General features: G+C 66.1%; 42 protein-coding genes and 1 riboswitch (2 of these 43 running past the window's edge). Of the genes, 14 read left to right on the top strand and 28 right to left on the bottom strand.

The window, feature by feature from the left end; all coding sequences use genetic code 11:
• Nucleotides 1-1,375 carry the 5' portion of a gamma-glutamyltransferase gene (gene ggt, locus ABD53_RS04560; RefSeq protein WP_047864572.1) on the bottom strand. Its footprint begins 230 nt before the window's first position, so only the first 1,375 of its 1,605 coding nucleotides appear in the window; it begins with the start codon at nucleotides 1,373-1,375; its stop codon lies off the left edge, out of view.
• A 185-nt stretch (nucleotides 1,376-1,560) separates the two neighbouring features.
• Here ggt and ABD53_RS04565 point away from each other — a divergent pair, with 185 nt between their 5' ends.
• Nucleotides 1,561-2,313, top strand: coding sequence for a sulfite exporter TauE/SafE family protein (locus tag ABD53_RS04565; protein WP_047864573.1), 753 nt, complete (start codon nucleotides 1,561-1,563; stop codon nucleotides 2,311-2,313).
• 31 nt (nucleotides 2,314-2,344) lie between these two features.
• Here ABD53_RS04565 and ABD53_RS04570 read toward each other — a convergent pair whose 3' ends face one another.
• The 7 genes from ABD53_RS04570 to ABD53_RS04600 all read right to left on the bottom strand — a co-directional run bounded on the left by ABD53_RS04570 (nucleotide 2,345) and on the right by ABD53_RS04600 (nucleotide 10,904).
• Nucleotides 2,345-3,343, bottom strand: coding sequence for an ABC transporter ATP-binding protein (locus ABD53_RS04570; protein WP_047864574.1), 999 nt, complete (start codon nucleotides 3,341-3,343; stop codon nucleotides 2,345-2,347).
• A complete protein-coding gene (locus ABD53_RS04575) occupies nucleotides 3,340-4,368 on the bottom strand; it encodes an ABC transporter ATP-binding protein (RefSeq protein ID WP_407690104.1) in 1,029 nt (342 codons plus the stop codon). The genes ABD53_RS04570 and ABD53_RS04575 overlap by 4 nt, the downstream gene beginning before the upstream one ends.
• Before the next feature lie 26 nt (nucleotides 4,369-4,394).
• Complete coding sequence (locus ABD53_RS04580) at nucleotides 4,395-5,333, bottom strand: ABC transporter permease (RefSeq protein ID WP_047864576.1); 939 nt, start codon at nucleotides 5,331-5,333, stop codon at nucleotides 4,395-4,397.
• A 4-nt stretch (nucleotides 5,334-5,337) separates the two neighbouring features.
• Nucleotides 5,338-6,264, bottom strand: a complete 927-nt coding sequence (locus ABD53_RS04585) for an ABC transporter permease (RefSeq protein WP_047864577.1) — start codon at nucleotides 6,262-6,264, stop codon at nucleotides 5,338-5,340.
• A 141-nt stretch (nucleotides 6,265-6,405) separates the two neighbouring features.
• Nucleotides 6,406-8,097 carry a peptide ABC transporter substrate-binding protein gene (locus tag ABD53_RS04590; protein ID WP_160309626.1) on the bottom strand — a complete coding sequence of 564 codons (1,692 nt, stop codon included), beginning with the start codon at nucleotides 8,095-8,097 and terminating at the stop codon, nucleotides 6,406-6,408.
• Nucleotides 8,098-8,448: 351 nt separating this feature from the next.
• Complete coding sequence (locus ABD53_RS04595) at nucleotides 8,449-9,219, bottom strand: C40 family peptidase (protein ID WP_152670575.1); 771 nt, start codon at nucleotides 9,217-9,219, stop codon at nucleotides 8,449-8,451.
• Nucleotides 9,220-9,224: 5 nt separating this feature from the next.
• A complete protein-coding gene (locus ABD53_RS04600; RefSeq protein ID WP_152670576.1) occupies nucleotides 9,225-10,904 on the bottom strand; it encodes a peptide ABC transporter substrate-binding protein in 1,680 nt (559 codons plus the stop codon).
• A 92-nt stretch (nucleotides 10,905-10,996) separates the two neighbouring features.
• On the opposite strand from ABD53_RS04600, the gene ABD53_RS04605 reads away from it, so the two are divergent.
• Complete coding sequence (locus ABD53_RS04605) at nucleotides 10,997-11,566, top strand: GNAT family N-acetyltransferase (protein ID WP_047864580.1); 570 nt, start codon at nucleotides 10,997-10,999, stop codon at nucleotides 11,564-11,566.
• Between the two features lie 22 nt (nucleotides 11,567-11,588).
• On the opposite strand, the gene ABD53_RS04610 is transcribed toward ABD53_RS04605, so the two are convergent.
• Genes ABD53_RS04610 through ABD53_RS04620 form a run of 3 tightly spaced genes read right to left on the bottom strand, consistent with a single transcriptional unit; the run spans nucleotide 11,589 to nucleotide 13,830 of the window.
• The gene (locus ABD53_RS04610) at nucleotides 11,589-12,605 is read right to left on the bottom strand and encodes a bactofilin family protein (RefSeq protein ID WP_152670577.1); all 1,017 of its coding nucleotides are present in this window, start codon (nucleotides 12,603-12,605) and stop codon (nucleotides 11,589-11,591) included.
• Nucleotides 12,584-13,168: an anti-sigma factor gene (locus tag ABD53_RS04615; RefSeq protein ID WP_047864582.1), complete on the bottom strand. Its 585-nt coding sequence runs from the start codon at nucleotides 13,166-13,168 to the stop codon at nucleotides 12,584-12,586. Before ABD53_RS04615 ends, ABD53_RS04610 begins: the two co-directional genes overlap by 22 nt.
• The gene (locus ABD53_RS04620; protein WP_047864583.1) at nucleotides 13,165-13,830 is read right to left on the bottom strand and encodes an RNA polymerase sigma factor; all 666 of its coding nucleotides are present in this window, start codon (nucleotides 13,828-13,830) and stop codon (nucleotides 13,165-13,167) included. Before ABD53_RS04620 ends, ABD53_RS04615 begins: the two co-directional genes overlap by 4 nt.
• A gap of 189 nt (nucleotides 13,831-14,019) precedes the next feature.
• Here ABD53_RS04620 and ABD53_RS04625 point away from each other — a divergent pair, with 189 nt between their 5' ends.
• The gene (locus tag ABD53_RS04625; RefSeq protein WP_160309627.1) at nucleotides 14,020-14,982 is read left to right on the top strand and encodes a lysylphosphatidylglycerol synthase domain-containing protein; all 963 of its coding nucleotides are present in this window, start codon (nucleotides 14,020-14,022) and stop codon (nucleotides 14,980-14,982) included.
• Nucleotides 14,983-15,040: 58 nt separating this feature from the next.
• On the opposite strand, the gene ABD53_RS04630 is transcribed toward ABD53_RS04625, so the two are convergent.
• From ABD53_RS04630 to ABD53_RS04650, 5 genes are all read right to left on the bottom strand, one after another.
• Nucleotides 15,041-15,772, bottom strand: coding sequence for a Crp/Fnr family transcriptional regulator (locus ABD53_RS04630; protein WP_047864585.1), 732 nt, complete (start codon nucleotides 15,770-15,772; stop codon nucleotides 15,041-15,043).
• Nucleotides 15,773-15,965: 193 nt separating this feature from the next.
• Nucleotides 15,966-16,505, bottom strand: coding sequence for a hypothetical protein (locus ABD53_RS04635; protein WP_152670578.1), 540 nt, complete (start codon nucleotides 16,503-16,505; stop codon nucleotides 15,966-15,968).
• 251 nt (nucleotides 16,506-16,756) lie between these two features.
• Nucleotides 16,757-17,440, bottom strand: a complete 684-nt coding sequence (locus tag ABD53_RS04640) for a zinc metallopeptidase (RefSeq protein WP_235401340.1) — start codon at nucleotides 17,438-17,440, stop codon at nucleotides 16,757-16,759.
• A 342-nt stretch (nucleotides 17,441-17,782) separates the two neighbouring features.
• Nucleotides 17,783-19,711, bottom strand: coding sequence for an acetate--CoA ligase (acs, locus tag ABD53_RS04645; RefSeq protein ID WP_047864587.1), 1,929 nt, complete (start codon nucleotides 19,709-19,711; stop codon nucleotides 17,783-17,785).
• Between the two features lie 268 nt (nucleotides 19,712-19,979).
• Nucleotides 19,980-20,588: a hypothetical protein gene (locus tag ABD53_RS04650; RefSeq protein WP_047864588.1), complete on the bottom strand. Its 609-nt coding sequence runs from the start codon at nucleotides 20,586-20,588 to the stop codon at nucleotides 19,980-19,982.
• Nucleotides 20,589-20,813: 225 nt separating this feature from the next.
• On the opposite strand from ABD53_RS04650, the gene ABD53_RS04655 reads away from it, so the two are divergent.
• Nucleotides 20,814-22,826 (top strand): LTA synthase family protein, encoded by a 2,013-nt coding sequence (locus ABD53_RS04655; protein ID WP_084709304.1) that lies wholly within the window; start codon nucleotides 20,814-20,816, stop codon nucleotides 22,824-22,826.
• 42 nt (nucleotides 22,827-22,868) lie between these two features.
• Here the strand turns inward: ABD53_RS04655 and ABD53_RS04660 are convergent, their stop codons facing one another.
• A complete protein-coding gene (locus tag ABD53_RS04660; RefSeq protein ID WP_047864590.1) occupies nucleotides 22,869-24,506 on the bottom strand; it encodes a glycosyltransferase family 117 protein in 1,638 nt (545 codons plus the stop codon).
• Between the two features lie 129 nt (nucleotides 24,507-24,635).
• Nucleotides 24,636-25,463 (bottom strand): SDR family oxidoreductase, encoded by an 828-nt coding sequence (locus tag ABD53_RS04665; protein ID WP_047864591.1) that lies wholly within the window; start codon nucleotides 25,461-25,463, stop codon nucleotides 24,636-24,638.
• A 94-nt stretch (nucleotides 25,464-25,557) separates the two neighbouring features.
• On the opposite strand from ABD53_RS04665, the gene fabI reads away from it, so the two are divergent.
• From fabI to ABD53_RS04685, 4 genes are all read left to right on the top strand, one after another.
• On the top strand, nucleotides 25,558-26,337 hold the full coding sequence (fabI, locus tag ABD53_RS04670; RefSeq protein ID WP_047864592.1) for an enoyl-ACP reductase FabI: 780 nt from the start codon (nucleotides 25,558-25,560) through the stop codon (nucleotides 26,335-26,337).
• 466 nt (nucleotides 26,338-26,803) lie between these two features.
• Nucleotides 26,804-27,244: an MHYT domain-containing protein gene (locus tag ABD53_RS04675; RefSeq protein WP_235401365.1), complete on the top strand. Its 441-nt coding sequence runs from the start codon at nucleotides 26,804-26,806 to the stop codon at nucleotides 27,242-27,244.
• Nucleotides 27,245-27,253: 9 nt separating this feature from the next.
• The gene (locus ABD53_RS15695) at nucleotides 27,254-32,371 is read left to right on the top strand and encodes a PAS domain S-box protein (RefSeq protein WP_053057677.1); all 5,118 of its coding nucleotides are present in this window, start codon (nucleotides 27,254-27,256) and stop codon (nucleotides 32,369-32,371) included.
• 1 nt (nucleotide 32,372) lies between these two features.
• Complete coding sequence (locus ABD53_RS04685; protein WP_047864594.1) at nucleotides 32,373-33,335, top strand: GGDEF domain-containing response regulator; 963 nt, start codon at nucleotides 32,373-32,375, stop codon at nucleotides 33,333-33,335.
• Nucleotides 33,336-33,456: 121 nt separating this feature from the next.
• Here the strand turns inward: ABD53_RS04685 and dnaB are convergent, their stop codons facing one another.
• From dnaB to rpsF, 4 genes are all read right to left on the bottom strand, one after another.
• Nucleotides 33,457-34,845 (bottom strand): replicative DNA helicase, encoded by a 1,389-nt coding sequence (gene dnaB, locus ABD53_RS04690; protein ID WP_047864595.1) that lies wholly within the window; start codon nucleotides 34,843-34,845, stop codon nucleotides 33,457-33,459.
• Nucleotides 34,846-34,972: 127 nt separating this feature from the next.
• The gene (gene rplI / locus ABD53_RS04695; RefSeq protein WP_047864596.1) at nucleotides 34,973-35,422 is read right to left on the bottom strand and encodes a 50S ribosomal protein L9; all 450 of its coding nucleotides are present in this window, start codon (nucleotides 35,420-35,422) and stop codon (nucleotides 34,973-34,975) included.
• Between the two features lie 15 nt (nucleotides 35,423-35,437).
• Nucleotides 35,438-35,731, bottom strand: a complete 294-nt coding sequence (rpsR, locus tag ABD53_RS04700) for a 30S ribosomal protein S18 (RefSeq protein WP_084709306.1) — start codon at nucleotides 35,729-35,731, stop codon at nucleotides 35,438-35,440.
• A gap of 82 nt (nucleotides 35,732-35,813) precedes the next feature.
• A complete protein-coding gene (gene rpsF, locus ABD53_RS04705; RefSeq protein WP_200900280.1) occupies nucleotides 35,814-36,281 on the bottom strand; it encodes a 30S ribosomal protein S6 in 468 nt (155 codons plus the stop codon).
• A gap of 489 nt (nucleotides 36,282-36,770) precedes the next feature.
• On the opposite strand from rpsF, the gene ABD53_RS04710 reads away from it, so the two are divergent.
• From ABD53_RS04710 to ABD53_RS04730, 5 genes are all read left to right on the top strand, one after another.
• Nucleotides 36,771-38,300 carry a phytoene desaturase family protein gene (locus ABD53_RS04710; RefSeq protein ID WP_268778270.1) on the top strand — a complete coding sequence of 510 codons (1,530 nt, stop codon included), beginning with the start codon at nucleotides 36,771-36,773 and terminating at the stop codon, nucleotides 38,298-38,300.
• Entirely contained in the window at nucleotides 38,300-39,256 is a 957-nt protein-coding gene (locus tag ABD53_RS04715) for a phytoene/squalene synthase family protein (protein ID WP_053057678.1), read from the top strand. Before ABD53_RS04710 ends, ABD53_RS04715 begins: the two co-directional genes overlap by 1 nt.
• Nucleotides 39,257-39,369: 113 nt before the next feature.
• Nucleotides 39,370-39,502: riboswitch (SAM riboswitch) on the top strand.
• An 87-nt stretch (nucleotides 39,503-39,589) separates the two neighbouring features.
• Entirely contained in the window at nucleotides 39,590-41,509 is a 1,920-nt protein-coding gene (locus ABD53_RS04720; protein ID WP_053057679.1) for a bifunctional homocysteine S-methyltransferase/methylenetetrahydrofolate reductase, read from the top strand.
• 246 nt (nucleotides 41,510-41,755) lie between these two features.
• The gene (gene metH / locus ABD53_RS04725; RefSeq protein ID WP_047864598.1) at nucleotides 41,756-45,481 is read left to right on the top strand and encodes a methionine synthase; all 3,726 of its coding nucleotides are present in this window, start codon (nucleotides 41,756-41,758) and stop codon (nucleotides 45,479-45,481) included.
• Between the two features lie 129 nt (nucleotides 45,482-45,610).
• A complete protein-coding gene (locus tag ABD53_RS04730) occupies nucleotides 45,611-46,372 on the top strand; it encodes a glucose 1-dehydrogenase (RefSeq protein WP_047864599.1) in 762 nt (253 codons plus the stop codon).
• 100 nt (nucleotides 46,373-46,472) lie between these two features.
• Here the strand turns inward: ABD53_RS04730 and ABD53_RS04735 are convergent, their stop codons facing one another.
• The gene (locus ABD53_RS04735) at nucleotides 46,473-47,072 is read right to left on the bottom strand and encodes a DUF4230 domain-containing protein (protein WP_047864600.1); all 600 of its coding nucleotides are present in this window, start codon (nucleotides 47,070-47,072) and stop codon (nucleotides 46,473-46,475) included.
• A 43-nt stretch (nucleotides 47,073-47,115) separates the two neighbouring features.
• Nucleotides 47,116-47,340, bottom strand: coding sequence for a hypothetical protein (locus tag ABD53_RS04740; protein ID WP_047864601.1), 225 nt, complete (start codon nucleotides 47,338-47,340; stop codon nucleotides 47,116-47,118).
• A gap of 398 nt (nucleotides 47,341-47,738) precedes the next feature.
• Here ABD53_RS04740 and ABD53_RS15700 point away from each other — a divergent pair, with 398 nt between their 5' ends.
• Complete coding sequence (locus ABD53_RS15700; protein WP_053057680.1) at nucleotides 47,739-52,430, top strand: PAS domain S-box protein; 4,692 nt, start codon at nucleotides 47,739-47,741, stop codon at nucleotides 52,428-52,430.
• Nucleotides 52,431-52,551: 121 nt separating this feature from the next.
• On the opposite strand, the gene serA is transcribed toward ABD53_RS15700, so the two are convergent.
• From serA to ABD53_RS04765, 4 genes are all read right to left on the bottom strand, one after another.
• Nucleotides 52,552-54,132: a phosphoglycerate dehydrogenase gene (gene serA / locus ABD53_RS04750; protein ID WP_047864602.1), complete on the bottom strand. Its 1,581-nt coding sequence runs from the start codon at nucleotides 54,130-54,132 to the stop codon at nucleotides 52,552-52,554.
• The gene (locus ABD53_RS04755) at nucleotides 54,129-55,286 is read right to left on the bottom strand and encodes a pyridoxal-phosphate-dependent aminotransferase family protein (RefSeq protein WP_047864603.1); all 1,158 of its coding nucleotides are present in this window, start codon (nucleotides 55,284-55,286) and stop codon (nucleotides 54,129-54,131) included. Before ABD53_RS04755 ends, serA begins: the two co-directional genes overlap by 4 nt.
• Nucleotides 55,287-55,517: 231 nt before the next feature.
• Nucleotides 55,518-57,371, bottom strand: coding sequence for a serine hydrolase (locus ABD53_RS04760; protein ID WP_152670582.1), 1,854 nt, complete (start codon nucleotides 57,369-57,371; stop codon nucleotides 55,518-55,520).
• A gap of 186 nt (nucleotides 57,372-57,557) precedes the next feature.
• Nucleotides 57,558-57,671, bottom strand: the end of a protein-coding gene (locus ABD53_RS04765) for an IlvD/Edd family dehydratase (protein ID WP_152670583.1). Its footprint extends 1,272 nt past the window's final position; the window shows 114 of its 1,386 coding nt (coding positions 1,273-1,386); its start codon lies off the right edge, out of view; it ends in the stop codon at nucleotides 57,558-57,560.

Consider the following 57,671-nt stretch of genomic DNA (forward strand, 5'->3'; position numbering starts at 1 on the left):
GCTGGGGCGGCATCTCGTAGTCTATGAGGTTCACGAGTAGCTGGGCGTGTCCCTGGGGCTGCATCGGGCCGCCCATGACGCCGAAGGCCGCCCACAGCGCGTCCCCCCGGGTGGCGAGCCCCGGGATTATGGTGTGCAGCGGCCGCTTTCCGGGGGCGAGTGCATTGGGGTGGCCCTCCTCGAGCCGGAAGGAGCTGCCGCGGTTCTGGAGACAGACGCCGGTCCCCTCGGCGACGATGCCGCTGCCGAAGCTATCGAAGACGCTGTTTATGAGGGAGCAGCCGTTACCGGCGGAGTCCACGGCGCACAGGTAGCTGGTGTCTCCCCCGAGACGGCCGCTCGTGGCGAGATGCCCGGCGCGGGAGGTTGAGATCTGCTGCCGCATACCGGCGGCGTGCTCCCTGGAGAGGAGGTACCGCGTCGGCACGGAGGCGAATTCCGGGTCCCCGACCCTGGCGTAGAGGTCGGAGAACGCCAGCTTCTTCGCCTCGGCCTCGAGGTGTATGCGCTCGGCGGTGTAGGGCCGCAGGGCCGACAGCGTGTAGCCTCCGAGGATATTGAGCATCTCGAGGGCGGCTATCCCCTGGCCCGGGGGCGGCATCTCGTACACGGTGATGCCCCGGTAGTCGGTCGAGATCGGCTCCACAAGCGGAGATGCCGCGTGCCCGGCGAGATCCTCCTCCGAGAGCAGGCCCCCGTCCCGGCGGACGGAGCTGGCTATGCGGGCCGCGATCTTGCCGCCATAGAAGGCGTCAGCCCCTTTTGCGGCGACGGCGGAGAGCGTCCGGGCGAGATCCGGCTGGCGGAAGACTTCACCCGCCCTCGGCGCGCGGCCGCCTGGCAGTAGACCCCGGACGGCCGACTCGCTAAGGCCCAGCATCTCCTCGGCCTCGCGCCAGTGGTGGGCGTTGACCTCCGGGACCGGGAACCCTCCTTCTGCAAGGGCTCTGGCGGGCTCGAGTAGATCACCCAGAGGCTTGACGCCGAACGTCCGGGCCGCGTCCTCCCACAGCCGCACGGCGCCGGGAACCGTTACGGAGAGGCCGCCACGGGCCGGCATCCGCCGGTAACCGACCTCGCGAAGCTTCTGGATAGTGGCGCCGCCGGGAGCCCGTCCGGCTCCCTCCATCCCCCTGACCCGCCCGGAGGAAGCGTCGTAGTAGAGGGCGAATGCGTCGCCACCCATGCCGGTCGCCATCGGGGAGACCACAGCCATGACAGCCGCCATCGCCACACAGGCATCGGCGGCGGTGCCGCCCTCGTCCAGTACCCGGATTCCGGCCCGGGACGCCTGCGGATGCTCCGAAGCCACCGCTCCGCCCATCCCGAATACCGTGGAACGCCCGCCGGAGAAAGGCCGCGAGTAATCATCCACGGTTAACTACAGTCATCTACAGTCATCCACGTAACACTCTCCCCAGGGGCTGGATAGTCTTCGTCAAATATATACGCTGTTAAGTTTACCGATTATACTCTCCGCCTTTTCCGACCCGCCCCGGAGACGCCCGGCATTCACGCTGGAACCCGGATCGCGTGACGTGTAGCATTCCGGGGTATCTCATGGATCCCTCTCAGCTAATACTTCTGGCGGTGCTCGGGGTCTGCGGCGGCGCTCTCTCGGGCCTGGTGGGGGTCGGCGGCGGCATCGTGTTCGTGCCCGCGCTGTTGTACGTTGCGGGCTGGAACATAACCGAGGCGGTGGCGGCGAGCCTGGCGATCATCGTGTTCTCCTCGCTCTCGGGGACCATCCGCAACGCCCGCAGCGAGAACCCGGTACAGTGGCGCACGGCCGTTCTACTCTCGCTCGCGGTCGCGCCCTCGACCCTGATAGGGGTTGCCATAAGCCGCATCTCCCCGGATGCGGTGGTCGAGCTTGCCTTCGCCGCCCTGCTGCTGGCCCTCGCCTATCCCACGGCCAAAGGCCGCTCGGAGGGTGTGGGAGGCGGCAAGAGGATACCCGTGGCGCTGGTGCTCTCCGCCGGGGTCGGCATCGGCGCGCTCTCGGGGCTGGTGGGGGTCGGCGGCGGGGTGCTGATGGTGCCGCTGATGGTGCTCGGGATGGGCCTCACCACCAAGACGGCCGTCTCCACCAGCCTGGCGGTGGTGCTCTCCGCCGGGGCCGTGGGAGCACTGGGGTACATCCTCGTCGGGGCCGTGGACCTCACGGAGCTGCCGCCCCTTATAGTGGGCGCCATCGTCGGGGCCTGGCTCGGGGTGAGGCTGCGCGACCCGCTGCCGGAGCGGGCGCTACGCCTGGGCTTCGCCGGGTTCATGGTCGTAACCGCCGTCTACACGGCTATCGGGGCGCTCTAGGGAGCCACAGAGGCCCGGCGGGCGATCGCGCTCAGGCGAAGCAGGGGCAGGCCTGCACCCAGTGGCCCGGCCTCGCCTCGCGCCAGGGAGGCTCGGTCTCGGCGCAGGCGGCGGTGGCGTACGGGCACCGGGTGCGGAACCGGCAGCCCGAAGGCGGATCTATCGGGCTCGGCACGTCGCCTTCGAGCACGATGCGTTCGCGGCCGGCCTCGGTGTCCGGGTCCGGCACGGGGACGGCGGATAGGAGGGCCCGGGTGTAGGGGTGCATCGGGTTGGCGTACAGCTCCTCGCTCGGGGCCAGCTCGACCAGCGCGCCCAGGTACATCACCCCGATTCGGTCGGAGATGTACTTCACCACAGAGAGGTCGTGCGAGATAAACAGGTAGGTCAGGTTCTTCTCGCGCTGGAGCCGCTTCATCAGGTTTATCACCTGCGCCTGGATGGAGACGTCGAGCGCCGAGACCGGCTCGTCGGCGATGATGAACTCCGGGTCCACGGCCAGTGCCCGGGCTATCCCGAGCCTCTGACGCTGGCCGCCGGAGAACTCGTGTGAGTAGCGGTTGGCGTGCTCGGCGGACATTCCCACGGTCTCCAGGAGCTCGCGTATCCTCTCGCTGCGCTCCCGGCCCTTCATCAAACCGTGGATGTCGAGGCCCTCGGCGATGATGTCCCCGGCCGTCATCCGCGGGTTCAGCGAGGCCTGCGGGTCCTGGAAGATCATCTGCACCCGCCGGTGCAGCTTCCGGTCGTCCTCGCCCTTGAAGGTGCTTATGTCCGCGCCGTCGTACAGGATCTCGCCGGCGGTCGGCTCGTAGAGGCGCACCATGAGCCTGCCGGCGGTGGACTTGCCGCACCCCGTCTCCCCGACGAGGCCGAAGGTCTCCCCGCGCTCTATGGCGAAGGAGATGCCGTCTACCGCCTTGAGGCTCTGCCCCTTACCGACCTCGAAGTGCTTCTTGAGGTCCTTGACCTCCAGCAGCTTGTCGGAGGAACCGCCAGAGCCGCCGTTCGTCTCCACTTTCTCCGTCATCCCTGGCTCCCGGCGCCCACCGGAGCCTCTACGCGAGGGGCCATCTCGTGATTGAGCCAGCAGGCCGAGACGTGCTCGCTCGAAAGCCGGGCGTAGTCGGGCATCTCCTCGGTGCAGATCTTCATGGCGTGCGGGCAGCGGTCGGCGAACGGGCAGGCCCGCGGCGGGCGCATCGGGTCCGGCGGCGAGCCGGCGATGGGGATGAGGTCCTGGGTGCGGTCAGCCGTCGGCAGCGGCACGGAGGAGAGCAGGCCCCAGGTGTAAGGGTGACGCGGCTCGTGGAAGATCTCGCGCACCGTCCCCTTCTCGACGACCTTGCCCGAGTACATCACCGCGACCCGGTGGGCGGCGTTGGCGACCACCCCGAGGTCGTGCGTGATCAGCACTATGGAGGTGCCGGTCCTCTCTTGGAGGTCGTGCAATAGGTCCAGTATCTGCGCCTGGATGGTCACGTCAAGCGCGGTGGTCGGCTCGTCGGCTATGAGGACCTTCGGCTCACAGGCGAGGGCTATGGCGATCACGACCCGCTGGCGCATCCCGCCGGAGAGCTGGTGCGGGTAGGCGTTTATCCGGGTCTCGGGGCTCGGAATGCCGACCATCTTCAGTAGCTCAAGCGTCCTCTCGCGGGCCTTCCCCCCGGTGAGCCCGAGGTGCTTCTTGAGGCTCTCGCCGATCTGACGCCCGACCTTCATGGTCGGGTTGAGGCTCGTCATCGGGTCCTGGAAGACCATCGCTATCTCCGGCCCGCGCATCTTGCGCATATCTCTCTCGGAGAGCTTCAGCAGGTCCCGGCCCTCGAAGAGTATCTCTCCGCCGGTGACGCGGCTGTTGGACTCCGGCAACAGGCGCATCACGCTCTTGGCCGCCACCGTCTTGCCCGAGCCGGACTCCCCTACCACGGCCAGCGTCTCCCCGCGCCGCAGGTCGTAGGAGGCACCCCGCACCGCCTGCACCTCTCCGGCGTGGCTGGAGAAGGAGATCTCCAGGTTCTTGACCTCTAGCAACGTATCGGTAGCCAAATACAGTACCCTCCTACTCGTCCTACTCGCTTCTACTCGCGCATCTTCGGGTCGAACGCGTCTCTGAGACCGTCGGCCAGGACGTTGAACCCGATCATCAGTACGACCAGGATCCCGGCGGGGAACCACAGCATGTAGGAGTAGAAGCGTAGCTGCTGGTAGCCGTCCTCGATCAGAGCGCCCAGGGAGGCGTCCGGTATCTGTATGCCGAGCCCGATAAAGCTCAGAAAAGCCTCGAAGAATATGGCGTTCGGGATGGTGAACATGAGCTGGATGATTATCAGGCCCAGGGAGTTCGGGATCAGGTGCTTGGCTATCAGACGCATGTCGCTCGCCCCCAGGGAGCGCGCGGCGAGGAAGAACTCCTGCTCCTTGAGCTTCATCACCTGCGCCCTCACAAGCCGGGCCATCGGGACCCAGCCCACTATCGTCAGCGACAGCGCTATCGAGAAGATGCCCGGGCTGAAGACCAGCAGCATCAGGATGGCGACTATCAGGATCGGTATGCCGTTGAGGATCTCGATGAAGCGCTGCAGCACGCTGTCCACCTTGCCGCCGTAGTAGCCCGCGATCACGCCGTAGATGGTGCCGATGATCAGGTCCAGCGTGGCGGCCAGGAAGGCTATGTACAGCGAGATCTGGGTCCCGGACCACGTCCTGACCCACAGGTCGCGGCCAAACTTGTCCGTGCCGAACCAGTGATCTGCGGAGGGCCCGAGGAACTGGGCGCCGGAGTCCTGTCCGGCGACGGTGTAGGGCTGGAGCAGCGGCCCGACGAAGGCCGCTATTATCACGCCCACTATCAGGACCAGCCCGACCAGCGCACCGCGGTTCTGTTTGAAGCGCGTCCAGGCGTCCTTCCAGAAGCTCGTCGGAGGACCGGAGAGCGTCCCGGCCTCCTCCTCTTGCAGGGAGCTCTCCCGCGAGGGCTCGAACAGGTCCGGCGTCAGCGTGGTTTTCGGGGTCTCCACGGGCTTACTCCTTCGCTCCAGCCAGGCGCATCCTCGGGTCCACGATGGTGTACAGGATGTCCTGTATCAGGATGCTCACTATGAACAGGGCGGCGAAGAAGATCGTGGTCCCCAGGATCATCGAGTAGTCGTTCTCGAAGATGGAGTTCACGAACTGGTTGCCTATCCCCGGTATGGCGAAGATCTGCTCCACCACCAGCGACCCGGTGACCAGCGACACGATAAGCGGCCCGAGGATGGTAATGATGGGTATCAGCGAGTTCTTGAGGACGTGCCGGATGACGAGCGTGGACTGGCTAATGCCCTTGGACTTCGCCAGCGTCACGTAGTCCTGTCCCAGTACCTCGAGCATCTCGGATCTGATAAATCGCGCCACGATGGCGATGACGAACACGGACAGCGCCAATGAGGGCAGTATAGAGAACACATAGCTGTCGAAGCCCGCCTGCGGCAGCCACTGCAGCTTGAACCCGAGCAGGTACTGTAGGATAGCGGCGAAGACGAAGTTGGGGAACGACTTGCCGAGCACCGCCAGTATCACCGACCCGGAGTCCGCCCAGGTATTGTGCCGCATCGCGCCGACGGCCCCGAGCAACAACCCGGCGGCGGTGCCGAAGATTATGGCCTGTGCTCCCAGAAAGGTGGACACGGGCAGCCGGGAGGCGATGATGTCGCTCACGGGCTGGTTCTCGTAGTAGAACGAGACCCCGAGGTCTCCGTGCGCCACGTTGAGCATGTACCGGCCGTACTGTACCAGCAGCGGCTCGTCGAGGCCGTACCGCTCGTTCATGATGGCCTCTTGCTCGGCAGAGAGCTTCTCGGCGTTGAAGGGGGAGCCCGGCAGGAGCTGCATGAGGAACCACGTCGCGCTGACGATTATGAACAGCGTTATCAACATCAGCACCACACGTCGTGCTATGAACCCGATCATCCCTGCATCCGACCTTCCGAACGGCCTTCTGAACTCACCCTGGACCTCATCCGATATACCACACGAACCACCCGAGTTGACGACACTGACGATACACCGGCAGGCTCCGCCGGCGCATCGCCCGCATCCGCGCTACCCGTCCTACTTGTTCAGCTTCCAGTACTTGAAGTCGAACTCAGCCCCGTAAGGGTGCCTTACAGGGTTCTCTATGTACTGCTTCTGGAGATAGTTGGTGACGCGATAGTAGTTGGGCGCGAGCGCCGCCCCGTCGGCGATGAGCAGCTTCTCGGCCTGGACCAGCATCTCGGCCCGCTCCTCGAAGTCCGACTCGGCCTTGGCGTCGGCGATGAGCTGGTCGTACTCCTCGTTGTCGAAGTTGGCGTAGTTGAAGTCCGAGCCGCTGGTCCACAGGTCGAGGAAGGTCATCGGGTCGTCATAGTCCGCGCCCCAGCCGGTGGCGAGGCTAACCTGGAAGTCACCGTTGCCCTGCCGGTCGAGCGCCGTCGAGAACGGCACCTGCTCTATCTCGATCTCGGCCCCGAGGTTCTTCTTGAGCTGGTTCTGCATGAACGTGGCCGAGTCCTGTCCGACGGTGTCGTCGGTGGTAAGCAGCGAGAGGGTGGGCTTCTCGCCCAGCTCTTCCACGCCTTTTGCCCAGTACTCCTGGGCCTGGTCCACGTCGAAGCCGTTTATCGGGTCCCCCGCCATCTCGCGGAAAGTCGTCCCTTCCGCACCAGAGGAGACTTTCTCGGGGACCAGCCCCGTCGCCGGTATCGAGTCGTCGTTCAGGACCGTGTCCACGTAATCCTGGGAGTTGAAGCCGAGCTGTATCGCCTTGCGGATATTGCGGTTGGAGATAACCGGGTCCTCGATGTTGAGCGTAAAGTAGAACGACGAGAACTCGGGGATGCTGGCTACGTCCGGGTTGTCGGCGTAGCGGTCGGCCTTGTCGGCCGTTATCCTGGCGTAGTCGAGGTCGCCGGTCTCGTAGAGGTTTAGCGCGGTGTTGGCTTCCTTGATCACGTCGAGGTTTATGTTCTGTATGCCGACGTTTGAGGCGTCCCAGTAGTCCTGGTTCTTCTCCAGCTTCACGCCGCCGGCGGGATCGAACTCGGTGAACTTGTAGGGGCCGTTGTAGAGCAGGGAGTCGGCCCCCTGGGCGAAGCTGTCGCCCTGCTGCTCGACGAACTTCTGGTTGAGCGGGAAGTAGGTCGGGAATGCCATAAGACCGAGGAAGTACGGCGCGGGGTTGACGAGCCTTACCTCCAGCGTCTTGTCGTCCGGGGCGTCTATGGCCACGTCGCCCTCGCTGCCGTCTCCGCCCGAAAACTCCGAGCCGCCCTCGACGAAGTCCGCGATGATGTAGGCGTACTCCCCGGAGGTCTCCGGGTCCATCGCCCGCAGCCAGGCGTACTTGAAGTCCTGGCTTGTTACCGGGTCTCCGTTGGACCACGTGATGCCGTCCCGCAGCTTGAAGGTGTACGTCAGCTTGTCGGAGCTTACGTCCACGCTCTCGGCCTGCGCCGGCTGGGGCTCCTCGTTCTCGTCGAGCCGGTACAGGCCCTCGTTCGTGTTCGCCAACAAGGAGAATGAGTTGGTGTCGGTGGTCGTGGTGGAGCTCATGTCGGGGATGTCCTGGGGCAAATACCCGTTCAGCGTATTGCCGCCGGAGCCGCCAGAGCCGCCGGAGCCGCCGCCATCACCGCCCTGGCCGCCGCTGAACACGCCGCAGCCCGCCGTGCCCAGCAGCCCTACTCCGGCCAGACCGGCGCCGCCAAACTTCAGGAAGTCACGCCGGGTGATACCGCTACTGGCCGCCCTGACCTCACTCACCTCACTCACCTCAGCTGGCATTGTTCTGGAATTTCCCAAGGCTTGCTCCTTCCTCTACACTCCCCTACATTCCTGTACATCTATCCGGGACTTCGGGACAGGGTTTTCGCGGGCTTCTCGCTGGCGTCGTCAGCAGCTTTCCAGGCGGTTCTCGTCACGGTCCATCATTGGTTGGAGACTACCGAGGCCGCCGCGGGATTGTCAATAGTGACAATCCCACCGGCGATACCGGGGCGCCGACGCCCGGACATCCGCCCTGTTCGAGAGGGTCTGGCAGGGGCAATGATCATGCGGAGGCGGGCTTTTCTCCTCGCGAGGCCACGATCTAAGCCCCGGGCTCGCGGGCCGGGATTACTGGTAGCGGGCGAAGCCCTGGTAGGGGTCGTCGGTCATGGCGCGGACCGTGACGCAGCCGGTCTGCCTCCCGCCGTGAGCGGAGATGTACTCGCCGCCACCGAGGTAGAAGCCGACGTGGGTAACGGCCCTTTCCCCGAAGAACACGAGGTCTCCCGGACGGGCGGTCTCCCAGCCCGCCTGACTTTTGCCTCTGTTGAACGGGGCGCGATAGAACTGGTCGCCGGAATCGCGGGGCACGGTGACGCCGAGGGCCCGCATGATTCGGAACACGAGCCCGGAGCAGTCCATCCCGGCCGTAGAGTCCGTGCCGCCCCAACGGTAGGGCAGGCCGATCATGGCCCGCGCGAGGCCGATGGCGGAGTGCTGGCGGGCCGAGTCGGCGGTGGTGTCGGCGGAGGCGCCGACGGGGAGGGCGTCGTCGGGGTCGAGTTCCACCTTCCCCCCGTCAGGTAGCATCGTCTCCCCGGCTTTCGTCTGCAGGAGCGTGCCGAGCGGGAGACCGGCCCGGTTAGGCCTAGACACCGTGAGATCCGGGCTCCAGCCGTCCGCGGAGACGAGCGCGGCGTCCGGCGGGACCAGGCCCGGATAGCCCCGCTCATCCAGGCTACTCGGGTGGCCGGGCACCACCACCCCGGGCCAGCCTCCACACTCTTCAAGAGTCTGGAGCGGCACGAGCGTCTCGCCCGTCACAAGCTCCGTCACCAGCTCGGAGCCGGGCTCAGGGCCGGAGCGCACCGGCACCGGGGCGAGGGCGGCGAGCTCCACCCCCACTACCTTTGTACCTTGACGTGACGGTAGTCCACGGGCACCCCGTAGGGCGAGACGGCGTAGCCCTGCACGGCGGGGTTTATCAGGTAGGAATCGCCGGGGTAGAAGACCGGCGCGACGAGGGCTTTCTCTCGCACCAGGATGCGCTCCGCTCGGGCGAGTAGCCGGGCCCGGCGTCCGGGGTCGGGCTCCCGCCGGGCCTCTGCTATTAGCTCCTCGTAGCGCGGCCCTATCGGGCGCAAGCCTTCGAGGGGGGAGCCGGAGCTTCTGGGGTCCAGGTAGCTTGCCGGGTCGTCGTAGTAGGCGGTCTCGCGGGAGGCCAGGATCTGGTACTCTCCGGCCTCCTGACGCTCCAGGAGGACGTCCGGGGGCACTATCCGTACCTCCACCCTGGCCCCGAGGCGCTCCTCCAGCTGCTCCTGGAGAAGGGCAGCGGCCTCGCGGTCCTCCTCCTCGTGGCTGGTCAGGATGGTCAGCGTCGGCTCCCGGCCGAGCTCCCGCACGCCCCGCTCCCAGTACCGGCGGGCCCCGGCCGTGCCCACGGCGGGGACGGCGTCCCCCGCCCTCTCCCGGAAGGTCTCTTCCTCGTCGCCCTCCCCGCCGGAGGACATGGCGTACGGCACGTAGCCGTATGCGGGCACGGAGCCGTCGCCTAGAGCGGCCTCCACGAACGAGTCCCGGTCGAACCCGGACCGTACCGCCTTGCGGAGGCTCAGGTTGCCCAGCGCGGCATCCTGGTCGTTCAGGTACAGGGAGAACGTGGCGAAGTCCGTGTGCTGCTCGAAGCCCTCCTCCGTCTCGTGCCGCGGCACCTGTCTGGGGCCCAGGATCGCGACGTCTAGCTCGCCGGACTCGTACTTGCCGAGTCCGGCGCCGGGGGCCGTCCGGGCGTCCACGATCCGGGTCCCCACGCTACCGGAGTCCCAGTAGCCCTCGCGCTTCTCCAGCCGTACCCCCCGCTCCGGGTCGAACCCGGTCATCTCGTACGGCCCGTTGTACAGGAGGCTCTCGGTGGACTCGCCGAACTCCTCGCCCCACGGGGCCACGAAACCCTCCTTTAGCGGCAGGTAGACAGGGAGGGTCGTGAGGTCCAGGAAAAACGGCGTCGGGCTCCGGAGCGTGACCTCCAGGGTACGCTCGCCGGTGGCCTTTACGCCGACGTCCTCGCGCCCGGCATCCCCGGCGGCGAACTCCGCCCCGCCCCGGATGAAGTCCGTCAGGAGGTACGCGTTCTCGCTGTCCGTCTCGGGGTCCATCGCCCGCAGCCAGGCGTACTCGAAGTCCCGGGCGGTGACGGGCTCGCCGTTGGACCACCGGACGCCCTCGCGCAGGGTGAAGGTGTAGCGGAGCCGGTCGTCGCCGACCTCCACGCTCTCCGCCATACCGGGCACGGGCTCCCCACTCTCGTCCCGCCGGTACAGCCCCTCTCCGACGTTACCGAGCACGGCGAGCGCGCTCTCCGAGCTGGCGGCGGGGTCCAGGCTAGAGATACCGCCCTGGAGCTGGTCGTTGAACTCGTCGTTACCGGGCCCGGAGACCTCGGCCTCGGGCTCCCCGGACAGCAGGCCGCAACCGGCGGGCAAGAGCAGCGCCGCCGCCAGCACCAGCGGCGCCAGTATCGCCGTTAGCCTGGGCGGCCCGCCTCCCCCGCCCGGTTCTCCGGATCTTGCCTCGCAACGCACCCGGGCAGTCTACCGCGAAGGCGACTTACACGGTATCTTGCCCGGATGCTCGATCTCGGCTGCGTTAGAGACTCTATCCGCCAGGAGGGATAATGCAAACACCGATCCTAAAAGACTTCCCGGACGAGCTCGAGACAGATCGGCTCATCATAAGGTCCCCCATGCCCGGCGACGGCGAGGAGAAACGCCGGGCCGTCTCCGAGTCGCTGCCGAGCCTTGGCCCGTGGCTCCACTGGGCGCGACGAGAGCCGGGGCCGGAACAGGCCGAGGAGGAGGTCCGGCGGGCGAGGGTAGCCTTTGTGGAACGCACCGACCTCCAGATGCTGCTGTTTCACCGGCAGAGCGGCGAGCTCGTCGGGGGCAGCGGCCTGCACCGCATCGAGTGGGAGATCCCGAAGTTCGAGATCGGGTACTGGTGCCGCGGCCGATTCGAGGGCCGGGGCTACATCACCGAGGCGGTGCGCGGCATAGCCGGGTTCGCCGCGGCGTACCTGGACGCGAGACGGCTGGAGATCCGCTGCGACGCCCGAAACCTCCGCAGCGCCCGCGTAGCCGAGAGCGCGGGCTTCGAGCTGGAGGCCCGGCTAAGAGACGCCGGCCTCACACCGGACGGGAGCATCGGGGAGATCCTGATCTACTCCCGCTTCCCCCGTTCTCCCTGATCCCCGGCGTGGCTCCGGCAGGCTACCTCGCGGACACGCCGGACGCACCGGCCACGCCGGAGCCCCATCCGCCACCGCCCATCAGGCGCTCCAGGGTGGCGGCAATGGCCGCGCCCGTCCCGAGCAGGGCGAGCAGGAAGAGTGCGACCGGGCCGACCACGGGCACAAGGTACAGCACCGAGATCGCGAACGCCCCGACCGCGGAGGCCAGGGCCTCGCCGCCCCGGTGACTGCCCGTGACAAGGAGCAGCCCGCGCCCGGCGGAGTACGCCGACACCAGAGCCCCGAAGACGATCAGCGCCAGATAGGCCGGCACCGAGAGCAACAGCAGCGGGGCCCCAACCAGGGTCACGGCGAGCAGCCCCGACAGCAGGGCCACCGCCGGCAGCGAGGCCACGCCGAGCAGCGCCGAGCGTCCGGGGTAGCGTTTCAGGCTCCGGGCCGAGGCCGTGAGCGGGCGGCGGGCCAGCACCGAGAGCAGCATGGCGGCGGCGCAGAACCCCAGCGTGGTCAGCAGCCAGAGGGTGATGTTGGCGAAGGCCTCGCTGCCACTCACCACGGGAGAGCCCCCCGACATCATGCCGTATCGCCTCTCGCCCTCCACCACGGCGGCCGCGCTTATGTCGGCGTTGCCGTTGCCGAGAGAGAGGTCCTCCCCGACGCGCGCCTGGGGCCCGAGTCGTACGGCGCCGTGGCCCACGTCCACCGAGCCCTTTACGGGCGCGTTCACGTACACGTTGCCGAACCCCGTCTGCACGTCCCCCTCGACCGGTCCCCTTACTACCACGTCTCCAAAGGCGCACCGGACGTCACCGTAGACATAGCCTTCTACATAGACGTCGCCGAAGACGGTGTGGGCCTCGGTGGGTACGGCGCCGCGCGGAACCTCGATATCCCCCATCATGGTGCTCTCGAGAGCCAGGGCCGGGCGGGCGGAGACCAGAGAGAGCGCGGCGGCCGCTAACAGCCCCAGAAACATGGTCCAGGTGTTGAGAGAGTTGGGGAGCCGGGCCGCGCTCATGCCCCTCGCGGTCGCCACCACCGGGCGACCGCGAGGAGCGTCACCGCTATGAGGGCGTCCGCGAGGGTGCCCACGATCAGGGCCACGAGCACGGTCCCTCCGGAGACGGCGAATATTATCCCGGTGGCGTCCGAAAGGCCGGAGGTAAGACCCCAGCAGGCGGCCATGAGATCGTTGAGGAAGGTGATCGGCCCCACCGAGCGCAGGGAGAGCGAGAAGAGCGCCGCCGCGAGCAGCGCCGCCGCCCCCACGCCCCAGACGGCCCGCGTGGCGGCGGAACGGGTGGGTATCGCCATCGCCACCGAGGATGCGGTCCCCGGACGCCGCTCACCCGGCCGCCGGCCGGACGCGCTACCGGCCCTCCCGGAGCCTTTCTCGCCATCCTTGCCGGACCCCGAGAGGGCGGCCGTAAGGCTATTCTCACGACGGTACGCCTCCCGGCACCCCGCGCAGACCCGCAGGTGGGAGATCACCTCGCGCTCGTGAGCGGGCTCCAGAGAGCCTTCGCAGAGGTCGAAGATCTCCTCCGCGTTGCGGCACCGGGAGCCGCTACCCTCGCTCCCCGACTTGGGCGGGCTCAAGACTCCGCCTCGACGGCGGCCGGACCGTCATTTCTCTCGTTTCTCTCGTTTCTCTCGTCGTCCAGGGAGTCCCCGATGACCCGGGCCAGCATCTGGCGGGCCCGGAAGAGCCGGCTCTTGATGGCCGGGATGGATATCTCCATTACCTCCGAGATCTCGGCGTAGCTCATCTCCTCGTTGTAGCGGAGGATCATGGGCACCCCGTAGGTCTGTGGCAGGGAGGATATGGCTTCTTGCAGGGTCCGGGAGCGGTCGGCTTCGACCGCGGCGGTTTCGGGGCCGCCCGTAACGTGGGCGTGTATCTCGGGGTTGAACTCGACCTGATCCCGGCGGCGGCGCAGGGTATCCACGCCGAGGTTGTTGGCTATGGCGAGCAGCCAGGTCTTGAACCGGTACTCCGGGTTGAAGGTGTCCAACTTGTCGTAGGCCTTGAGGAAGGTCTCCTGCACCAGGTCGTCCACCGCCGCCTCTCTGCCGGCGTAGGTGTACAGCACGTGCCCCACCAGCCGCTCGTACCGGCTCACCAGCTCCTCGTAGGAGCGCAGGTCACCGGCGAGCGTCCTCGCGGCCAACTCGTTATCCTCCAGCCCTTCGCGGCGCACCGAGAGGCGCTTGAGACGCTCCCGCCAACCACCGAGGGCCACCGTAGACGTATATTCCATGCTGCCCCAAGTATACGCTCCCGGGCAACTGAGGTTTCTAACTGAGGTTTCTAAAGCTCCCAAACACTTTCAAACACATTCCAGAGCCGCCCGGTAAGCGCCGGCTTTCCAAGCCCCAGGTTATACTCTCGCGGATCATGCGCCACGCTCCTCTCTTCTCCGACGCTTCTGGCCCCGGTCTCTCTCCACGTGCCAGAAGGTAGGCGCTTCGCGGCGGCCTTTAAGTGGACGCGGCCGTACCTGGGACCGTTTCTGGTGGTCCTCGTGGCGGTATTCGTGGGGCTTGCGCTGTACGGTAGCTGGAGCGAGGTCCGCGGCTACGATTGGCGCTTCAACCCGGCCTACCTCGCGTTGTCCGGGGTCCTGATCGGGCTCTACTACCTGCAGCAGTGGGGTGGCTGGAGGCTGGTGATGCGCTCCTTCGGGGACCCGCTGGATCGGGCGGATTCCATGCACATCTGGTACTCGACCATTCTGGGGCGGTATGTTCCGGGCAGCGTCGCGATGGTGGCCGGCCGAATTAGCCTGTGCCGGAGGCGGGGCATACCGGCCTCCACGACCTTCGCGAGCATCGTGTACGAGAACGCCCTGATCCTGATCACGGCCCTCCTCATTACCGTCGTCTGCGTCCCCTTCTGGCCCGCCTTCCGCCACACGGAGTACACGCTGTTCCTGGCCGCGCTCGTCCCGGTCTGTCTGGCACTCTTGCACCCGGCCGTTTTCGGGCGGCTGGCCAACCGGCTACTCCTCAAGCTGGGCCGGCCCCGGCTGGAGGCGACGCTCTCGTACGGGCGGGTGCTCGCCCTCATCCCCTACTACCTGATGGGCTGGGCCCTGCTCGGCCTCGGGTTCGCGGCGCTGGCCGCCTCCGTGGCCCGGGTCGGTGCCGGGGATCTCGCACTGCTCGTCGGGGGTTACGCTTTCGCCTGGGAGGTAGGCTTCCTCTCGGTCGTGGTCCCGAGCGGCATAGGCGTGAAGGAGGGTATGCTGACCGCGATCTCGGCCCTGGCGTTTCCGCTCCCGGTGGCCGTCGCCCTGGCCGCGCTCTCCAGGCTGTGGCAGACGCTGGCGGAGCTAACGGCGGCGGGCCTGGCCTGGGCCTTTGCCAGACGCAGAGCCCGCAAGGCCAACCCGCGTGGTAGGCCAAAGTAGAGGGTTTTACAGGAGTTAGCCCGGCACACCGGCACGAGCTAGACCCTGTAACCCCTGGTTAGAGCCTGGCCTGCCCGTCTATGGAGAGCCCGGAGGGTCCGTTGGAGTAGTCCACGAGAGCGTCCCGGTCGCGGATGACTATCTTGTGGCTCTGCACCTCGATGTAGCCCTCGCGCTGGAGCTCGCTCATCACCTTCGACACCGCCTCCCGGGTGGAGGCGATCATATTCGCGAGATCCTGATGGGTAAGCCGGACGTCGAGCAGGGTCCCGGAGCCGTTGTTCTGCTCGCCGAAACGGTCGGAGAGGTTCAGGAGCAGCGTGGCGAGCCTGGTGGACACCTCGCGGTGCAAAAGGCTCTCTATAACCTCGTCCGACTGGCGCAGGCGCTCCGACAGCGACGAGAATAGCTTCATGGCGAAATCCGGCTGGCGCTTGAGCACCATCTCCAGCGCGGACTTCTGCACGCTGGCCACCTCCACCTCGGTCACCGCCTCGGCGAACACGTCCTGCCAGCGGCCCTCGACCATGCTCAACTTGCCAAAGATGCCATCTCCCTTGAGCAGGGCGGTCGTGGCCTCCTTGTAGTCGCCGTACATCTTGTACAGCCGGATCGTGCCCGAGAGCAGGAAGTAAAGCTGATCGTCGGGGTCTCCGGGCGTAAAGATGGTGTCCTTGGGCTTGAAACGCCTCTCTACCACACGGACGCCGGCGCTCTCGAAATCCGTTATATCGAAGCCGTTTGGGGCGCTGGTGGCGGCAAAACCCCCGGTGTCGTGCCTGGTGAGCATTAAGCAGTTCACCTTTCTTGCTCGGTTCCCCTACGATGCCGCCGCTCACGGTAGAGCATGGCGGATCTCTCTGATGTGGGTGCATTATACCCGAATGGGCATACATCAAGACATGCCCGGCCGATTATCTTGTGAAGCGCGCTACCAACCCTCCGGCAAGGGCTCCTCTACGGCAGGGGGTTGTGGCGGGAGATCAGGCCGCGCTGCGATTCCACAGGAGCTCTACGCCCTCGCGCTTGGCGAAAAACAGCAGATCGTCGCGCAGGCTCCCGATGTCCCGGTCGTACACGGAGAGCAGACAGAACCCGCTGTGCCGGTAGGCCCACACGAACGGCGCGGGGTCCCCGATCACGCGGCTCGTGGTCGAGAGGTTCCAGGCGTCCACCAACTCTATCTGGGAGCCCGCGAGGTCCAGCACGACCCGCCATCCCTCGTCCGTGGGTACCTCGAAGTAACCGGGCAGGCTGCCGGAGCCGAGCATCGTCTGCGCAAGATCCCGGGCAAAGGCCCGCTTGTGCTCCTCCACTCCCCAGAGATACTCCGCGTCGTCAACCCGGCGGGCGGCCTCCGGCGTGTAGACCCTGTCCCGGACCACCGGCATCCCTTCCGGCGGGTAGAACCCGATAAACGGAACCGGCGACCGCCACAGGTGCTGCACCACCCCGAGCGTCACGTTCCGCCGGGCTTCGGGGCTGCCAGCCGTCTCTGCGTACCGTACGTTACTGAGGCGCATGTGTCGGGGTTCCCAGGGGCTCGGCTCTCCGACCCCCCGGACCTTCCTCCGGCGCTTGGTTATCTTCCCTATACCTTCCACAACAGGGGCATTTTAGCATCAGAATCCGCGTTCAATTCCGTGATACTGGCCGCTAAAACCGCTAAAAAACGGGCGGGACGCGTGAGCGCCCCGCCCGGGAGGATTTATCCGTTTGTCGCCGGAGCCGTCCGGCGAAGCCTCACACTATTGGTGAGACGTTGGCGAGACGCCTACTGGCGGGAGGCCAGCAGGAGCCACACCAGCATTAGCAGCGAGGTCAGCGCGGCCGCGATGTAGGTAAAGGCCGCCGCCGAGAGCACCCGCTTGGTGCCGCCGGCCTCCTTGCGCGAGAGAAAGCCGTAGCTCGTGAGCTGCCCGTAGGCCCGGGTCGAGGCGTTGATCTCGACCGGCAGCGTCACCACGTGGAACAGCAGCACCCCGGCGAAGACCAGCGCCGCGATCTCGATGAAGAACGGCGAGATCAGGACGCCCATGAACAGCAGCGGCATGAAGAGCTGCTGCGAGAAGTTGGCCACCGGCACCAGCCCGGAGCGCAGCTTCATCGGCAGGTACCCGGATGAGTCCTGTACGGCGTGACCGACCTCATGTGCCGCGACACTCACCCCGGCGATGGAGGGCTTGTTGAAGTTGTCCTCCGAGAGCCGGACCACCTTCGAGCGGGGGTCATAGTGGTCGGTTAGCTGGCCCGCGACCGGCTCCACCTTTACGTCGGTCAGCCCGTTGCGGTCCAGGATACTCCGCGCCACCTGCGCGCCGGTCATACCCGAGGCGCTCATCTCCTGTGAGTGCTTGGAGTAGGACCGCTTGACCCACATGCTCGCGAGCCCGGAGATAACGAGCCCGGCGATCATTACCATTATATAGCCGAAACCTATGCCGCCTAGAAAATCCAAACCGCCTCCTCCGTGAGACTTTGCAAAGCTACTTTTGAAACCTTTCTGGCTAGACACATTCTACTATAGGCTCCTACGACCGGAGCCCGAAAAAGTTCCCGAGAAGTCCCAAAAGTAACCATTCTCACCCCGGGCGAAGTGGCTGGAAACGCCCGGCAATCTACGAAACACGAGAGCGTGAAGAGGGTCCGCGAACGCGGGATTAGAGACCAGCGTCTCCCACGTCTACGGCGCGCCCGGCCCCTCCCCAGTCACGGGCCGCGGTGAAGCGGCGTCGAGCCGGGAGAGGGGCCGGGACTTACTTTATTCTTGCTTGCCTTCGTCTACCTTTGCGTTACCGCGTTACCGCTTGACCTCCTCCTGCAGGGAGTCCACGACGCTCGGGTCGGCGAGGGTAGAGGTGTCGCCGAGGTCGGAGTCGCCTTCGGCGACGCCGCGCAGGATGCGGCGCATGATCTTGCCCGAACGGGTCTTCGGCAGGTCCTCGGTGAAGACGATGCGCTCGGGCTTTGCGATGGGCCCGATCTGGGTTCTCACATGGTTGGAGAGCTCGGTGCCGAGGTCGTCGCCATCCTCGTATCCGGCCTTGAGGGTGACGTAGGCGAAGATCGCCTGTCCCTTGTCCTCGTCGTTCTTGCCGACCACCGCCGACTCGGCGACGGCCTCGTGGCTCACGAGCGCGCTCTCGACCTCCATCGTGGAGATGCGGTGCCCGCTGACGTTCATCACGTCGTCCACGCGGCCGGTAATGGTGAAGTGGCCGTCCTCGTCGCGCTTCGCGCCGTCGCCGGCGAAGTACATGTCCCCGTAGGTTGACCAGTAGGTGTCACGGTACCGCTCGGGGTCCTTGTACAGGGTGCGGAGCATGCCGGGCCACGGGTGGGTGATGACCAGGTTGCCCGAGCCCGCGCCCTCGACGCGGTTGCCCTCGTCGTCGTAGAGGTCGGCGAAGATGCCGGGGAACGGGTACGAGGCCGCGCCGGGCTTCACGTTGGTAATTCCGGGTAGCGGCGTGATCATGATCCCGCCCGTCTCCGTCTGCCACCAGGTGTCCACTACCGGGCAGCGCCCGCCGCCGACGTTCTCCCAGTACCACTCCCAGGCGGCCGGGTTTATGGGCTCGCCGACCGTGCCGAGCAGTCGCAGGCTTGAGAGGTCGTGCTTCTCGAGCTCGGCGGTGCCCTGCTTCATGAAGGCCCGGATCGCCGTCGGCGCGGTGTACAGGATATTTACACTGTGACGCTCTATCACGTCCCACCAGCGGTCCGCTTCGGGGTAGGTCGGCGTGCCCTCGAACATCACGCTCGTCGCGCCGTTGGAGAGCGGACCGTACACGAGGTAGGAGTGTCCGGTGACCCAGCCAACGTCGGCGGTGCACCAGTACACGTCGTCGTCCTTGAGGTCCATGACCCACTGCATCGTGGCCCGGAGCTGGGTGAGGTAGCCGCCGGTGGTGTGGACGATGCCCTTGGGCTTGCCGGTCGAGCCCGAGGAGTACAGGACGTACAGCATGTCCTCGGAGTCCATCTTTTCGGCCGGGCACTCGGCGTCGGCGTCCCGTACGAGCTCGTCCCAGTAGTGGTCGCGGCCGTCCTGCATCTCCACGCTCTCGCCGCTGCGGCGCACTACGACCACGTTCTCCACGCTCGGCGTGTCCGCGAGGGCCTCGTCGGCGTTCTGCTTTAGCGGGCTAACCTTGCCCCCGCGGGGAGCCGTGTCCGCGGTGACGATCACCTTCGCCTCGGCGTCGTTGACCCGGTCGCGCAGGGCGCCCGCGCTGAAGGCGCTAAAGACGACCGAGTGGGGCGCGCCGATCCTGGCGCAGGCTAGCATGGTTATGGCGATCTCGGGGATCATGGGCAGATACACGGCGACCCGGTCGCCCTTCTGTACGCCGAGCGACTTGAGGACGTTTGCGAACTTCTCGACCTCTTCCTTTAGCTCGGTGTAGGTAAAGCTCTTGCCCTGTCCGGGCTCGTCGGCCTCCCACACGAGGGCGGGCTTGTCGCCCCGGCCCTGCTCGATCTGGTAATCCAGGCAGTTGTAGGCGACGTTCAGCTTGCCCCCGATGAACCACTTGGCCTCCGGCGGGTCCCAGTTCAGCACCTGATCGAAGTCCTCGAACCAGTGGAGCTCCCTGGCCCATCCGGCCCAGAAACCCTCGTAGTCCCGAGCGGCCTCCTCGTAAACCTCGGGGTCCGTGACGTTTGCCTGCGAGACGAACTCCCGCGGCGGGCCGTACCCGTTGCCCGCGGCCTGATCCTGGCTCATGGCTCTCCTCTCTTTCCCTTGAAATACTTCCCCGACCCCGCTGTACCCGCGCCGCGTAACGTCTCTAACTTCTCCCCCGCGACGCTGCGGGCGGCCATCAGGGACCATCGTAAGACCGGCGGCCACGGCGGGTTCCCCTGTACCGCCAGCCGCCCGGCTGAACGCTCCCAAAGATAGCTCTTTTCCCCCACGCGGGTCAAGCATTCGGCCACCCGGATATTCGTGGCTCTCCGGGGCTCTTCGGATATCTTCGGAGCTCTTCGGCGATCTACCCGCCGGAGAGACGGTCCAGGCGCTTCTGGAACTTCTGTACCGAACGCGGGTCCTCGCGTCCGAGAACCTCGACGGCGCTGCGGCAGATCCTCTCCGCCTCGTTCGTCCAGCCCCGGTACTCGTACAGGGTGGCGAGCCGCTCGTAGCAGAAGGTGCCGGAGTGGCCCTCCTCTACGGCGGCGCGGCAGTGATGCTCGAAGAGGGCTAGCTCCTCCTCCCGGCGGCGGCTCTGGAAGTGGGTCTGGGCCAGCGAGACGTGGGCCAGGGCCCGGTCGCCGCCGGTCTTTGCAAGCTCCAGGGCGGCCCGGCCGGCGCGGACGGCGAACTCCGCATCCCCGGCGAACCCGGCCTGCGCGCCGGTCGTCGCCAGCAAGCCGGACGGGGTGTCCGAAGGGTTGCCCCGGGCGTAGGCTTCCAGCAGCCTCGTCACCGCCTCCTCGTCCTCGGGGTCCGGCGGGAGGTCCAGGGCCGCGTGGCGCGAGAACCGCTCCCGGTCATCCCGGGGCAAGGAGATCAGATAAAGCGCGAGATCCCCCCATCCTCCACCACGCGGGCCATCCGGCTTACCGCCCTCGTCGCTCTCACCCCTCTTATCGCTTTCCAAGTTCATCCTCCCGGCTCGTCTGCTTTTACACCGTCCGGCATGATTACGCCTGATTCTAGCGGAGCCCGAGGCTAAAAATCGGGGCTGAGAAGTTGGCTCTGCTCTCGTAAAGCCCGTAAAGTTCTTCGTGGCAAGGCCCTCGTAACAAAACCCGGACCCGGAGGCCGGATTTGCGCTTGTTGCGGGATAAGTCTCCCCGAAACTCTGCTACAATTCCGCGCATTCATGGCTTCTAACGAGAACATGTTCGGCCGGGGAGCGTCCAGGGTCCGGCGGCTTCTGGGGCGTGGAGATTGGATCTACATACTCTCCCTGCTGGTGCCCCTGGCGATCTACAACGTACTTTTGAAGGTAATCCGGGTAATCGCCCGGGAGGAGACGCCGGGCTTTCTGGGGTTCCTGGACCAGGTACGCTCGGACCTGCTCTTCAACCTCGGATACGTCGCTCTGTGGGTCGGTCTGTTTACCGTGTTCCGCAAGGGAGCGCCGCGCTGGGCAGTGCTCGTGATCTTCCACGTCTCCACCCTCGTGGTGGTGCTCCTGAGCACGAGCGCGCACTTCTACTACGAGACGACCGGCTCTCCCCTGAGCCTGGACGTCATAGGCCTCGCCATATCCTCGTTCGGAGAGATACAAGGGGTCATCGCCGCAGAGGCCCGGCCCTGGATGATCTGGCTGCTCTCGGCGGTTCTCTTCTACGTGATAGCCGGTCCGGCGATTATCACCCGGCTCTTCCAGCACGACTGGTACGTGCCGACCTGGACCGCCAGGGGGCCCACGCTTACCCGGGTAGCGGTCTTCGCCGCCGCCTTTGCGCTCGCCGGGCTCTCGGCGGTGCCGAGCATCACCGGCGCGAGCAGCTCCTTCACCCGCGACACGCTGGTAAACATGTTCGTTACCGAGGTCGAGAAGGTCAACTACGCGGACGTGGAGCCGAAAACGAGCAAGGTGCTCGCAGCCGAGCAGCCCCCGACGCAGACCATGCTCCAGGGCGAGCCCGCGCAGAAGCGGAACGTCGTGATGGTGTACCTGGAGTCGACCCAGGCCGGCTCGACAACCCCGTACGACGAGCGGCAGCAGGCCCTGCCGCAGGAGGAGCAGGTCACACCTTTCCTGCAACGGCTCTCCAGGCACAGCCTGATGGCGGAGGACTTCAACGCCGTGGTGCCCCACACCTCGAAGGCCCTCACGGCCTCCCACTGCGGCATAGCGCCGCCGATGGACCAGGATAACTCCGAGTCCGACGAGGACTCGCTGCCCGCGGAGTGCCTACCCGAGATGCTGGATCAGGAGGGCTACAAGACCGCCTTCTTCCAGTCGGCGACCGAGGAGTTCGAGCGCCGGGGCGCCCTGGTCGAGAACTTCGGCTACGACGAGTTCTACCCGCTGGAGGCCTTCCCCAAGGAGGGCTACGACGAGGTGAACTACTTCGGCTACGAGGACGACATAATGCTGAACCCGAGCCAGCAGTGGCTCGCCAACAACTCAGGCCCGGAATCGACGCCCTTCCTGGCCTCGTACCTGACGGTCGGGACGCACCACGACTACGGCGTCCCGCAGGACTTCGAGAAGAAACGGTACGCCGAGGACGAGGACCTGAACAACTACCTGAACGCCCTCCACTACCAGGACCAGTTCCTCCAGAAACTCTTCCAGCAGTACATGGACCTGGGTCTGTACGAGGACACCGTCTTCGTCGTGGTCGGCGACCACGGCGAGGCGTTCGGCGAGCACGGCCGCAACCAGCACGACAACATCCCCTATAGCGAGGGCACCCACGTGCCCTTCCTCGTCCACGACCCGCAAAACCCGACGCCCGACCGCTACGAGTCGCTGGCGAACCACACGGACATACTGCCGACCGTGGCGGACCTTTTGGGCTACCGGGTAGGAGGCGGGGAGTACCCGGGCATCTCCCTGCTCGGGCCGGAGCGGGAGAACCGCACCCACAGGATGTCCTGCTACCAACCCTTTACCTGCCTGATGAGCATAGAGGACGGCGACAAGTACATCTACAACTACGGCAACCAGCAGGACGAATACTACGACCTCTCCGAGGACCCGGAGGAGCAGAACAACCTCATAAACGGCCAGAGCAAAGAGAAGATAGAGCGCCGCCGCGAGGACCTGCTCTCGTGGCGGGCCGGGGTGGAAAAGGTCTACGAGGACTACCGCACCAGAATCGAGGAAACTACGGGGCCGGGCACCACCGGAGCCTCGCTGGAGCCCGAGGGGTAAGGGGCCCGCACCAGCTCCGCTAGCGCCGAGGAGCACCCACGATCAAGGCGAGGTGAGCGGCATCTCCTCGTAGCCCTCCTGGCGCTCCACCCGGTAGAGGTTCTGCTTCTCGTCGGCGAGGAACAGCGAGAGCCCGGCCTCCTCGAAGTACGAGACGTTCTTCTGGACCGTTCCGGGCGGAAACAGTACGTATACTGGTCCCTTGTCGAGGTAATAGTTGGCCCGTTCGGCCCAGAGCCCCGTCGCCGACTCCCACTCTCCCGCCTCGAAGGGGTCCACCAGGCTCAGGCTCGGCCGGGTCTGCTCGACCTCCCGGAGGTACCACAGCGAGCTCCCGCTGTGCAGCACGGTAGAGTCCGGCAACACCGCCTCCTCGACGGACTCTATGGTCTCCTGGCCCCGGTAATCGCCGCTGAGGTCCACGGCGGCGTAGGTGCCGCGCACCCCGAGAAAAGACGCGGCCACCAGCAACCCGGCCACCGCGTAGAACGCCGGACGCTCGCCCCGGGCGCTGTAGCGGCCGACCAGCCAGGCGCCGAGGTCCATGAGCGCGAACGCCCCCGCGCAGACGAGGAGCGAGATCACCAGGTAGGTCGGGATAAAGTACGGGTAGATGTCCGCGATCCGGTACTCCAGCGCGTAGAACAGCCAGCCCGCGTACAGGAATCCGAGCAGGGCCAGGGCGGCCCGGTCAGCGGCGGCGAGATACCCGACGCCCACGGCCGCGACCACGAGGAACACGGGGCTGAACTGCTGTAGCAGGAGCTCCAGATACATGGATAGCCGCCCCGGAAGCTCCAGGGGCCCGAAGGCCAGCATCCGGCTGTCGAAGTTGGCCCCGGTCACGAGCGAGAGGAAGCTGCCCGGGGTAGAGGGATCGGTCTCGTTCAGGGGCGGGTCCATCCTCGCCCGCACCGGCAGGTAGATGTACGGGGTGAGCGCGAGCAAGAAGAGCCCCGCACCCTTTAACACCAGCGGAAGATCCTTGAGCCGGCTGCGGTCCACGATCCACACGAACAGAAAGGCCGCCGGGATGAGCAGCGCGCTCGTCATGTGGTTGGTCACGGCGAGCCCCAGCAGGAAAGCGGTAAGCAGCAGGTAGCGGTCCCCGTTAGCCCCGCCGCTCCCGTCGGCCCCACCGGTCCCGCCGCGCCTCTCGCGCCACGTGAAGAGCGCGAGCAGGACCAGCGCTATCGTGAGGGCGTTCAGGGTGTACACCTCGGTTATGATGGCCTGGCTCCAGAAAGCCTGGCTCAACCCGAAGAGCAACGCGGCGGCGGCGGCGGGCAGCGTCCACCCCACCAGCTTTCGGCAGGCCATGAAAAGCGTGAACACCGCCAGGGCCGCGAAGACCGCGGACGCGAGGTTTACCCGGAAAGCCGGGTCCCCCAGCGGCAGGTACGTGAACAGGTGGGCCAGCAGTATGTACGTCGGATACCCGGTCGGGTTCGGGATGCTAAGGACGTAGGCCTTGACCTGCAAAAGCACCGAGTCCGGGAACGCCTTCGGCGCGTAGTGGAGCACGGTGGGGGCCAGCGTCCTGAGGTACACGAAGAGGGAGATGAGCGAGACCAGCAGGCCGGTCAGCAGACTCAGCAGGCTGGGCACCCACCCGAGCCCGCCCCCGCTTTTCTTCGCCTTCTCCGCCTTTTGCCGGTTTTGCCGGGGAGCCGCATCCACGAAGGCGGATTCTACCTGAAAGGCTCCGGCCTGAAACCTTCTACGGGACCCTACACCGGGGACCTTGATACTTTCAGGGTTTTTAGAGGACCACCCGGGTAACGCGGCGGAGGATGGAGGTCCGGCGCGTTACAGCCGGAACCCGCCCTCGGAGTCTATGACCTGCCCGACCACCCACGCGGCCTCGTCGGTGCACAGCCAGCCCACGAGCCGGGCCGCGTCTCCGGGCTCGCCCCAGCGCCAGTGCGGCCTCCGGGATGAAATCGTCCCCCGCTCCTCCTCTGTCAGGTACCCGGTATCCACCGGGCCGGGATTGACGGTATTCAGCGTGATGCCGTGCCGGATCAGGTCACCCGCGAAAGAGAGCGTCATCTGGTGTACGGCCCCTTTGGAGGTGACGTAGTCGAGCTCTCCGGGCATCGGGCCGAGATGCTGCCCGGAGGTAAAGAGCACCACCCGGCCACCAGGCCTGCCGTCGTGCCCGAGGGCGAAAGCCTGCACGAGCAGCATCGTCGCCCGCACGTTTACGGCCAGGTGGGCGTCTATCTCCCGCGCCGTAAGGCTACCGAGGCTTCCCGAACCGCCGGAGCTGCTCCGGGCATGGTTGGCGACGAGCACGTCCAGATGACCGTAGGCTTGGCGGGCCCCGGCGACGAGGCATTCCGGGGCCTCCGAGGAGCCGAGATCCACCTCGGAATACCCTACCCGCACCCCGGTCTCCTCCTGCAGCGCCCGGACCATCTCCTCCGAGCCCGCCGGCTCCTCCCCCCACGGCTGCCCCGCGTCGTGTTCGCGCCAGCCCTGCAGGTACAGATCCGCGCCGAGTTCCCCGAGCCTGCGGGCGACCGCGAACCCTATCCCCGAGCGGCGGCTAACGCCCGTTACCAGGGCCGCCCGGCCGCGCAACGGCTTCTCGCCCGCACCTCCCTCGCCCTCGCTGGCCGCTGTGGGTCTCATGCCCTAGACTATCCCCCGTTTGGTTACTTTTGATTACGTTTGGGTAGTTCGAGTAGCTTAGAACGACTGATTCCAGGATACCCGAGGAGGAGAGATGGCGGGTCTTTTAGAGGGCAAGAAGATACTGGTTACCGGCGTGCTGGACCGGCGCTCCATCGCGCACTCCGCCGCCCGGCTCGCCGCCGAGCAAGGCGCAGAGGTGGCGCTCTCGGGCTTCGGGCGGGCCATTAGCCTCACGCAGCGCACGGCGAAGAAGCTCGATCCCGAGCCGCCGGTGCTCGAGCTGGACGCGAACTCCCCGGAGCAGATACAGGCCGCCGCCCGGGACCTCGAGGACCGCTGGGGGGAGCTCGACGGCATCGTACACGCCATCGCGTTCGCCCCGGAGGACGCCCTCGGCGGCAACTTTCTCACGGCGGGCTGGGAGTCGGTGAGCACGGCCATACAGACCTCGGCGTACTCCCTGGCCGCGCTCTCGACCGGCATGATGCACCTGATGAAGCCCGGCTCCTCGGTGGTCGGGCTGGACTTCGACGCCCGCGTCGCCTGGCCCTCCTACGACTGGATGGGGGTGGCAAAGGCAGCGCTGGAGTCCACCTCCCGCTACCTCGCCCGGGACCTCGGAGAGAGGGGCATCCGGGTGAACCTCGTCTCCGCCGGGCCCCAGAAGACGCTGGCCGCCAAGGGCATAAGCGGCTTCGAGAAGATCGAGGGCGAGTGGGGCCGCCAGGCACCGCTCGCCTGGGACACCACCGACACCGAGCCCGCCGGACGCGCGATAGTCAGCCTCCTCTCCGACTGGTGGCCCGCCACGACGGGGGAGCTGATCCACGTTGACGGCGGTTACCACGCGATGGGGGCCCCGATAAAGTAATCGGCGTGTCTCCTCTCACCACCCGCTAGCCAGCCTCGGCAACGAGCAACGGCCCTCCCTGTATGGCGACCGATACACCGGACGAGGCCCGCACGATCCCGCTCAGGCCTGATCTAGCCCCTCTGACAAAGGAGACAGTTCCTCCGCCCCGCCTGGTGTCACCCCGAAACTCCAGCCCTCGTGCGCGGGACGCTAAAGGTGTACACCCCCTCGTGCCGATTACCGGCCGAAGAACAGGGAGAATAGACGGTCCGGGTTCGCCGGGCACCCGCGAGCTCGGCCGGGGTGCCGGGAAGCCGGGTACGGCGGCGAACGCGGCAGAGTGTACGGCGCGCTCGGACACTATCGTGCGGACCATGCGGGGAGCACGCAGAGCCGCCGGGAGGAGTCCGGGCGCGCCGTACTGCGCACTGCGTGCGGCCTCCGGAAGCGGCGGCAGCGAGTAAGCGGGGAAGATGAGGTGAACATGGACGGTGCTCCAGAAACGGCTATAAACGGCACGTACAATCTCTTTCTCGTCGCTCTCTCGATAGTTATAGCCGTGATAGCCTCCTACTCCGCCCTGGATCTCGCGGGCCGGGTGACGGCCTCCACCGGAGTCTCCCTCAAGGCCTGTATCGAGGGCGGCGCGATGGTGATGGGCGTGGTCATCTGGTCCATACACTTTATCGGGATGCTCGCCCTTAGTGCGTCCCCGATGACCTACAGCGTGCTTACCCTGCTCGTCTCGATGGTGGTCGCGGTCTTCGCCTCCGGCGTCGCGCTCTGGCTGCCCTACCAGTTCCGGCAGGGCTCCTCCATGAGAGGGCTCGCACTCAAGCTCGGCAGCGCGCTGGCGATGGGCGGTGCCATATCGGGGATGCAATACACGGGGATGGCCGCCAGATTCACCCCGACCGGAGAGTAAGAGGCTTTGTTGGATACCTCCCTGCTGGCGGCGGCCGTCGCTGTAACCACGTTCGTAATACTCGCGATCGCCATCTTCATCGCCATCCTCAACCGCCGCTTCAAAAACCAGGAGACCCGGCTGGAGGAGAGCGAAGAGCTCAACCACGCCGTGATACAGACGGCTCCGGACGCGATCATAGCCACGTCTCTGGATGGAGCCATACAGGGCTTCAACGGCCAGGCCGAGCGGATCTTCGGCTACAGGGCGGGAGAGGTACTCGGAGAGCCGCTCAGGATGCTGATGCCCGAGCGGTTCCGGGAGGCTCACGACAGCGGGTTACGGCGGTATCTGGAGACCGGAGAGGCCCGCCTCGTGGGCAGTACGGCGGAGCTCACCGGGCTGAGGAAGAGCGGCGAGGAGTTCCCGCTGGAGCTCTCGCTCGGAGAGGTGCGACACGGCGGAGACCGTTCGTTCATCGGCATCATCCGCGACATAACCGGGCGCAGGGAGACCGAGCGAGAGTTGAGCGAGAACGAGCGCCGGTTCCGCCAGTTCTTCGAGCAGTCGGTGGACGCCCTGCTGGTCCACGACGAGCAGGGCTACATACTCGACGCCAACTCCGAGGCGGCCCGCTCCCTCGGCTACTCGCGGGAGGAGATGCTCTGCCTTTCCGTGAGAGACTTTGCCACCAACCTCGTGCCGGAGGGGACCGAGCCCCCGGACGGGACCCTGTGGCAGCGGGTGATGGAGGCCGAACCGGGTGAGACCGTAGGGATACACCACGGAGAGCATGTGCGCAAGGACGGCACGGCCTTCCCGGTCGAGGTGCGGATCGGGGCCGTCGAGCAGGATGGGAAGAAGCGGGTGCTGGCCTCCGCCAGGGACATTACCGGACGTGTCGAGGCCGAGCGGCTACTGAGAGAGAGCCAGCAAAGCTACGCCTCGCTCTCGGAGTACAACCCGGATGGCGTGATCTCGCTCGACCCGGAGGGGTGCCTGATCTCGGCGAACCCAACGATGTCGGAGGTTACCGGCTACACCCGGGAGGAACTGTTCGAGAGCACCCTGTCACCCCTCGTCGTGCCGGGAGACAGGGAGCGCCTGACGGGGTATTTCACCAGGGCCCTCGCGGGCGAGCCGCAGAACCTGGAGTCCGGGCTGCTGCACAGGGACGGCCACATGGTCGAGGTCGGCGTTAGCCTGGTACCGGCGGTGGTGGATCAGGAGACCGTCGGTGTCCACGGAATCGTCAAGGATATAAGCGAGCGGGTAGAGGCCGAGCGGCGGGTGGCGGATAGCGAGCAGCGCCTGCACGGCCTGAGCGAGGCGACGTTCGAGGGTGTCGTGATCGCCGACAGGGGCACGATAATCGAGTCCAACGCGGCCTTCGCCTCGATGTTCGGCTACGACGAGCCCCCGGAGATCGTGGGCCGCTCGCTGCTGGCGGAGTTCGTCGTCCCGGAGTACGTGGAGATTGCGCGGGACCACATCCTCGGCATGTCCGAGGAGCCGTACGAGATCGTTGGCGTAAAAAAGGACGGGACCCGGTTCGACGTCGAGATCCGGGGCCGGCGCTCCGTCTACAAGGGCCAGACCGTGAGGATCGCCGCCGTGCGCGACGTCACCGGGCGCAACGAGCGGGAGAGGGAGCTGCGGGAGGCCGAGGGGCTTTTCCGGGGAGCCTTCGACAACGCCGCGGTCGGCATGGCTCTGAACCACCCCGGGAACGGACGCTTCGTGCAGGTAAACGACTTTCTGTGCCGGATGCTCGGCCGCTCCCGGCAGGAGTTGCTCGGCTCCACGTTTGCGGACATCACCCACCCCGACGACGTGGACACCAGCGTGGAGCAGGTCCGGCGGCTGATGGCGGGTGAGATCCAGAGCTACCAGCTGGAGAAACGCTACCTCCACCGGGACGGGCGTACGCTGTGGATCTCGCTCCACGTCTCGGCCGTCAGGGACGCCGAGGACCGGCCGCTGTACCTGATCGCCCAGACTCAGGACATTACGGATCGCAAGCGGGCTGAGGAGGAGATCCGGCGGCTCAACGAGGAGCTGGAGAAGCGGGTCCGGCGGCGCACAGCCGCGCTCAAGGCGAGCGAGGAACGCTACAGGCTGGTGATGGAAGGCTCCAACGACGGTATCTGGGACTGGGACATCCAAACCGGCGAGGTGTACTGGAACGACCGGCTCTTCGAGCTCCTGGGACTCTCCCGGGACGAGACCGACTCCAGCTTCGAGCTTTACATGAGCCTGATCCACCCCGAAGACCGGCAGGCGGTACAGGACGACGTCACGAATCACCTGGAGAGCGGCGAGGATTTCGTCTCCGAGTACAGAATCCTGCACTCAAGCGGCGAGTACCGGATCGGCGAGGCCCGGGGAGAGGCACTGTGGGACGAGGGTGGCGCTCCGGTGAGAATGGCCGGCTCCGTTAGGGACATCACCTGGCGCAAGCGGAAGGAGGAGATACAGCGCTTTCTGGTCGAAGCGAGCTCCGTGCTCTCCTCAACGCTCGACTACCGGCACGCGCTCGCCGGCGTAACGGAGCTGGCCGTGCCGGAGCTCGCCGACTGGTGCGTCACGAGTCTTCTAGAGAACGACGAGCTCAACACACTGTCGGTGGCGCACGAGGACCCAGAGATGGCCCGGTGGGCGCAGAGGTTGAAGGAGGAGTACCCGCCGGGCCCCGACGGCCCGTACGGCGTGGGCGAGGCGCTGCGCACCGGACGGTCCCAGATGTACCCGGAGCTCACCGCCGAGATGATACAAGCCACCACCCAGGACGAGGAACATCTGAGGCACTTGCGAGAGATCGGCCTGAGATCCGTTATGATCGTGCCGCTCGTGGCCCGGGGGCGATCGCTCGGGACGTTCACCTTCGCCCTCTCGGAGGCGGCCCGACGTTACGGGGATGAGGACCTGGAGATGGCCGAGGAGCTCGCCCGGCGCGCGGCCCTGGCGGTGGATAACGCTCGGCTCTACGAGGAGGCCCAGATGGAGCTCGCCGAGCGTCAGCAGGCGGAGACCGAGGTCCGCGAGCTCAACGAGTCGCTGGAGTCCCGCGTGGAGAAACGTACCGCCCAGCTTTCGGAGGCGAGGAAAGAGGCAGAAGACGCAAACCGGGCCAAGAGCGACTTTCTGGCGAACATGTCGCACGAGATCCGCACCCCCATGAACGGCGTTATCGGGATGTCGGACCTCTTGCTGGACACGAACCTCGACCCCGAGCAATACGAGTACGTGGACACGGTCCGCCGCTCGGGAGAGACGTTGCTGGCCCTGATCAACGACATCCTGGACTTCTCGAAGATCGAGGCCGAGAAGGTGGAGCTGGAAGAGATCGTGTTCGACCTCAGGGCCGCGGTCGAAGATACCGCCGTGCTGCTCGCCGAGCGCGCCCAGGGCAAGGGGCTGGAGATCGCGGGTCTCGTGGACTACGACGTGCCAGCCGCCCTCAAAGGTGACCCCGGACGTCTACGCCAGGTCCTGACCAACCTCCTCGGCAACGCCATCAAGTTTACCGAGGAGGGCGAGGTCGTATTGAAGGCGGAGCTCGCAGAGGAGACAGAGGAGTCGGCGGTGATCCTCTTCGAGGTCCGGGACACCGGCATCGGCCTGGACGAGGATCAGCGGAAGAACCTGTTCGAGTCTTTCTCCCAGGCAGACTCCTCCACGACCCGGCGCTACGGCGGCACGGGGCTCGGGCTCGCCATCAGCCAGCGGCTGGCGGGGCTGATGGGCGGTGAGGTCCGGGTAGAGAGCGAACCGGGCGTCGGGAGCACCTTCTACTTCACGGCCAGATTCGAGAAGCTCTCTTCGGAGATCCCGGCCACCCCCCGCCCGCGCGCCGACCTGCACGGCGTGAAGACCCTCGTCGTGGACGACAACACCACCAACCGCTCCATCCTGCGCCACCAGATAACTCCCTGGGGAATGGAGGTGGAGGAGGCCCGGGGAGGAGCGGAGGCCCTACAGAAGCTGCGCTCGGCTGCGGAGAACGGGACACCCTACGACCTTGCGATACTGGACATGCAGATGCCGAAAATGAACGGTCTGGAGCTGGCCCGAAACATCAGTCAGGACCCGAGGCTCTCCCGGACGCACCTCGTGATCGCGACCTCCATGGGCCAGCGCGGCGACGGTGAAGAGGCCCGCAGGGCCGGTATAGAAGCCTACCTGACAAAGCCCATACGCCAGGCGCAGCTCTACGATATGCTCTCGATAGTAATGGGCGCGGACGACGAGGAGCCTGGCGGCGCGCACGACACCCAGACCCTGGTGAGCGCCCACACCCTCAAGGAGGCCGAGGCCCACACCCGGTCCAGGCTCCTGCTGGCCGAGGACAACGAGGTTAACCAGAAGGTCGCCGTGCGCACCCTGGAGAGGCTCGGCTACCGGGTTGACGTGGCGGAGGACGGCGCAGAGGCCGTGGAGGCCGTCTCGCGTACCGACTACGCAGCCGTGGTGATGGACATACAGATGCCGAACCTGGACGGCTACGAGGCAACCGCCGAGATCCGGAGCCGGGAGAGTGAGTCCGGCGGACACGTGCCCATAATCGCCATGACCGCGAACGCCCTGCAAGGAGACCGGGCCAGGGCGCTCGAAGCGGGCATGGACGACTACATCTCAAAACCCGTCAAGGCCGGAGAGCTGGGAGAGGTGCTTTTGAACTGGGTATATGCAGAGGAATCCGCCGCCGTGGAAGGAGGCGAGGACTCCGCCCGAGAAAAGGGCTCCGCCTGTAAAAGCGGCGCTGACAGAGCAGATGAGGGTATTGCCAGGGCACTGGATCCCGCCGTTCTCGCCGGTCTCAGAGAGCTGGACGACGGAGGTGCAGCCGGTGAGCAGAGCCTGGTGGCCGAGCTCGCCGGCATGTTCCTCGACGACGCGGACTCCCGGATACACACCCTCCGTAGCGCCATGGACGAGGGGAGGGCGGAGCAGGTAAAGGAGGTTGCCCACGCGCTCAAGGGGAGTAGCGGCAACATGGGCGCCCACGACATGCAGGAGCTGTGCGCGGAGCTCCAAGAGGCCGGCGAATCCGGCGACCTCGCGGGCGCACCGGAGGCCTTGGAGGCGCTCGAAGCGGAGTTCGACCGGATACGCCCGGAGCTCACGCACCTGGCCCGGGAGGGCTAGCTTGCGGATACTGGTCGCCGAAGACGACGCCGTCTCGCTCCTCATCGTGCGGCGCGCCGTCGAGAAGCTGGGGCACGAGTGCCTGCCGGCGAAAAGCGGCGGAGAAGCCTGGCGCCTCTACCAGGAGAACCCGGACGTGGACGTAATCGTCAGCGACTGGATGATGCCGGACGTCGACGGCCTCGAGCTCTGCCGCCGGGTCCGGGCCGAGTCGGAGGAAAGGCAGAACAGGTACGCGTACTTCATCTTCCTTACGGCGCTCGGGGACAGGGAGGACCTACTGAGGGGCTTCGAGGCCGGAGCCGACGACTACCTCTCGAAGCCGCTCGACCGCGACGAGCTACAGGTGCGGCTCATCTCGGCCCGCCGGCTCACGGCCCTGCACCGGCAGCTCGCGGAGCAGAGGACGGAACTCGAGGAGCTCAACGCCAGGCTAGCGGATCAAGCCCGCACCGACCCCCTGACACATCTCGGCAACCGTCTACAGATGCGGGAAGACATCGAGGTCCTGCACGCCCGGACCGAGCGTTACGGGCACAGCTACTGCGCGATCCTCTGCGACGTGGACCACTTCAAGCTCTACAACGACACCTACGGCCACCTGGCCGGAGACGAGGCGCTCAGGCTGGTGGCGCGGACCGTGGCGCAAAACGTTCGCAGGGGCGATACGATCTACCGGTATGGCGGCGAGGAGTTCCTGGCCCTCCTCCCGGAACAGACGCTCGAAGCCTCAAAAAGGGCCGCCGAACGTATCCGGGGGTCGGTGGAGAGGCTCGGGATAACCCACGGGGCCAAAGAGCCCCCGGGCGTCCTCACGATAAGCGCGGGGGTCGCCGTGCTCGGGGGTGTGGAGCAGAGAGGCCCGTGCATGTCGGACGCCCTCCTGAAAGAGGCCGACGAAGCCCTCTACGAAGCGAAAGAGGCCGGGAGAAACCGGGTGATCTCCCGGTGCGACGGGGTCTGATCCGAGTCAGCCGTGAGAGCCGAACCCTATGCAACTTCGAGAAACTCCCGGCAGTTTTGAGCGAGCTTAGATAAGCTCCACCCCGGCGGCTCCGTTACCCTGATTACCTCAGCTGTACCACTCAGTTGCCCCGGGCGAGCGAGCCAAACTTGGTGTACTGCTCAAGCCAGGCGAGCTGGGCCTTGCCGGTGGGACCGTTACGGTGCTTACCCACGATCACCTCTGCGATGCCCTTGTCCTCGGAGTCGGGGTTGTAGTACTCGTCACGGTACAAGAACATCACCATGTCCGCGTCCTGCTCTATTGCGCCGGAATCACGCAGATCCGAGAGTAGCGGACGCTTGTCGTGGCGTTGCTCGACGGCACGCGAGAGCTGGGCGATGGCTATTACCGGGACGTTCAGGTCGCGGGCGAGGACCTTGAGTCCGCGGCTGATCTCGGCTATCTCCTGCTGGCGGCTCTCGTTGGTCTGGCCGACCATGAGCTGGAGGTAGTCTACGACCACCAGCGAGAGCGGTTTGTTATTCGAGTCGCCGTCCTCGGCCTGGGTGTTCAGGCGGCTGGCGAGACGGCGCACCTTGGCCCGCATCTCCATGAGAGACGTGCCGGCGGTGTCGTCTATCCAGATCGGGGCCCGGCTTACCTCCGCGACGCCGCGCACGAGCTTTGGCCAGTCCTCGGCCTTCACGTCGCCGCTCCTCAGCGCCTGCGTCGGTATCCGGGTGTACTGCGAGATGAGCCGCTGCACGAGCTGCTCCTTGCTCATCTCCAGAGAGAAGACCGCGACAGGCAGCCCGTCCACCCCGGCGGCCTGCCAGATGGCGTTAAGCGCGAATGCCGTCTTCCCCATAGCAGGCCTCGCTGCAAGAACTACCAGATCGCTCTTGTGAAAGCCGGTGGTCAGGCGGTCGAGGTCCTCGAAACCGGTCTCGACCCCCGTGACCTGTCCGTCGTGCTCGTAGAGATTCTGGATCATCTCCAGAGCCGTCGGCGCGAGCTCCGAGAGCGGGGAGAGCTGTTCCTTCATGGTCCGGTTGGAGATGCCGTAGATGAGTTGCTCGGCGGAGTCGAGGGCGCTGCCAACGTCGTCGGGCTCGTTGTAGGCGTCCTCGGTTATGCGCGACCCCGCGTCTATGACCGCCCGCAGGAGCGCCTTGCCGCGCACTATCTCGGCGTAACGGCTGGCGTTGGCGGCGGTCGGCACGCTCTCGACTATCTGGAACACGTAGGCCCGGCCGCCGATGCGGTCGTACTCGTCCATGCCCTTGAGCTCGTTGGTGAGCGTGAGCTGGTCTATGGGCTCGCCCCGCCCGTAGAGGGTCATCATGGCGCGGTAGATCACACGGTGCGTCTCGGAGTAGAAATCCTCCGCCGATATCCTCTCGCCGACCGTGGAGACGGCGCTCTCGCTCACGAGCATCGCGCCTATGACCGCGCGCTCGGCCTCCAGGTCGTGCGGCGGTACGCGCGACTCCAGGTTCTGGGCCGCGCCTCCCTGTACTCCCCTCATTCTCCCCCTGCGTTCCACCTTTCCAGAATGCAGCAAAAAGGGCCCCGGCACAAGAGCCAGGACCCCCTGAAACTAACCCTCTAGCTCAGGTTAGGGCGTGCCCTGAAGCCGAGCTAGAGCCCCGTTTTTAGAGCTTGGGGACGACTATGATCTTAACGGTGGCCTCGATGTCGCCGTGGACCTGGATCGGCACCTGATACGTTCCGAGGGCCCGGATCGGCTCGTCCATGCGGATCTTGCGCCGGTCCACGTGGATCTCCCGCGCCCGCTCGATGGAGGAGGCGATGTTGGCCGCCGTGACCGAGCCGAACAGGCGCTCGTCCTCGCCGGTGCGAGCCTCGATGGTGATAACGCTCTTGTTGAGGGTGGCGGCTATCTCCTCGGCGCGCTCGGCGGTGCGGCGCTCGCGCTCGGCGGTGGCCTCCATCTCGTGGCGGGCCTCCTCGAGCTTGCCGGCCGTGGCGACCTCGGCCAGGCCCCGGGGCACGAGAAAGTTCCGCACGTAGCCCTTGCTGAGGTCCACGATCTCGCCTTGCTGCCCGATCTTCTCTACGTCCTGCTTGAGTATTACCTGCATTCGCGCTCCCTGCTCTTAGTTGTGGCCGGAGCCTTTACCGGCCACGTAGGGCAGCAGCGCCATCTCGCGGGCCCGCTTGATGGCCGTGGCGGCCTCCCGCTGGTGCTGCGGACACAGCCCGGTGACGCGGCGGGCCCGGATCTTGCCCCGCTCGGAGATGAACCGCCGCAGCATGTTGTAATCCTTGTAGTCCACGTACGTGACGCCTTCCTGACAGAACACGCACGGCTTGCTCTTTACCGGACGGTCCTTGCGCGAACCGCCCCTGCCGCCGCCCTTGGGCGGCTTTCCAGATGGCTTACCGGCCACTATCTGACTCCTCTCGGATACTCTCTAGACTTCTCTGAACTGTCTGAAATGAAGCTGATGGGTGCGATGGACGCCGCAGGTGCTACGAGGTCTCCACGGACTCTACGGGCTCCGCGGCCGGGACCTCCTCCTCCGGGACCGGGACCTCCGAAGAGGCGCTGACCTCGCTCTGGGTCTCGGGACGATTGCCCGAAGCGTAGTCGTGCGGCAGCCTCACGATGACGTGCCGCAGCACGTCGTCGGAGACGCGCAGGATGCGCTTGAGCTCGGTCAGCGTGCGCTCCCCGGCGGTGAACTCCATGACCGAGTAGAAACCGTCCCTGCGGTTGTCTATCTCGTAGGCGAGCCGCCGCCGGCCCCACTGGTTTACGTCCTTTACCTCGCCACCCGTGCGCTCGATAACGGTCTGGAAACGCCCGAGCGTGTTCCCGACCTGCTCCTCGTCGAGCTCCGGTATGGCTATGAGCATGGCCTCGTAAGTCTCGATGCCTGCCTCCTCTGGTCTGTACAGCTCCCCGGCGTCCTGGCGGACCCGCGGGAGCAGGGGCAACTTCTGTAATTTTACCCGGCGCGTTTTCCACGTCCGCCAGCGCGGAGCGCGGTCGCGTGCTGGGAGCTTCAAGATTCTACCAGCGCGATACGGGCTTTACAAACGCTCACAATCGCCGGACACAGCATAAGCCGGGGCATGATCCTCCGGGACGGCGCGTACCCGAGACGGCTACGGTTTCCCGGACGGCTCCGGCCGAAGACGCTCGGGAGATCCACGATTGACGCCAAGAAGTATCCTACTCTTTCTACGTCATTTCCTACTACACGGGCCGACATGGACCACACTCCAGGGGGCCCCGGCAACTTCCAGTATCGAGAGACACTGGGGAGACACTGTAAGCTTCATTACCCGACCACCACGGCCCCGCTGCTAGCATCACTCGCGTATACTTAACGTACCTGTATCACCGGTGGCGCCAAACCGGGCGGCCTCCCGGTAGACGGGGCTGGGAGAGACGAGAAGTTGCGGACGGAGACATCCAGGAGAGTGGCTATAGTAGGCGCCGGAATGGGCGGTCTGGCGGCCGCGATCCGGCTTGCCTCCGCGGGCTTTGCCGTGGATGTCTTCGAGAAGAACGCCTCCGCCGGAGGGAGGATGAACCGCCTCGAAACCGACGGAGGCTTCACCTTCGACACCGGCCCCTCGCTGCTCTTGATGACAGACACCTACCGCAAGCTGTTCCGGGACGCCGGGCGGGATCTCTCGGACTACGTCGAGCTCCTGCCGCTGGACGGCGACTACCGGGTGGAGTTCGGCGACGGCGACTCGCTTACCATCCGCCGCACGCTCCCCGAGCTCATAAAGGAGCTAGAGCGCATAGAGCCCGGCGTTACCCCGCGCTTCTACCGATTCCTCGAAGACGCCTGCCACAAGTACCGCCTCGGGCGCTCGGAGTTCGTCGAGCGAGACTTCGACACCGCCGCCGACTTCTTCAGCCTCCGCAACCTCAAGCTCCTGTGGAAGACGCAGGCCACCCGCAACTACTACAAGAGCGTCTCGCGCTACTTCCACACCGAGAAACTGCGGCAGGCGTTCTCGCTGCAGACCATGTACCTCGGCCTCTCCCCCTTCGACGCCCCGGCGGTCTACTCGCTCCTGCCGTATACGGAGATGGCCGAGGACGGGCTGTGGTTCCCGCGCGGCGGCATGTACTCGCTGGTCCGGGCGTTCGAGCGGCTCGCCGGGGAGCTCGGGGTGGAGATCAACCTAGATTCCCCGGTCGAGGAGGTGGTGGTCGAGGGAGACCGGGTGCGCGGGGTCCGCGTCGGCGGCGAGACCCACCGCGCCGACGCGGTGCTCGCAAACGCAGACCTGCCCTACGTGTACCGCTCGCTCTTGCCGAAGGCCGCGGAGGGTGACTTCGCCCCGCCGCGCAAGAAGCGCCGGAGCCTGGAGTACACGGCGTCGGCATTCATGCTGTATCTGGGGATAGAAGGGGAGCTCGATCACCTCAAGCACCACAACTTCTTCCTCTCTAGTGAGTACCGGGAGAACTTCGAGGCCATCTTCGACGAGGGCCGGCTCCCCGAAGACCCGTCCTTCTACGCCGTGGTCCCCTCCCGCACCGAGCCCGGCATGGCCCCAGAGGGCTCGGACGCGCTCTTCGTGCTCGTGCCGGTGCCGCACCTCGGTGAAGCAAAGGGCGGAGGCGTGGACTGGGAGCGCGAAGGCCCCGCTTTCAAGGAGAAGATCTACGACCTCTTGGAGAGCCGCGCCGGAGTGGAGAACATCCGGGGGCGCATCCGGCACGAGACGGTAAAGACCCCGCGCGACTGGCTCTCGGACTACAACCTCGAAGAGGGCGCGGCCTTTGGGCTGGGGCACGGGATCTTCCAGGTCGGCTACTTCCGTCCCCCCATCTCCTCGCCGAGCATAGAGGGCATGTACTTCGTCGGGGCCAGCACCCGGCCCGGCACCGGCGTCCCGCTCGTCGTCATCGGCGCGGAGCTCGCCGCCGAGAGGATACGGCGCGAGGTCGGCGTCTCCCCCACGGGTTCCGGAGCCGGGTCTTGGTAATGCGTGTGGGTCCTTCAGGCGACGGCACACCGGGCGGCGAGCTCCTATCGCTGCCCGAGTGCTACGAGCGGTGCCGTCGGGTAGAGCGGTATCACAGCCGAACCTACTACTTCTCCACCCAGCTCTTCCCGCGCGAGGTGAGGCCCCACGTCCACGCCATCTACGCCTTCATGCGCGAGGCGGACGAGATCGTGGACGACCCCGGAGAGGCCAGCCTGGAAGAGCAACTCGCCGGGCTGGATGGCTTCGAGGCCGAAACGGTCGCAGCGATCTCCGGCGAGTCCGTGGCGAACCCCACGCTGCGGGCCTTCGCGAACACCGTCCGGCTGCACGGCATAGAGCTCGACACCGTAAACGCCTTTCTCGGGAGCATGAAGATGGACACCCGCGTGTTCCGCTACGAGACCTTTATGGATCTAAAAAGCTACACCTACGGCAGCGCCGCCGTAGTCGGGCTGATGATGTGCCGGATCATGGGCGTGACCGACGCCGCCGCCGACCCCCACGCCGAGGCCCTGGGCGAGGCCATGCAGCTCACGAACTTCCTGCGCGACGTGGGCGAGGACTGGGAGCGGGGCCGCGTATATCTGCCGCAGGAAGATCTGAAACACTTCGAGTACACGGAGAAGGATCTCGCGTCCGGCGTGATAGACGAGCGGTTCGCCAAGCTGATGCGGTTCGAGATCTCCCGCGCCAGACGCCTGTACGAGGATGCGGACCGGGGCCTCCACTACATCCCGCGCGGCCGGCGCTACCCCATAGCCGTCGCCCGCCGGCTCTACGCCGCGATACTGGACAGCATAGAGGCGAACGGCTACGACGTTTTCTCCGGCAAGGCCTCGACCTCGGCGGCGAAGAAGCTGGCCGTCGCCACCGGCTGCGCCGCCCGGGACCCGAAAGACCTCGTGGCCCGGAGCCGATCTCGCCGCGCCCCCGGTACCGCGATCCCGGCATAGCCCCGCACCGGAAAACAAATTGCAATCCGCACCCGATAATGTTCTAATATGCTTCGCTTAAAGTTGCCGGGCGATCAACCGGAGGCCGTTGAACCGGCCGACCGCGTCCGGGGCGCTCATCGAGAGCGGTGGAGGGACTGGCCCTGTGAAACCGCGACGGCCGGCGAGTCAGATGCTTAAGAATGATTTGCATCATGACCCGCGCCAGGTGCCAATTCCTGCGGAGCGTGCTCCGAGAGATGGGCGGGAAGCGAGAAGAGTCGCGTCTCCGCCCCTGTCAGGATCACGTAACCGAGCGCCGGGAACCATACGGTTAAGGAGAGGTGCATACTTTTGCAACTTGACCTGAAAGAGATGCTGGATGGCAGGGTCCTCATAGGGGACGGCGCCATGGGCACCGTAATGCAGGAGCGCGGCGTCGGACCCGGCGCGCCGTACGTACGCGCCAACCTCACCCACCCCGAGGCGGTTATCGGGATACACGAGGAGTACCTCCGTGCCGGCTCCAGGATCATCGAGACCAACACCTTCGCCGCGAACCGGATCAAGCTCGCCGATCACGGCCTCGAGGACCGGGTACGCGAGCTGAACGTCGAGGGGGCAAGGCTCGCCAAAAAGGCCGTCGAGAATGCCGGGCTAACCGGTAGAGCAGGCTCCAAAGGCTCAAGAGGTTCAGGGGATTCAGGAGGTTCGGAGCGCGCCATCGTTGCCGGCGCGATAGGCCCGACCGGCCAGCCACTCGTGCCCATAGGCTCTATCGAGTACGAGGAGGCCAGAGAGATCTTCCGGGAGGCGGCGGACGCGCTCATAGAGGGCGGGGCGGACGCGCTGCTGCTGGAGACCTTCACCGACATGGATGAGCTCAGGCTCGCCTACGAGGTCGCGAGCGCCTTCGACGTGCCGGTGCTGGCGTACAAGAGCTTTATCGAGGACGGCGAGAGGCTCGGCAACGGCTTGCCCGTCAAGGTTGCCCGGGAGGTATCTGACTGGGGCGCGGCGCTCGTGGGCACCAACTGCACCGTCGGGCCGCAGCGGATGGTCTCGATAGTCGAGCAGATGGCGTCCCAGATCGGCCCCGTCGCCGCCCTCCCCACTCCGGGCCTGCCGCAGCTCATAGACGGCGTCGTGCGCTACAGCCAGGACGCCGACCACTTCGCGGAGTACGGCGTGAAGCTCGCCGAGAGCGGGGCGCGCCTCATAGGCGGCTGCTGCGGCACCACCCCGGATCACGTCCGCGCGCTGGCCCAGCGCCTGGAGGACTTCGAGCCGCCGCGGGAGATCGAGACCAACGGCTCCGTCGCCGCGGCGGTCGCCGCCGCCGACGAGGCCGAGGTGACCGGCCCCAGGGAGCCGGTCACCGACTTCTGGCAGCGCCTCAAGGAAGGCTGGGCGACGACGGTAGAGGTGGACCTGCCGCGCGGCAACGACATCTCGGAGGTTATAGAGGCGGCCCGCAAGCTCAAGGAGCGCGGCGTCCACGCCATAGACATCTCCGACGGCGCGCGGGCGCGGCTCAGGATGCACCCGGTCACGGTGGGGCGGCTCATCCAGGAGGAGGTCGGCATCGAGGTCGTCTCCCACATCTCCACCCGCGACCGCAACATCATAGGGTTGCAGGCGGATCTCCTCTCGGCGCACGCCCTCGGGGTCCACAACATCCTCGCCGTCACCGGCGACCCGGCTCAGATCGGGGACTTCCCCGAGGCCACCTCGGTCTTCGACACCGACTCCGTCGGGCTCGTGCACGCGATGAGCAAGATGAACCGGGGCGAGGACCTCGCGGGCAACCCGATAGGAGAGCCGCCCGGCTTTCTCATCGGCGCGTCGTTCAACCCCACCGCCGAGGACATGGGCTATGAGTTGGACAAGATCAAACGCAAGATAGACGCCGGGACCCACGCCTTCTGGACCCAGCCCATCTTCGAGATAGAGTCGCTCGAACGCGCCCTGGAGCACTTCGGAGATTTGGAGCTCAAGATCATCCTCGGCCTCATGCCCCTGCGCACCGCGCGGCAGGCGGAGTTCATGGAGCGCGAGGTGCCGGGGATAAACGTACCGGAGCACGTGCGCGAGACGATCTCCGGGCTCCCCAAAGAGGACGTGCCGAAGTACGGCGTCGAGCTGGCGCAGGACATCCTCGCTAGGGCCCGCCCGCTAATAGACGGGGCGTACATAATGCCCCCCGCGAGCGCGCCGGAGCTTGCAGGGGACGTGCTGGAGGCCGTGGAGGGCGTCGGAAACCGGGAGCACTAGAGCCCTACTAGTTCCCACCAGGCCCCACGCGGCCCGGACGCCGAGAGGAGGATGGCGCGTGATCGAGGTTTCAGGCAGAGTCGGAGAGAGCCGCGAGGTACCGCCCTCACACCCGGCGGTATCCTGTAAGAGGCCCGGCCACATGGCCGAGGGCGCGAGGCTCGCCGGAGGGATATAGCGGTCCCTGTGGAGTGAGACGCCAGGCGGCAGGACACGCTAATAAACAGGGAAGGTGTACGGCACCAGATGGTACTCAAGAGCACGGACAAACAGGACAGGGCGGAGAGAAACGATAGGTTCCGGGAGCAGCTAAAGCAGCGCATCCTGCTGCTCGACTGCGCAATGGGAACCATGATCCAGGGCTACGAGCTCGCCGACGAGGACTACCGGGGAGAGCGTTTCGCCGAGCATCCCGGCGAGCTTAAGGGCAACAACGACCTCCTCTCCATCACCCGGCCAGACACCATCCGCGAGATCCACGACGCCGTCCTCGACGTCGGCGCGGACATAGTGGAGACCAACACCTTCTCCTCCACCTCCATCGCCCAGGCCGACTACAAGATGGAGGATCTGGCCTACGAGCTCAACTACGAGGCCGCAAAGGTGGCCCGCGAGGCCGCCGACGCCTACTCTGAACAGACACCGGACCGTCCGCGCTTCGTCGCCGGTGCGATAGGCCCGACCAACCGAACCGCCTCCATCTCACCCGACGTGAACGACCCCGGCAAGCGCAACACCGACTTCGACACGCTTTCGGAGGCCTACAAGGAGGCCGCAAAGGGCCTCGTAGAGGGCGGCGCGGACCTCCTCCTCATAGAGACCATCTTCGACACCCTGAACGCCAAGGCCGCGATCTTCGGTATCCAGGAGTATCTCGAAGAGGAGGACCTGGACGTGCCACTCATGATCTCCGGCACCATCACCGACGCCTCGGGGCGTACCCTCTCGGGCCAGGTGACGGAGGCGTTCTGGAACTCCGTCCGCCACGCGAACCCGATAAGCATCGGCCTCAACTGCGCGCTCGGCGCCAAGGAGCTGCGGCAGTACATGGAGGAGCTCTCTGGCCTCGCCGACACCAACGTCAGCGCCCACCCAAACGCCGGCCTGCCGAACGAGTTCGGCGAGTACGACGAGAGCCCCGAGGAGATGGCGGCCGAGATCGGGGACTGGGCCGCCAACGGCTGGCTGAACATCGTCGGCGGCTGCTGCGGCACCACGCCCGAGCACATAAAGGCGATAGCCGAGGCTGTCAGCGACCATCCGCCGCGTGAGATCCCTGAGAAAGAGCCCCTGATGCGGCTCTCGGGCCTCGAACCGGCGAACATCGGGCCGGACTCCATGTTCGTCAACGTCGGCGAGCGCACCAACGTCACCGGCTCCCGGCGGTTCAGAAGCCTCATAGAGGAAGGCGACTACGAGACCGCGCTCGACGTGGCCCGCGCCCAGGTGGAGAACGGCGCGCAGGTCATAGACATCAACATGGACGAGGGGATGCTCGAAAGCCAGGAGGCGATGGAGAACTTCCTGAACCTCGTCGCCGGCGAGCCGGACATATCCAGGGTCCCGATCATGCTCGACTCCTCGAAGTGGGAGATCATGGAGGCCGGCCTAAAGCGGGTGCAGGGCAAGTCCATCGTCAACTCCATCAGCCTCAAGGAGGGCGAGGAGAACTTCATCGAGCAGGCGAAGCTCCTCCGCCGCTACGGCGCGGCGGTCATAGTCATGGCCTTCGACGAGGAAGGACAGGCCGACACCAAGAAGCGGAAGGTCGAGATCTCCCGGCGCGCCTATAACGTGCTCACCGAGAAGGTCGGGTTCCCCGCCGAGGACATCGTCTTCGACCCGAACGTGTTCGCCATAGCAACCGGCATAGACGAGCACAACAATTACGGCGTGGACTACATAGAGGGCGTGCGGGAAATCCACCAGAGTCTCCCCCACGCAAAGACCTCCGGCGGCATCTCCAACGTCTCGTTCTCCTTCCGGGGCAACGAGCCTGTCAGGGAAGCCATACACGCTGTATTTCTGTATCACGCCACCAAAGCAGGGCTTACGATGGGCATCGTGAACGCCGGCCAGCTCGGCGTGTACGACGATATAGACCCGGAGCTGAAGGAAGCCGTCGAAGACGTGGTCCTGAACCGCCACGCGGACGCCACGGAGAACCTGCTGGAGCTCGCGGAGAAGTACCGCGACCAGGAGAGCGGCGGCGGCCAGGAGAAGGACCTCGCCTGGCGCGAGTGGCCGGTCGAGAAGCGCCTGGAGCACTCGCTGGTAAAGGGCATCGCCGAGTACGCCGAGGAGGACGCCGAGGAGGCGCGGCTGGAGTTCGACCACCCGATACAGGTCATCGAGGGTCCACTGATGGATGGGATGAACGTCGTCGGAGACCTGTTCGGCGAGGGCAAGATGTTCCTGCCCCAGGTCGTGAAGAGCGCCCGCGTGATGAAGCGGGCCGTCGCCCACCTAATCCCGTACATCGAGGCCGAGAAAGGCGAAGGCCAGCAGACCGCCGGAACGGTAATAATGGCGACGGTAAAGGGCGACGTCCACGACATCGGCAAGAATATCGTCGGTGTCGTATTACAATGTAACAACTTCGAGGTTATCGACCTCGGGGTGATGATCCCGGCACAGCAGATCCTGGAGGCCGCCAAGGAGCACGACGCGGACGTTATTGGGCTCTCGGGCCTTATTACTCCTTCTCTGGACGAGATGGTCCACAACGCAAAGGAGATGCAGCGCGAGGGCTTCGACGTCCCGCTGCTCATCGGCGGCGCGACCACCTCCCAGACCCACACGGCGGTCAAGATAGCCCCCGGCTACGACAACCCCACGATCCACGTAAAAGACGCCTCGCGTGCCGTCGGGGTGGTGCAGAACCTCATCACCGAGGAGAAGCGCGAAGGCTACGCCAAGCAGATAGCCGACGAGCACGAGAAGCTGCGCGAGCGGCACGCTGGCAAGCGTTCGCGGGCGAAGATAGCCCCCATCGAGAAGGCTCGGGAGAACCGCACCCCCATCGAGTGGGAAGGCTACGAGCCGCCCCGGCCGAACGTCCTCGGCGCGCAGGTGATCGAGGACTACCCGCTGGAGGAGATCGCCCGCTACATAGACTGGACCCCGTTCTTCCACTCCTGGCAGATGAAGGGGAGCTATCCCAAGATCTTCGACGACGAGGAGAAGGGCGAGGAGGCGCGCAAGCTCTTCGACGACGCCCAGACGCTCCTGAAGCGCATCATAGACGAGAAGTGGCTGACCGCCCGCGCGGTCTGCGGCATCTACCCGGCGAACACCCTGCCAAACGACGACGTCGAGCTGTACACCGACGAGTCGCGGCAGGAGGTGCTAAAGACCTTCCACTTCATCCGGCAGCAGACCCAGCGTTCGGAGGGCAAGTACAATCGTTCGCTCTGCGACTTCGTCGCGCCAAAGGAGACCGGCGTCGAGGACTACATGGGCTTCTTCGCCGTGACCGCGCTCGGGGCCGAGGAGGCGGCGCGCAAGTTCGAGCACGAGGAGAACGACGTGTACTCCTCGATCATGGTCAAGGCGCTCGCCGACCGCTTCGCCGAGTCCTTCGCCGAGCTGTTGCACGAGAAGGTCCGTAAGGAGTTCTGGGGCTACGCCGCCGACGAGGCGCTCGACACGAACGACCTCATAAAGGAACGTTACCAGGGCATCCGCCCCGCGCCCGGCTACCCGGCCTGCCCGGAGCACACGGAGAAGCGCATCCTGTGGGAGCTCCTGGACGTGGAGGAGAACGCCGGCATCACGCTCACGGAGAGCTGCGCCATGTACCCGGCGTCGGCGGTCAGCGGCTTCTACTTCGCCCACCCGGAGTCCGACTACTTCGGCGTCAACTCTATCGGCCGGGATCAGACCGAGGAGTACGCGGAGCGCAAGGGCATGGAGGTTGGTGAGGCCGAGCGGTGGCTCTCCCCCATCCTCTCCTACGATACGGAAGGATAACTTCCCGCAGCGGAGACTCTCCACAAAGCCCTGCTACGGAGGTTCGCCGGCGGGCTGGTTGTGAGGTTGTGAGGAGCCCGTTTCGGATAGTAGGGTAGTCAAAAGTTCCGGCTGAAGGGAGGCTACGCCATGGCTTTGGATTTCGAGGACAAGGTTGCGCTCGTAACCGGCGGCGGCTCGGGCATAGGCCGCGCGACCGCGTTGGAGTTCGCCAGAAACGGCGCCAGGGTCGTCGTTAGCGACCTCGACGAGGGCGGTGGGGACCAGACCGTATCCTCGATCCAGGAGGCCGGCGGCGAAGCCACTTTCATGAAGGCGGACGTCTCCAAGGAAGACGAGGTCCGCTCCCTGATACATGGGGTCGTGGAGGCCTACGGCAGGCTCGACTGCGCCCACAACAACGCCGGTATCCTGGGGCGTTTCGTGCCGACGGCGGACTACGACGTTAGCGTGTTCGACCAGACCATCGCCGTGAACCTACGGGGCGTCTTCCTGTGCATGAAGTACGAGATCCCGGTCATGGTCGGACAGGGTGGCGGCGCGATCGTCAACTCCTCGTCGGCGGCCGGGCTGCAGGCCCAGGCGGGTGCCATCGGCTACGTCGCCAGCAAGCACGCCGTTGCGGGCATGACGAAGACAGCAGCCGTCGAGTACGCCCAGGTCGGGGTCAGGATCAACGCCGTCAACCCCGGAGGCGTAAACACGGCGATGGTCGCGGGGCTGGCCGCAGACGTGCCCCAGGACGCGCAAGATGCGCCAAACGCCCACCCGATAGGCCGCTCTGCGGAGCCCGAGGAGATAGCCCGGGCCGTGGTGTGGCTGTGCTCGGGAGAGCCGAGCTTCGTCGTGGGCCACAACCTCACCATAGACGGCGGCCTGACGGTACAGTAAGGCCCGGCGGCTGGCCACATCGTGACCGGGCGCGCCATGGGATTCGGCCGGTAGCGGGCGGGCTAGCCGGAGCGTCCCTGCTACTCGATGCTACCTGGCGCTACTCGAACCGGACTTCCTCGAAACCCAGGGACAGGACGAAGGCGCGGAGGCTGGCCTCGGCGTTGTCTTCCGCCTGATCCAGGATGCCGTTATCGCGGGCGGAGCCCTCTAGCCGCCGCACCGCCTCCCGGCGGGCCTCCGTCTCCAGCTCTTCGTCGGCGCTGAAGTCGAGCAGGCCCTGATCCCGATCGTAGACCCGGGTCTCGTCTTCGTCTAGCGCCGCAGAGAGTATCTCGGGCTCGGGGAGGTCTATCGTTACCCGGCCGTCTTCCGCGCCCACGTCGCCCTGGCCTAACCGGCCGAGGTCCACGCCCGCGCGCACCTCCCCGACCGCGATGAGCACGACGCTCTCGCCCCGGAGGTTGTCGAAGAGCTCGGGACCGAGACCGAACCCGCCGCTCTCTTCCGTAACGGGCACCGACTCCCTCCACCGCACACTGGAGAGCTCGTTGAGCTTCCGTACCTCCTGGACCGACACCTCCTCTTCCCCGATACCGGGCAGGCTCCCGGTGAAGAAGGCTACACCAAGCCCCCCGGCGATCCCCACCGCAAGAAACAGTGCGGCCAGTAGCAGTGTGCCCGCGCCTCTGTTGTGCAATACCCGCTCCTCGTGGCCGGCCCGCCTCTACACTACGCCTGCGTTACGCCTGTATGTTCGTCTGGTACCAGCGCGTGGCCGCGCCGAGCCCCCCGGCTTCCGGGAACGTCTCGCCTTTTGCGAGCTGGACCCTTACGGGCGCGTGCATGGTCCCCAAGTCGCAGATGTAGGTGTTGGTTACCGGGGCCTGCTCACCCGCCTCGAAGACGGGCCCGTAATGCCGGTAGCGGTCCAGTATCTCCTGTGTGGTCCGTGCGTCAGCGGACATTCTCGCCTCTCCAAAGGTGTTTTCTTGCCTGATCTGGCCAAATTTCCCGGGTGGATTGTAGCTTATATCCCGGCGGCTCCGGGGACCGTACCGTAGCGGCCTCTCTAGAGAGCATCCGCGAAAACGGGAGCCGTGAGCATCCAGACCCGGCCGGAGCCGCCGGGTCTCCTTTCCGGAAGCTTTTCACGCTCCGGAGGCCGCAGGCTGGATGCTGGTAGACTATGGTAGTCGCTGGTGGGGTGGTCGCCGGGTTAAAGTCCCGTCCCGGAGCAGCCGATAACCTCTTATACCATGCGGGATGCGAGGGACACTAAGAATATGCAGGACACGGGGCCGGGCACTATACACGGGGTATACCCAGCCCTGGTTAGGGTTCTAGGACCGATCGGGAGAGGCCGGTGCAAAAGACTCACGCAGATCTGGCTGGCGCGCTAGAGGGAGCCACCGACGCCTTCTTTATTCTTGACGGCGGTTGGCGTTTTACCTACCTGAACTCCAGGGCGGAGCGGGTCCTGGACCGGCGAAGCGAGCGCCTCCTCGGTGAGGACCTCCGGGAGGCATTGTCCGAGTCGGTGACGTTTACGCTGCGCAAGGAGCTTGGCCGGGCGGTCGAGGAAAGGGACCTGGCCGGGTTCCGGTGGTATCACCCGGAGCTCGACAGATGGTTCGAGGTTCGGGCCAATCCGCTGGAGAGCGGCGTTTTGGTCTGTCTCCGAGACACCGACGAGAGCCGCGAGGGCTGGCTCGGAATAGTAGAGAGAGCCCTCGAAGCCTCTGCCGCCGGCGCCCTCATAACTGACGCCACGCAGCCGCACGACCCAATCATCTACGCCAACCGCGCCCTGCAGCGGATGACGGGCTACACCGAAGGGGAGATGATCGGGTACAACTGCCGCTTCCTGCAGGGGACGGACCGGGACCAGCCCGAGTTGAGAGGGCTGCGGAAAGCCGTCCGCTTCGGGGAGGACTGTACGTGCATCCTGCGCAACTACCGCAAGGACGGCACGTTATTCTACAACGAGCTGTATGTCTCACCCGTAAGCGACGAAAACGGGAACGTCACCCACTACCTCGGCATCCAGAATGACGTGACGGACCGCGTACTCGCGAGCGAGCGGGACGAGGAAACCCTCAGACAGCAGGCGGCCGCCATGCAGAGCTCGATGGACGGCATCGGTATCTCCGGCCCCGACGGCAGGCTCGGGCACCTAAATCAGGCCCACGCCGACCTCTACGGCTACGCAAACCCCGACGAGATGGTCGGCATGGGCTGGCGAGAGCTGTACGGCGAGGATCAGGTCTCCCGGTTCGAGCGCGACGTCGTCCCAGACCTCGTGAACGAGGGGCACTGGCGTGGAGAGGCCGCCGGCGTGAGAAAGGACGGGAGCGAGTTTCCGCAGGAGCTGTCCCTGAGCGTCCTCGAGGACGGCGGGACGGTCTGCGTGGTCCGGGACATCAGTGAGCGCAGGCGCGGCGAGGAGGCGAGCCGGCTGCTGTCCTCTATAGTCGAGCACTCCGAGGAGGCCATAGTCGCCAACACCCTGGACGGGACCATCACGAGCTGGAACCCCGCCGCGGAGAGGCTCTTCGGCTACACCGCAGAGGAGATGGTCGGCGAGTCCGTCGGCATCCTCAACCCCCGTGAGAAGCCGAATGAGAACCTGGAGAAGATAAAGAGTATGGGCCGCACCGGGGCCCCCAACCGGCAGGAAACCGTGCGCGTGGCGAAGAGCGGGGAACGGATGGAGGTATCGGTTACGAGTTCGCCCGTCCGGGACGCGGCGGGCAGCGTCACCGGCACCTCGGCAATCTTCAAGGACATCTCGCGCAGCAAGGCCGCCGAGCGCGCCCTGACCGAGAGCGAGGAACGTTACCGGGCGATCGTCGAGGACCAGACGGAGATGATCTGCCGCTTCTCGCCGGACCGGACGCTCACGTTCGTCAACGAGTCCTACTGCAGACACTTCGGCCTCGAACGAGAAGAGCTACTCGGAGAGAGCTTCATGTCACAGATCCCGGAGGAAGAGCGCCGGGCCCTGGAGGAGCACCTCTTTAGTCTGACTCGCGAGAGCCCGGCGAGGTCCGTCGAGCACCGGATAACGACCGCCGGGGGCGAGGTGCGCTGGCACCAGTGGACGGACAGGGCCCTGTTCGACGAGCGGGGAGAGCTGACGGGCTACCAGTCCGTGGGCCGCGACATCACCGAGCGCAAGGAGGCCGAGGAGGCCTTACACCGGGAGCGCAATCTGCTGCGCACCGTCATAGACTCCACCCGCGACTTCATCTTCGTCAAGGACACCGAGCACCGCTTCCGCCTCAGCAACGCGGCCCACCAGAGCGTTATGGGCGCGGGCTCCCAGGAGGAGCTCCTTCTGGGCAAGACCAACGCCGACTACTGGGGAGAAAAAGCGGCGGCCCCCTTCCACGCCGACGACCGGCGGGTGCTAGATCATGGGGAGTTCATCGCGGACCGGGAGGAGAAGGTCTACGGAGCCTCCGGCGAGGAGTTGTGGCTCTCGACCACGAAAGCGCCCCTGCAGGCTTCCGGCGGCGGCATAGAGGGTCTGGTGGCCGTGAGCCGGGACATCACCGAGCGCCGCCGAGAGCAGCACGAGCTCTCCATCACCGCCGCCCGGCTCACCACGCTGATACAGAACATGCCCTCCGGCATTCTGGTCGAGGATGAGGAGAGGAATATCCGGCGCGCGAACGCCGCGATCACCCGGATGTTCGAGATGGAGGCCACGGCGGAAGAGCTCACGAGGGATGACTGCAACACCGCCGCCCGGGACGTGATGAACCTGCTCGCGGATCCGGAAGGCTTCGTGGCGCGCATAGAGGAGATCCTGGCCAGCGGCCGGGCCGTGACGGGAGAGGAGGTCCTGCTCGCCGACGGGCGGGTCTACGAACGGGACTACGTCCCCGTCTACGTCCGGGGCGAGTACCGGGGCCACATGTGGCACTATCGGGATCTCACCTCCCACAAACGGGCGGAGGAGAGGCTAAGAGAGAGCCAGGGGCGTTTCCGGGCGCTCTTCGACCAGACGGCGGTAGGGGTGTGCGTCGCGGACCTGGACCGCCGCCTACTGGAGACCAACGAGGCCTACCAGAAGATAACCGGCTACAGCGGGGAGGAGCTCATGGGCATGTCCACCCTGGAGCTCACCCACCCGGAAGACCGAGCTGCCGATACCGGGGTAAGCAGGACCTTCGTATCCGACCACACCGACAGCTACCGGAGGTCCAAACGTTACATCCGCAAGGATGGCGCGGTGATCTGGGCAGAGGCGACGAGCTCATTGGTGCGGGACGAGCAGGGCCAGCCCAGGTTCATAATGGGTATCGTGGAGGACGTCACCGAGCGCAGAAAGGCTCAACTGGATCTGGCGGAGAGCGAGCGCCTCCTGAGGACCGTAACCAGCGGCGCGCCGGTCATCCTATTCGCGACGGACCCGGAAGGGGTGATCACACTCTCCGAAGGCAAGGGGCTGGATCTCGTCGGCCGGAGCCCGAGCGAAGATGTCGGGGAGTCGGTCTTCGAGACGTACGGGGATCTGCCGGAGATCGTGGACAACGTATGCCGGGCGCTGAACGGGCAGGAGGTGGCGGCTACCGTGGAGGTGGGAGGCCTGGCCTTCGAGACCCGCTACTCGCCCATACGCGACAGAGAAGGGGAAGTCACGGGCTCCATCGGGGTGGCGACCGACGTCTCCGCCCGGCGGGAGCTCGAGAAGGAGCTCGAGCACCGGGCCTTCCACGACACCCTGACCGGGCTGCCGAATCGGGATCTATTCATGGAACGGCTGGAGCGCGCCCTGGCCCGGAACCTGCGGAACAAGCAGCACGTGGCGGTGCTTTTCCTGGACCTCGACGACTTCAAGCACGTAAACGACTCGCTGGGCCACACGGCGGGCGACCGCCTGCTGATCGAGGCCGGACAGCGTATCCAGGCGTGTCTGAGAGACGAGGACACCGTTGCGCGCCTCGGCGGCGACGAGTTTGCCGTGCTCATGGAGGAGGTTCTGGAGCCGGAATCCACGGCGCGGGTGGCCGAGCGCATCGCGGCGGAGATACGCCGGCCCATCACCCTGGCCGAGTGCCCCGACAGCCCCACGGAGGGTCCAGAGGTGATAGGCACCCTGAGCCTGGGCATAGCCCTGAGCGGTCCGGAGGATAAACCGGTGGGCGCGGAGGAGCTTTTACAGATGGCGGACGCCGCCCTGTACACGGCCAAGGACACCGGCAAGGACCACCACGAAGTGTTCCGCCAGGAGATGAAGGATCGCTCCGCCGAGGTGCTAAAGACCGGCAGAGACCTGCGCCTGGCGCTGGAACGCGAAGAGTTCATCCTGTACTACCAGCCCAAGATCGACCTCTCCACGGGCACGGTGTCCGGGGTAGAGGCGCTCCTCCGCTGGGAGCACCCGGAGCGCGGCCTGGTCCCCCCCGACGAGTTCATCCCGCACGCCGAGGATAACGGGCTGATAATACCCCTCGGCCGTTGGGTCCTGCGGGAGGCCTGCCGGCAGGCGAAAGAGTGGCAGGACCTCGGGCGCACAGCCTCGGAGGGCACAGCCTCTGGGGCCCCTTCCCCTGCGCCCCTCAAGGTCAACGTCAACGTGTCCGCCCGCCAGCTCCGGTCACCGGGCTTCCCGGCGGACGTGGCGGCGGCGCTTTCGGAGACGGGGATAGAACCTTCCAGCCTGGTGCTGGAGATCACGGAAGGCGTGCTATTCCAGCAGGACAGTCACGGCGCCTCCGTCCTGCGCGAGCTCAGGGAGCTCGGTGTGTGGCTCGCGATAGACGATTTCGGGTCCGGCTACTCCTCGCTATCCTACCTGAAGAACCTGGCGGTGGACGTACTGAAGATAGACCGTTCCCTGGTCTCCGGCATGGGCGACGATCCCGCCAGTTACGCCATAGTCTCCGCCGCCGTCGCCGTCGCGCACGCCCTCGGCCTGCTGGCGGTAGCCGAAGGCGTCGAGGAGGAGTCCGAGCTCGACGAGCTGCTCAGGCTCGGCTGCGACTTCGGCCAGGGCTACTACTGGTCCAGCCCCAGGCCCGCCGACGAGATCACGGCCTTCCTGTAGCCCCTGTAACCTCTGTAGTTCCTGTAGCAGCGTAACGGCCGGCTCTCGTGAACTCGTGAAGAGGCGCCGGCCGCTGAAGACTCGGGGTAGCTGGATTAACGCTCTGCTACGTCTACCACGGCTACAGCGTTACCGAGCGGGCCTCCGTGAAGCCCGGGATCTCCAGTAGCTGCTGTAGCACCTCATCCGGGACCTCCTCGTCCACCGTCACGGCCATCGCCGCGCCGGAGTTGGGCTCGTCGCGGCCCACGGCCATGTTACCGATGTTCAGGCCGGCCTCGCCGAGGACAGATCCGATGCGCCCGATCATGCCGGGCATGTCCTTGTTGCGGATGAACAGCATGTGCTTCTCCGGGGTGATGTCCAGGGTGAAGCCCATCGCGCCTATCAGACGCGGCCGCATCCCGGTGCCGATGAGCGTCCCGCTTACGGCGTGCTCGCCGTCACGGGTCTGCATCCTGAGCGTCACGAGGCTCGTGTAAGCCCCGTCCTCGGGCACGCGCGAGGTCTCGACCTTCAGGCCCCTCTCGCGGGCGAGCGCCGGGGTGTTCACGAAGTTCAGGGGCTCGTGCACCATCGGCGCGAGCAGCCCCTTCTGCGCCGAGACGTCCAAAAGCCGAGTGTCGAACTCTGCGACCTCGCCGCGGTACTCTACCTTGAGCGTCTCACCCGGACGGTCCGAGAGGCCGTACAGGAGCTTGCCGAGCGACTCGCACAGCTCGGAAAAACGCCCGACGAACTCCGCCCCCTCGCCCTCCGGTACCGGGGCGTTTATGGCGTGCATCGGCACCTCGCCCCGGAGCGCGAACGCGACCTGCTCGGCGGCGGTCACCCCGGCCCTATCCTGGGCTTCCACGGTGCTCGCGCCGAGGTGGGGCGTGACGACCGTGTTCGGGAGCGAGAACAGCGGCGAGCCGGTGTTCGGCTCCTCGGCGTACACGTCGAGGGCGGCCCCGCCGATGGTCCCCTCCTTGAGGGCGTTGTAGAGGTCGGTCTCGTTTACGATGCCGCCACGGGCGACGTTTATGAGGTAGGCCGAGGGCTTCATCCGCCCGAGCGCGGCGGAATCTATCATGCCCGTCGTCTGCGGCGTGCGCGGCACGTGCAGCGAGATGAAGTCGGCGTTTTCCAGCACCTCCTCGACAGATTCGGCGCGGTGGACGCCCATCTGCCGGATCTTCTCGTCCGAGATGTACGGGTCGTAGGCGAGTACCTTCATCCTCATGCCCAGGGCACCCCGGGCGACTATGGCCCCGACGTGCCCGAGCCCGACGAGCCCGAGCGTCTTCTCCGCGACCTCCACACCCTTGAACTCGCCGCGCTTCCACTTACCTTCACGCAGAGAGGCGTCCGCCGCCGGGATGTGGCGCGCGGCGGCCAGCATCAAGCCCAGGGTGTGCTCGGCGGCGGCGATGGTGTTGGACTCCGGGGCGTTCGCCACGAGGATGCCGCGTTTGGAGGCGGCCTCGATATCTATGTTGTCCACCCCGATACCTGCGCGCCCGATGGCCTTCATGTTGTCGGCGCGCCCGATCACGTCCGCCGTCACCTGGGTCGCGCTGCGGATTATGAGGCCGTCGTACTCGCCTATCCTCTCCAGAAGCTCCTCGTCGGAGAGGTCGAGCAGCACGTCGACGTCGAAGTCCTCTTTTAGCAGCTCGACGCCGCTCTCGGCGAGCTTCTCGGTGATCAGGACCTTCAAGCGGTCACCCCGCTCTCCGAGAAGACGCGCTGGGCCGCGCCCACACCCTTGCCGAGCTCGACGGGATGGCCCTGAGCTTCGAGCGCGAGCTCGGTGGCGGCCATCGTGGAGATGATGTCGTAGGCGTCGAAGTAGCCGCAGTGCCCGACGCGCAGTATCCGGCCCGCGTACTCGGCCTGTCCGCCCTGGATCTGGACGCCGTGATCCTCGAATATGGACCGCACCAGCGCCTTGCCGTCCAGCCCCTCCGGGACCCACGCGGCGGTGACCGCCGTGTTCAGCTCCTCGTCCGGCCCGAAGAGCGTGAGACCCATGCCCTTGATGCCCTCCCGCGCCGCGCGCCCGAGCATCCGGTGCCGCTCGAACACGTTCTCCACACCCTCCTCGAGGATCTGACCCAGCGCGTAGTCCAGCTGCATTATGAGGCTGACCGCCGGGGTGAACGCCGTCTGCGGCGGGCTCTTGTCGTAGGCCTGCTTCGCGGCGGTAAAGTCGAAGTAGAAACGCGGCATGGTGGACTCCGCGTGATACTCCCACGCCTTCTCCGAGACGCTCACGAAGCCGAGCCCCGGCGGCGTCATCAGGGCCTTCTGGCTCCCGGCGACGACCACGTCAACGCCCCACTCATCCGTGCGCAGCTCGCAGGCCCCGAGCCCGGAGACGGCGTCCACGACGGTCAGCGTGTCGCTCGTGGCGGCGGCGAAGCCCTCGATGTCGTTGACTGTGCCGGTCGAGGTCTCCGACAGGACGCACATGGCGGCCTTGATCCCGGGGTCGCCCGCGAGCGCCCGGCGCACGTCCTCGTTATCGGCCTTCTCGCCCCACTCGTACTTGAGCTCCGTGACCTCCAGGCCGAACGCCCGGCTCATCTTGACCCAGCGGTTACCGAAGTTGCCGTTGTTCACGACGAGCACCTTGTCGCCGGGCGAGAACAGGTTCACCAGCGCGCCCTCGAAGGCCCCGGTCCCGCTAGCCGGGTAGGTGAAGATGTCGTTCCCGGTCAGGAACACCTTCTTCAGGTTCTCGTTCACCCGGGTAAACACCTCGCCAAACTCCGGCGTGCGGTGGTGGATTATGGGCAGCGCGCCAGCGGCCGAGACCTCGGGCGGTATCGGCGTCGGTCCGGGCGACATTAGACGATACTTGTTCATCATGCGTGCTAATTGCTCCCTCTGTAGACTCTGTGGATACTCCGGCTCATCCGGTGACTCGCCGCCGGCCCGCTCCGGGAACACCCGCTCCGGGCCAACCCGGCTATTCTAGACACAAACCGGCCGGCAGACCACGTCCCATAGCATTAAATGCGACCTTTCACGCTCCACCGGCCCGCTCACCCTCGCCATTAAAGCATTTTTAGACATCAAAACCCGTGAAAGCTATGGCTGCTAATCTTGTTTCTCTTGTTTTTTGTCCCGTTCTTTCTCATCTTTCTTATTCTCTTCATCCTTTCCGGCGTTGGTCTGTATCTCCCAGACCTCCTCGGATATTCCGCCCAGCGTCGAAACGCCGGGAGCTACCCGGGGCGGGCCGTACTTGGAGAAGACGGAGATTATGTACGGCTCCCCCTCCGTCTGCACGAGGCAGATGTCGTTGTAGACGCCGTTGATCCAACCCACTTTGCAGGCCGGCTCCGCCTCCGGCGGCAGGTCTCCGCCGACCCAGCTCTCGGGGCCGTTCTGGCGCATCAGGCCGAGCATCTCCCCGGTGTGGGCCTCGTTCGCCGCCTCGCCGGAGGCTATGCCGGAGAGTATCTCCGCCATGTCGCGCGGGGTGGTGTAGTTGTCGAGGCCCGGTGCGGCGGCGCGCTGGTCCGTGACCTTGTTGTGGATCTCCGTGTTCTCCGCACCGAGGTCGTTGGCAACCTCGTTGACGTACCCGGGGCCGCCGACGGTGCGCACCAGCAGGTTGGTCGCCACGTTGTCGGACTGCTTTACCATCATCCACAGATAGTCGGATACGGTGTGGGATACGCTCTCTTCCTGCCACTGCAGGCCGCCCGCGCCGCCGGCGTAGTCCCGGTCCTCGGTCGCGACGGTTTCATCCAGCGAGAGCTCTTCGGCCTCGATCTTGCGGTACACGGCGGCCATTACGGGGAGCTTTATGACCGAGGCGGCGTAGAACCGCTCGTCGGGCCGGATACCGTACCCCCAGTCTCCGCTCTTATCCTGTACGTACACCCCGACGGTCCCCTCGTAATCCTCGACGATCTTGCGCACCTCACCGAGACCCTCCTCGACCTCCTCGCGCCTCTCGCGGGGCACACCCTCCAGCACGGGCTCCGCCGTCGGCACCATCGCCGGACCGGCCTCGGGCAGGGAGCCCGAGGCGACGAGCGGCTCCGGGAAGCCGGGTAGCTCGGCCTTGGTGAGGTTACGTCCGAGGCCGAGGGTGTACCAGGACCCCTCGTAGCTGCGGAGATAGGCGTTGGTACGCTCGCCGGAGCCTCCCTGCATCCGCACCCTGGCGAAGTCACCCTCCTTTTGCAGGGCCACCGGCTCCCAGCCTCCCCCGAGGTACAGGCTGTCGGAGGCCAGTATACGGGCCTCCGCCTCCGGGCCGTCGGCGGGGCCTATCGTCGCCCCCGGCTCCGGGTAGAGGCTCTTGCGCACGTCCTCCGGCAGGCCCACCAGGGGAGCCCGGCCTTTCTCTGGATAGTCTGGGTTATCCGCCAGCACCGAGCGCCGGGCCTCCCATTTCCTCCCGACCTTCTTGCTGTACACGGCGTAGGCGCCATCCCGGCTGGGATCTTCGATCTCCGTCACTGCCCACGAGGGGTCGTCGGTGCTCTGGAAGGTGGTCCCGACCCCCGAAGGCTCCGCTCCGGGTAGCGCGGGCGCGACCGCGGCGTACGCCGCCGCGGCGGGGGACGGCTGTGACAGCGAGGGCTCCGCGCCTCCTCCGGACTCACCGGCTCCAGGGTTACCGCCGCCCCCGCTCTGGCCGCCGCCCTGATCGCCCTCCCGGGCTGCCCCGGTAGCCTCATCCGCGCTGCGGGCGAGCTCTTCCTCACCGGAGCCCCCCGTGGACGATGTCCCCGGAGGGAGGCTCTGGATTCCGCCGACGAGCTGGCTCTGCAGGGAACCCAGAGATGAGCCCACAGAGCCGACCCCGCCCCCTGTCACGCCGAGGAGCGCGAGCGGCACGACGACCACGAGCGCGAGCAGGACCACCAGCGCCGCCAACCGGCGCCGGCGCTTGCGTTTTCTCTCGAACCGCCGGACCCTCCGGGGCTCGCTCACGGGCTGCTCACTCGGAGCGTTTTGCCGGGCATCTCGTTTCCCCCTCCACTTCTGGCACCGGGTAAGATTATCAGCTTCGCCGGATAACGTGGCGGAAAGTTGCGGAAAGTGGCCGGTCGTCGTCTGGCTCGCAGTCCGGACCGCGCCCGGGGCCACACCGGATGACCCACCAGAAAGCCAGCCAGCCTAACCTTTCGCCGCGTCGAAACCGCCTCCTTCGAGGGGTGCGGCGTGACCGGCGGCGTAGCGGGCGGCGTAGCCCGTCTCCCCGCCCCGGCGGCCGAAGCGCGCACCGGGGGC

Origin of the sequence: Rubrobacter aplysinae (assembly GCF_001029505.1) — a bacterium.
Taxonomy (GTDB): Bacteria; Actinomycetota; Rubrobacteria; order Rubrobacterales; family Rubrobacteraceae; genus Rubrobacter_A; species Rubrobacter_A aplysinae.

Bases quoted from the DNA above. Each gene is read 5' to 3' on its own strand.
- acs (WP_047864587.1), bottom strand. From the start codon at position 19,711: ATGAGCCAGGATCAGGCCGCGGGCAACGGGTACGGCCCGCCGCGGGAG.
- ABD53_RS04655 (WP_084709304.1), top strand. From the start codon at position 20,814: ATGGCTTCTAACGAGAACATGTTCGGCCGGGGAGCGTCCAGGGTCCGG.
- ABD53_RS04730 (WP_047864599.1), top strand. From the start codon at position 45,611: ATGGCTTTGGATTTCGAGGACAAGGTTGCGCTCGTAACCGGCGGCGGC.
- ABD53_RS04755 (WP_047864603.1), bottom strand. From the start codon at position 55,286: ATGATGAACAAGTATCGTCTAATGTCGCCCGGACCGACGCCGATACCG.
- ABD53_RS04585 (WP_047864577.1), bottom strand. From the start codon at position 6,264: ATGATCGGGTTCATAGCACGACGTGTGGTGCTGATGTTGATAACGCTG.
- ABD53_RS04715 (WP_053057678.1), top strand. From the start codon at position 38,300: ATGCGTGTGGGTCCTTCAGGCGACGGCACACCGGGCGGCGAGCTCCTA.
- ABD53_RS04565 (WP_047864573.1), top strand. From the start codon at position 1,561: ATGGATCCCTCTCAGCTAATACTTCTGGCGGTGCTCGGGGTCTGCGGC.
- ABD53_RS04620 (WP_047864583.1), bottom strand. From the start codon at position 13,830: ATGGAATATACGTCTACGGTGGCCCTCGGTGGTTGGCGGGAGCGTCTC.
- ABD53_RS04635 (WP_152670578.1), bottom strand. From the start codon at position 16,505: ATGCGCCTCAGTAACGTACGGTACGCAGAGACGGCTGGCAGCCCCGAA.
- ABD53_RS04570 (WP_047864574.1), bottom strand. From the start codon at position 3,343: ATGACGGAGAAAGTGGAGACGAACGGCGGCTCTGGCGGTTCCTCCGAC.
- dnaB (WP_047864595.1), bottom strand. From the start codon at position 34,845: ATGAGGGGAGTACAGGGAGGCGCGGCCCAGAACCTGGAGTCGCGCGTA.
- fabI (WP_047864592.1), top strand. From the start codon at position 25,558: ATGGCGGGTCTTTTAGAGGGCAAGAAGATACTGGTTACCGGCGTGCTG.
- rplI (WP_047864596.1), bottom strand. From the start codon at position 35,422: ATGCAGGTAATACTCAAGCAGGACGTAGAGAAGATCGGGCAGCAAGGC.
- ABD53_RS04665 (WP_047864591.1), bottom strand. From the start codon at position 25,463: ATGAGACCCACAGCGGCCAGCGAGGGCGAGGGAGGTGCGGGCGAGAAG.
- ABD53_RS04605 (WP_047864580.1), top strand. From the start codon at position 10,997: ATGCAAACACCGATCCTAAAAGACTTCCCGGACGAGCTCGAGACAGAT.
- metH (WP_047864598.1), top strand. From the start codon at position 41,756: ATGGTACTCAAGAGCACGGACAAACAGGACAGGGCGGAGAGAAACGAT.
- ABD53_RS04740 (WP_047864601.1), bottom strand. From the start codon at position 47,340: ATGTCCGCTGACGCACGGACCACACAGGAGATACTGGACCGCTACCGG.
- ABD53_RS04630 (WP_047864585.1), bottom strand. From the start codon at position 15,772: ATGCTCACCAGGCACGACACCGGGGGTTTTGCCGCCACCAGCGCCCCA.
- ABD53_RS04675 (WP_235401365.1), top strand. From the start codon at position 26,804: ATGGACGGTGCTCCAGAAACGGCTATAAACGGCACGTACAATCTCTTT.